The following is a 57671-nucleotide window of genomic DNA, read 5'->3' on the forward strand; positions in this document are numbered from 1 at the left end:
GCGCGGGACCGCCGGCCACCAGCGCGAGGTCGAATGCGTGGCCGGCGCGCTCGAAAGTGACGTCAGCAAGCAACGCCATTCCATTGGATGCGCGCACTGCGCCGCTTTCGGCGCTTAGTAAGGTCACCTGGTAGCGCTCGTCAGGTGGCAGAAACTGATTGGCTTCCGCGAAAACATCAACCGGCCCGGCGACGTCGAGCGCTTGCACGCCAGGAAAGATCGCTATCGCGACGGTACGCATTGGATAACCTCTTGAACGAAGATCTGGTTCGGGTGACAGCTGGCTGGTTCGGCGGCTACGGTAGAAGACGCAACGCGTTCGGTTCGCGTCGGGGCTTCATCTTCACCCCGCGAGTGTTGCACACGTTGTAGCAATAAAGGTGAGGATTTCCAGGTACCCACGTTTCACTCGAAGAAACGAGCGCGCTGGCCGGCCATTCAACCATCGTGCTCCCGAATATTCTCACCTATGTCCGCATGCAGGCTAACAGCTACTTCGTGGAGACACGTGTTTGCTTCGCGGAATTGCTACTAACGGTGAGGCTCGCTGATGGCGGAGACGCACCTCGCAATCACGCACAATACGAAAGGTGAGGTTTTTCGGGAGCTGAATTTTCGCCTGATGCGATGTGCCGCGCCGCATACGGATCGCCGGCGCAACAACCGTAAAAATCGCAATGCGCGCACCGCACCCAGTATCGACAGCGCGATCCCTCTCCAGTGAAACTCAACCACGCCCGTGTTGTGCGGCGATCTCCTGCAAATCGAGATCGTGTTCGAGGATCGTCAGCATCTCATCGCCGATCAGTCGATCGATGCATCTGCAATAGCTCAATGCGCCCCGCAGCAATGGCAGCGAGGACGACATCGTAGTGGGCCGCGCGATCATCGGCGGGGAACGCAGCGTCGTTTTGGAGGGCGGCGGTGATACGGGCGCGGTAACTGTACTGTTCGAGCAGACGCGGATGGATCACACTGCCATCGGCACCATGTACGAGCGGCTGAATCGCGGCCAGTTGTGCGGCCTCCAGACGCGCCCACGCTTGCGGCTCGGTCAGATGGTGCGAGGCGTGGTCGGCTGCGTGAGCTGGGTTCACCCAGCGGATCAGCGGGCCGATCGTCGTACCCTGGCCGAGTACCGTTACCAGAATCACTGCGAACGCGGCGACCAGAATCAGGTCGCGGCCGGGCATGGCCTCAGGTAAAGCCAGCGCAATCGCAAGCGTGACGACGCCACGCATGCCAGCCCAACTGACGCTTTCTGAGGGAGAACGGAACCAGCAGGGCAGGCGATGAGTAACCGCCATCCATGGCGTCGTGCCGTACACCGGCACGGTCGCAGCAGGGACAGCAATCTGATGAAGGAGAATGCCATGTACAGGCTGACGTTACTCGAGCAGGCGGACGTGCTCGCACGCATTGCGGTCACTGCGCCGCATGATTCGGTGCGCAGTGCGGCTATTGAGGCCGCACGGGTGGACCGCGCGACGGCGCTGCAGGTGATGGAGATACATCGCTGCCTGCAGCGCTGGGCTGAACTTGGCAAGGGGATTGCGCGTGATGAGGCGCGGCGTGCGCTTGCCCAGGTGAATGACGACGGGCAGGGCGTACGGTGGTACGAGACGGGTGGGAAATCATAGGGTGTGACTTTCTGACGCCCTATCATCAGCGTGCCAGCAGTGTTCTGTGTTCGAGGCGACTTCGGTCGCCCTTTTCCGTTTGCAGACGGCGAGCAGTTTCTCGGGGTCCTCCTATGTCAACCCGGAGTCCGTCGCCTGTAAAGTGCTGTGGCGTATTTGCATGCCGTCTATCCTCGGCCTGGGTTGACATTCCCCCGTTGAACCGGCCGTTTCGCCCGCCTCGTGCGGGCTTTTTTTGCCCGCTCAGGCTACGTTATATCCTGGCGTTGCTCTATAGGTAAAGTATGATTTTGCTCAATCCGTTGTGCCCTCGTAAATCTTGACGATTGTTCACAGATTTTGTTTGCGGCGTTCTGTAGGTTACGAAATCTTAGACCTGCTCCGGGCTGTCGGTTGAATAGTCAAAATGGCTTGTTCTCGGGTGAATGGATGTGCGCGCAACTTTATGCACAGTGAATAGGACTACAAAATAATGAGACACATATGGCGGAATCTGATCGTGTTGCGAGGCATGTAACGGGCCGGCAGTCGGCACACATGAAGTTGAACCGGCGTTACCGGAACAACACGGCGCCGGCAGGCGAAGAGAAGGGGCCGATGCCCGAGGTGTCGGTGGTCGAGTGGGAGGTACGGGAAGAGGTCTGCCAGCCGTACAGGATTACGGCGCTGGTCTCGACATCGGCGCCGGTATCGCGCAGGGACATTCTCGGTCAGTGGGCGAAGTTTTCGTTCCTGACCGAGGAAGGGGCACCGGTTCGCGAGTTCCGGGGGTTCATTTCGGGCGTCGAATCGGTATCGCGTTCGCGCGACGACTGCACCTATCGTGTCGTGATCCGCCAGTGCCTGGGCATGCTTGACGGACCCAGCAACTGTGCGACGTACCAGAGCAGGACATCCGCCGACATCGTCCAGGAGGTCATCGAACGTAACAACATGCGCCCGTGGATACGGGTCGAGCAGCGCCTGCGGCGGCAGCATCCAAAGCATCCGTTCCGCTTTCAGTACAACATGGGGGACCTGGCCTATTGCAGGCTTGAAATGGAACAGGCAGGCCTGTTCTGGTTCACCGAGGATGACAGGCACGGCGAGGTGGTGGTGATTGCCGATGACATCGACGGCTATACGCGCCCCGCCATCGAACTGCCGAATCGCCCTCCCTCGGGACTACTGCACACTTTCAGTGAGTCGATCTTCTCGCTGAAGGTAAAAACGCGCACCGTGCCCGAGTCGTTCGTCGTGGCGGACTACAACCCGGAGAGTGCTGCGACGGTTTATCGCGAACAGGGGCAGGTACGCGACGAGTTCAGCGCCGAGCAGGAAACCGGGACGATGATGGGAACGCCCATGGTATGGGGCACCCATCATGAGGATGCCGCAGGCGCGAAGCGTGAGGCGGTGCTGCGGCACGAGGCGGCGCGGGCGCAGCAGGTCACCTGCAAGGTGAAGTCCACGATGCCGTCGATCCGGCCGGGGTGCATCGTGAAGCCGGATACAGTGGACGGAACGGACGACAGTACCGCACTTGACACCACGGAAGGGCTGTTCGTCTCGAAGGTGGTGCATCGTGGCGCGCGCAACCAGAACTACAGCAACAGCTTCCGCGCGATCCCCGCCAGTCGTCCCTACCGGTTGCCGATAGACGGGTCGAAGTGGCCGCGCATTCACACGCTGGGATTCACGGTCACGTCGCCGGACAGATATACGTACCCGTATCTGGATGCAGAGGGGCGGATTATCGTGCGCTTCCACTGCGACTTCGGCAACTGGCCGAAGGGTGGGGAGAGCATCCCGTTACGCATGGCCAAACCCTTCGCCAGCAAGGATCGTTCTGGCCTGAACATGCCGCCCGTGGATGGAGATCATGGTGTGGCGGGCTTCTATGAAGGTAATCCTAACAAGCCATTCGCGCTGGCGTTCCTGCCAAATAGCGTGAACCCGGACCTCATCAACAGTTCGCGCAGGCGCATGTCGCGCAGCGAGATCCGCACGCGCTCGGGTAACAAGCTCTGGTTTGATGACTGGCACCCTCAGGAGGGTATCGAACTGAGCACCGAGCACTCGGGCCGCTCCCAGCTCAACCTGGGCTTCATCCCGGATGGTGATTTAAAGGAAAGAGGTTCGGGCGCGGAGCTGCGCACGTCGGGCCATCTGGTTGATCGAGGCGGCGCGGGCGTGATGGTGACGGCGTATAACCAGGCGGGCGGCGGCAAGGTGCTCGCCATGGACGAGACGGACGCGCAGTTGACGGATCACCAGGCGTTCGTCAAGTCACTTGCCGATTCTGCCGGAGCGTCGAAGGCATCGCCCGCCGATCTGGACGCGCAGCAGGCGATCCATGACGGCCTGAAGGAACTGAAGAAACCCGGTGTGCTGGTGACTGGTCCCGGCCCTGTCGGTATCGCGTCGGGCGATGGCGTACATGTTGCCGCCGATGGCCCTATCATCGGCACCGCGAAAAAAGGCGTGCATTTCAGTACGCTCAGGCGTTTCACCGCCGCAGCAGGCGACGTGCTGTCGATGTTCTCGCAGAAGGGCATGAGCCTCATCACGGCGGCGGGTGACTTCGTTGCCCAGGCCCAGCGTGGCCGGATGCAACTAGCTTCGCAGGGCGACATGACGATGGAGACGGTAGACGGCGTGCTGCATGTGAAGTCGTCCAGGGAGATCGTGCTGAATGTCGGCGGCTCGTACCTGCGCATGACGCCAGGTGGTATCGAATTCGGCTCGCGGGGCGGTGCCGTGTTCAAGACAAGTGGCTTGAAGAAGACTGGCCCCGCACAGATGGACCTGGGAGGTGCGGCATTTGCACCGACGTTCGTACCGTACACGACAGGATGCGAGGTCTGGCGGACCAATCCGGGCTTCGTACCACCGCCAGCGCCCGCACCGGACGCGTTGCAGTGGGAGTCGTTGGGTAACACCGGTGCTGTGCCGGCCACCCCTGCTGCGGATGCTGGCGCAGCAGTACCGCCATCATTCCTCGGGGACATGTCCAGTGGGAAATCGGGTGCGAAAGCAGATGCGCCAAGCAATGGCGGTCTGACGATTAACGACCCGGACAATGAGCAACAGAAGTGCATCGGGCCTGATCCGATTCAGTTATTAAGTCCTGCTCCGTGTAACTGGCAACTGGCTGATTTTAGTGAGTCTGCCACCATGAAGCGGGAGACACCGACATATCAGAAATATGGTTGGACGAGAACTGAGCGGCTCAAAAATGGTGACGATCCGGTGATGTGTGCCGGAACGGCGCCAACCACGTGCAAGTTCACCTACGATTCGAGCAGTAAAACGCTGACGGCGAAGGTTGTTACCGCCTTGGTGCCGCAATTGCTGGTGAAGATGAATCCTGCGACCGGACAACCGTTGCGCGACGAAAGCAATAACTATGTTGTTGTGCAATATGAAACGTTCGACAACGGAGCTAACTCACATAAATCCTTTGCTGAGCAAGGACTGATGCTGGTAGAGCGTGATCCGAAGGAAGTTGATGCCTCAGACTATAAAAATCAGATTGAAAAGACGCTGAATCAGCGGAGCTACAAACTGATTCTTGATGCGTGTCAGAAGGGAGGTGCCTGTGGTTGCCGGATTTCCGTGAAGTTCTGTGCAGACGTGCACGTGGTACGGGCATCCGAGGCTCCAGCGCTCAACCCTAACATCACGATCAATCTATATCCGACTACCGATCGGGCGGACGCCAATAACTGGCCGGAGCATGACTATAAACTTGATAACAGTGGAGCTGGAAAAATAGAGATCGTGACTCAGACCAAGGCGCACGAAACCGGGCATCTGTTCAATTTCCCGGATGAATATTGGGAGCAAGGTGGTTTTGTGCATTCGATCTACGTTCGGGATGGTCGGAACATTGACTTTAAGCTTGCCGATGCAAACAAGAACAAGAATACGTTCTGGGTCATCGAGACGGAAAACAATCTCATGGGAGGGGGATGCCTCAAGCCGACAGCTACCACTTCGCCATATTATCTTGAATACATTCGCAGGTGGTTTTCTGATCACACCAACAAGTCGTGGAGAGTTGGCTATGAAGCGCCTGCTGTGTCTACCTTGAATGCCGGCAATGGCGCAGGGCAATCGGCCCAAAAGACGGGGAGCGTTGATGCCAAAAAATAATCTTCAACACATAGCGAAGGCGTTATTTTTATTTCTGATTTTTATGTTGATGGGGGATGGCTGCATAATGGCAAATGATTTGAGCAATAGTGCGATGAAACCCGGTGCATTCTCGCTTTCATGGGCTGGCGGACTTGAATATGGTTCGCGAGAGATGAGTTTTGATGGTGAGGGCAAGTTTTATTTTGCCAAAGGGGACACCATCAATGACGAAACCCAAACTGGTGTTGGGGTTTTTGCTCTCAGCTTGCAAAGAAATGATGTGCAGGCATTGAAAGATGTAGCGCAAACGTTGTGTGACAAGGATATTCAGACCGGTGGTCCGGAAACTCATGATCCCGCCGCAACGTTCAACGTTGTCTGTCTGGATGAGGGCAAAGCCGTGAGCAGATCGGGTTCCCTGCGCTTAATCCCGGAGCGCTTTAGGCATCAGGTTTTCGATGCTCCCTTTAGACTGTCGGAGCAGGCGCGGACGGATGGCGGGAAGCTCATCAAATTGGATTTCACCACAGTGGGTGTCGAACATAAGCAGGACCATTATATTGTCTCGGTGCAATTCACAAATTCGGGGAAACGATGGATTAAATTCAAGACGCCGGACCAATGGGCAGGCACGAGTGTTGGGGGGCGGTTGGGAGTGGGGGCAGTTAGCAAGAATGGTGTGGGTGGAAGAAGTGAAAAACTTAGCGGGTCGTGGGCGTTTGGGTTGGATGGGGAAAAATTAGTTAATCGAAGTGAATTTCCAGGCGGCATCGTTACTTTGAATCCTGGAGATAGTAAAGTTCTAAAGTTTGAATCTAGTCCTGACTACAATGCTGCAAAGGGTGACTACGAATTCTCAGGAATTGCATTTATGAGAATTGAGTACGAGGGCTACGGATGGGGCCTTTCATCACAGGTCGATTTCAAACCGATCAAAAATCGCGTGATAATTGACCGCGACTACCCCTCGACACCGCAGGAGCGCGAGCAGTGGGAAGCAACACACCGCGCCAGCATGTCGTCCCAGCCGGTGAAGCCTGGCGAGGCGTTCGCGGAGGACGGCCTGTACCGTGCAGTGCGCACGAACTCCAGCACCCACCGTAGCCTGCAACTTGTCCCGTTCAAGGCCGGGGCCGTTGCGACTACCGACAGCGTGAAGATGCTGATGGAGAGGGGCAATGGTATCAGTCTTGACGGCCCGGTGCGGTGGCTGTGGGAAGGCAGTGCGCCCATACCTGTGAAGCAGTATTCGTTCGACACCATCGAAGCGACGCGGCAGTTCTGCGAGCCGGGATCAGCGTGCCCGCGCAGCGGTCGCTGGCTGCCCCGGATTCGGGAGGGATGGGACAAGGGCCATCGTTACGATCTGGCGGGCATCGTGACGGTGCGGCACGGACAGAAGATGCCGACCGCGAAGGATGCAGGCGACAAGGCCGATTGGGAATGGGTGGGAGTCTGACATGGGAGAACGTGCCTGCATATTCCAGCATGACCGGACCACGGCGAACGGCATCGTGCTCGACGGGATCGACGGTACAGGCCTGGACGAGCGCGGCCTGAGCTATCTCGGGGCGCGCGTGCAATGCCCCGCCTGCGGCACCATGGGGCGTATCGAAGCGGAAGGGCCGCGCGACGAGGCGGACGCCATCGATGACAAACTGCCCGCACTGGAGAACGATCTGTGCCGTTGCGGATGTACGCCGCCGCCCCGGTTGATCGCCTCGCAGCGTGACTGGACAGTTGAAGCGTGACAGGAGGTTGAATGGGTTTTCGCTGGAGTCCGCGTTTTTTTTCCGAATGGGAGGTACAGGAACCGCCGTCCATCTGGTTTTTTCTCGTGCTGTACCTGATTGTCCAGGGCTTCGCGCTTGCCATGGTTGTGCCTGGCCTGCTGAAGGTTGGCTCGATACCCTGGGACAGGTTCATCCATGATGCGGTAGCGGTGCCGTTCTTCTGCTGGATCGCACTCAGTTGTCTGGTGTGGCTGTTGGGCTATGACATTTCTGCGAGGCAGGCAGCAGCCCATAACACGGCGCGCTGGAATGAGATTACCGGCTGGCAACGGCAAAGCCGTGCGGGCATAGCGGTGCTCGACAGCGTGATTCTCACGCCCGAACCCGATCTTGCGGAGCGCATGCTGAAGCTGGAGGGCAGCGCGCCTGAGAATCCCGGAAAGGTCATGCGTCTGGCCAGCGTTGAGGGAGCCGATGCCACTTTGCGTGAACACGCGATGTTCGAAAAGCTGTTGACACCGCTGGCCGCACGGCTTGTCCCGGCGGCGAAAAGTGATTCATTCGAGATCGTGATCCAGTGCGGGCGGGCTGAATCGTCTCTTGACCTTCAGGCGGTTTGGGAACAGATCGGATTGCCAGGCAAGCCGCGCGTCAGATGGATCGGCAACGACCGGGACCCCGGATTTGCGGCGGACTGGTTTAACGACAACGAGCGTAGGCCCTACTATGCGTATGTCAACGAGAGGATGCCGAAGTATCGTCTCGTGCTGGCGTGGCATCTGAATGACGAGAACGCGGACGTTAAGCCGGACGTTTCGGAAGCAGCCGTGGCGCTGCTGCTTGGCTCGCCAGCGCTCATGCAGGCAAAGCCGGAGCAGAAATGTCAGGGTTGGCTGTTGCGTGAGATCGTTGCCGATGCCGACGAAGCAGACAAGGCACTTGCGTTGCTGCTGGGTTCAGAACAGGTGCCGCGTACACGTATCCGCCACTTCTGGTACAGCCGCCTGAAGGGTCTCGCACAGCACGCAACCCTGGGAGCTGTGAAGGAATCCGACCTGAAAGTGGATGAACATGCGCTTGATCCGGCCATCGGTCCGCAGGCTCCGGTGGCACGCTGGGTGCTCCAGGCGCTGGCGGCGAAGATGGCGCATTTCGGCCAGGGCGCACAGCTCATCGCGTTACCACATGAGCAGGGTATCGCGCTGAATGTGGTGGCGAAAGAACCGGATCGCGTGGCGGTGCCGTGGAAGAAGGAATACGAGTACGACCCAATCCTGGGTCCTGAACTCGGCGTGTGCGCATCAGTATGGGTGGTTGTCATGCTGCTTTCGCCCAAGGGCTGGAGCACGGCGGACACCGTTATCACATGGGTCATTGCGATTGTGATGGTAGTGCTTTTCCTCCTGCGCCACTCCCGGCTGGTTGCGCCAACCGCGGAATCGATAGTGGATTATGTGATGAGCTATATCGGCTGAGAAATGAGACATATGCCGAAATACACAGGCCATTCCGCCCCGTTTGAATCACGCGAGCAGTCGCGGGAAAGATGGCGCAAGGTCTACATGAAAACCTATGTCACGAAGTGGCTGCTGCTGGGTATTGCGTGTGTGATCCTGCTCACGGTCATCGCCTTGTGGGGCTGGTGGGAGCGGGCGCCGGCCTGGGGCTATCCCGTGGCCGTAGCGGTGTCTGCCTGGCTCTATCTTGCAGGGGCGACAGTGTTGTCAAGAATCCGCGGCTGGCGGTCCTATGTCTCGACCATCACGTACATGGAGGCGATCGAGGACGGCCTGTGCAGGGACAGACCCATTCACCTGGGAGGGACGCGACCGGTGGTACAGGGAACACGGTTCCCCCTGGCGACTACGAGCCGTACCGGAATCCATGCGGGTGCATCAGCGTGCAGAAGACTGGCCGATGCTGTGAAGCTGGAGCAGGGCGTGAAAATCACAGGGTATGATGCTTGACTGACAGGGTTGATCGCCATGAAAGAACATGGAAGCGGGAATATTAGTAGTCCTTCTTATGTCAAAGAAACACCGGTTTTTGTACTGGTCCGTCCGCGTACAGATGGTTTGCTGGACATAGCGGCAAGCATGACCGCTGGCGGGCGGGCAGTAGTGTGTCATCTCTCGTTTTTGCACGCCCTGATTGACGTGGCATACAGGAGCCGTCAGGGAATGCAGTACTTCGTCCATGAAGCCAACTCGGTCGATCCCGAGGTATTCGCTAATGCGGAGGGGTCGGGATTGATTGCGCAGTTGCGGCTGGCATGGCCCGCGAGGAACCGGAAAGTCGCGCTGGCGCAGGACGGTAATACGGCAACCTGTGCACACCTTCTTCGGCATAGCGCGTCTGCCGGATTGCCGGCGCGCTTTGAGGTGGATGACGAGGCAATGGGGCAGATCGACCGGCTGCGTGAGCGTGCGGGCCTTTTCGCCTGGCAGGACACCTATCGCGAAGTTCCCCAATGGAGTTTCGAGCGCCAGAAGCGGACGCTTGAGTGCGCGCTGAGGTCGATGGAAACGGTAGAGGCGAGCCTGGCGGAATGTCAGGAAGGTGCCCTGTTTGATCCCGAGTTCGGGCAGTGGCACTTTGTGTCGCTCGAAGGATCGTAAGGGGTGCCCTATCATCGCGCGCCGGGGGGAATATCAGCGCCGTTCCCCAAGCTGCGTGCAACGCAGCATCGACAAACCGCCTGTCTGGACTTTAGACAAGTCACTTGTCTTGTGAGTAGCCGTTAAGGGGTGCCGTTAGCTTGAATCTCAAAAGAGACACATGTCTAATATGTAGGACAGTCCTGCTGCAGGGGGACGAAGGTTCCCCCGCACTGCAGCGTGTCGGGAAACGTGGGGGAATGGATGTTTGAGGGGGCGGGGGAACGGATTTTCCCCACACGCCACCCGGAAAGCCTTGTGCAGCGGGGCGTTTTATCACAGGGTGTGATTTGCGCACAGAAAAGCCAACAATTTCTGTGGGTAACTCACGGGCGGTACTGTGTGTCTTTCTCTCGTTCTTTGAGGCAGCACCAGTGTGATGGGGTCTACATTGACCCTCCGTTATTTGGGGCGACGACGCCAGCCGCCCTCTGTTTTGCAAGTCACCTGTCCGGCAGGTTGCGGAGCGATTCTGACAAGCGTGTGAGAATCTCCTGATTGCTCATACAAATACCGCGCTTTAAAATCGCGTGCGGTTGGTTACGAAAACATTGCGCGACCTATGTCGGTGCCTGGATGCAGGCGGCGGTTGTGTAAACGTCTGCTGGCCTCGATCGCCACAACAGAGAATAACGAGGCGAGATGTAGAAGCAGGGGCAATTATTAATTCGGACTACAGATAAGAAGATGAGCAGAGGTAAATCCAGAGGCAGGCGGCCCACATTGCAGAGTTCGATTGTTCGGCTTGGGACTGCAACTACGGGCGGAAACGGGTGCGCGCCGCTGGTTCGCGGTGCATGCATAGCATTATCGCTGGCGCTCCCAGCTTGCGGCGGGAGTGGCGACGGCAACAGCATCGCGACTCCGGTTAGCAAAGCTGACGCGCAATTGGTGGCATCGGCTGCAAGTGCCGCAGGTTCCAGCACCGTCGAACTGAAATCGGCGCTGAAGATGAACGCGAGCAGCATTGCACCTGATTCGCAGACTAGCGGTTTCATCATCAAGTACAAAAATGGAACTCCAGAACGTGGTTCGACGACCACAGTGCAGACAAAGCTCGACGCGCTAGCGAGCGCTTTCCCTGCAAAGGCGCACCACGCGCGACGGCTGGCGCTCGGCGCCGATGTCATCACGACTGCCCGTGCCCTCAACGCGAAAGAGGCGAAAGCATTTATGCGTGCGATTGCGTCGGACCCGAGCGTGGAGTACGTGGAACCTGACACGCTTGTATATGCTAGTTCAGTACCGACCGATCCTGACTACAGTTATCAATGGGGTCTCTTTTCAAATCTGGACCCACGGCCGTCATATGCGGGAATTCGTGCCGCGAATGCATGGGACATGACGACCGGAGCAGGCGCAACAATCGCTCTCGTGGATAGCGGTGTGACAAGCCATAGCGACCTGAACGCGAACATTCTGCCGGGCGGATATGACTTTACATTTCTTCCTGGACCAGGTGACGGCACCGACCCAGGGATTACCGTGGAAAGAAATTGTAGTCCGGTTTGGCATGGCACTCACGTTGCAGGCATCCTGGCTGCTGTAGCAAACAACGGTATCGGGGTTTCTGGCGTCGCGCCGTCTGCCAAAGTGCTTTCGGTTCGCACACTGAACGGCTGCGGCATTGGCTCAGTTTCAACAGTTACGGAAGGCTTGATATGGGCCGCTGGCGTACCGGTTTCAGGCATTAAGACCAATCTTCACCCGGCAAAAATCATAAACCTTAGCCTTGGTACTCCAGGGCAGTGCTCTAAGACATTTCAGGACGCGATAGACTCTGCAAACGCCTTGGGCGCAACAATTGTTGTAGCTGCAATGAACGACGGCAGTGACGCATCAAATACTCAGCCAGCCAACTGCCACGGCGTTATTAATGTGGCCAATACCCAGCGCGACGGTTCGCGAAGTCCTTCGTCTGATTTTGGGTCCACGATTGACATTGCTGCGCCAGGTACCGACATCTTTTCAACCTACAACAGCGGAACGTACGATGCGGGGGCCGAGAGTTATGCGTACATGACCGGCACTTCAATGGCTACGCCTATGGTTGCCGGCGTAATAGCGCTCGCCCAGTCAGTCGCGCCTATACCGCTAACTTCGGCGGAAATGCGGGCTTTGATTCAGCAGAACTCACAGCCGTTTCCAAACGCGCCTGACCAGCCTTTGGGTGCAGGTATTCTCGACGCGACTGCGACCGTCAAGGCTGCGAAGGCGGGAAAGATTCCCGTGGCTGCTGATTTTTCGTGTACCGAAATGGCCAACTACATGCAGGTTATCTGCACGGACCGGTCCACGGCACGGGGCGGCGTGCCTATCAAGACATGGCTGTGGGACCTAGATACTGGATATGATCCTATCGCTCTTAGTAGTGGTACGGTCAATCCGTATGCTAACTATGAATATCCGGGTACCCGCCAGATCAGTCTCACCGTTATTGATGCCAACGGTGCGACGAGTACGCTTTCGCGTCCGTTCAATGTCCCGCCACCCTCCGTTATAACTATTTCGAACAACTATGCCGCGGTGGTGTCAGTAAAGAAGGATGTTTTTCAATACTACGAATTGGACGTCCCTGCTGGAGCAACTAACCTGAGTGCAACGCTTACACCATCGAACGGAAAGGAAAGCGCATGGCTGTATATCAAGGCGGGCTCACCGTCTGAAGTTCACGCAGATTGTCAGCAGGGCATGGCAAACGGCGGTGCGGCGACCTGTGCGATCGATAACCCGGCGCTAGGACCCTACTACGTCTTTGTCTACGGTATATCGGCACTGAACGGCAACACCATTATGGTCTCCTATAAGTAATTCAAAGCCCGCACAACGCTCAAGCGTCACCCCTTTGTCGCCTTTGCGCGATGCAGGGGCTAACTCCTCGCGCAGCCAGGCAAACAGAAAATATTTGAAATGTTGTCCTCCTCAAATGACAGTGCCGCCGTGAGCATAAGCCCTCTGGTTACTCGTGCTGACGCTGATTTTGCCGCGCTGCGCCATAGGGAGGCGGCAGACGGTTACCGGGGCATTCTTGCCGTGTATCCGCGCGATACGCATGCGCTGCATCGTATGGCGCTGAATTGCGTACATGTAAAGGAATTCGCACAGGCACGTAAATACCTGGAGCTTGCTCTTGAGTCCGCGCCTACACGGGCGGATCTGTGGGAGCATGCGGGCCTCGTTGCGGCCGCGAGCGGCGAGCTTGTCCGGGCCGAAGCGTTCTATCATCGCGCTCTCACTCTCTCTGGAAGCACCGCGACGCTGCACCGTAACCTCGCTGATTGTCTACAGCTATGGGGACGCCTCGCTGACGCAAAGACGGAGTACAAACGAGCCGCTGCGATAGAGGTAGACCTGCATCATGCAATTCGCGAGGTCGCGCGTATAAGCACCAAACTAGGAGAATGGGATGCTGCTGCTGACTATTGGCGACGCGCCTGGGCGCTCAACCCTTATGCAGTGCAAGACGGGCTCGACCTGGTTGCTGCACTTGCAAGAGTTCAGCGCACCGTCGAGCTTGATGAAGCGGTTACGCAGATAAGAATCCGGCACGCGGCCGATATTGACGCGTTAGAGGCACTGTGCCTTGCGCTGTATCAGATCGATCGTTTCGCCGATATGCTGACCGTTGCCCGGCAGGGACTCAACATCGATCCGCAGCGTGGCATGCTGCAACTCTATGCCGCACACGCCCTAAGTGTATGCGGCAGCGTTGAGGAAGCTGGGGTTCACATGAGGGACGCAGCGCGGCTTATGCCGGATGACCTGGCTATCCGGTCCCAACTTGGATGTCTCGAACTCGCGCTTGGTGACTTTAAGGTCGGCTGGGCGCTGCACAATGCGATATACGCATCGCCTTTCGGGCGTGCTACGCGATTTTTTCCGGACTTTCCCGTATGGGACGGCGAACCGGTTGCCGGGTGCCGGTTCCTGCTCGTTGGCGAGCAAGGGTGCGGGGACGAAATCCAGTTGATCAGATTTGCGGAATGGCTGCATAAGGAGGGCGCAATTGTTGATGTGCTGGTTTGCCCTTCTGTCGGCAGAATTGCGGCCAGCTTGACCGGTGTGCGTTCAGTGTTCACGGCCCTGCCGCAAGGACCCTATGAATATTGCAGTCACATGATGAGGATGCCGGAACATATGCAGCTTGATCTCCCAATGCTGCCCATCGTCATGCCCTACGTGGCAGCAGAGCCCGACATGCTCGACGTCTGGCGGATCCGTATTAAAACCATTTCCCCCGAATCCAACCACAAAGAGCGCAAACGTATCGGTGTTGTGTGGGCGGGGGGGGCTTATAGTGCGCTTGACCGGTTCCGGTCTGTGACGCTGGATGCCTTCAGGCCGCTTTTTGCGTTACCGGACATAACCTGGTTCTCGGTGCAAAAAGGAGATCATGAGCGTGAAAGCGAGGCGCTGGCGAACGAATTTGACATACATACACTCGGGCCCGCGATCGATGACTTCGCCGATACGCTTGCGATACTTGAGACACTCGACCTCGTAGTCACAGTAGACACGTCTGTTGCCCATCTTGCAGGGGCTGCTGGCCGACCGGTATGGGTCCTTGTGCCCGCGTATTTTGAGTGGCGGTGGCTGGTTGGCCGGACAGACAGTCCCTGGTATCCGTCCATGCGTCTGTTCCGGCAGAGGGAATTGGGCAAATGGGAGCCCGTGATCGAAGAAGTGCGGGCTGCGCTGCAAGCCCTGCACGGTGCGGACGCCGGGTCGCACGACGGACGATTAAGTAGCCCGACTCCGCCAGCCACTTAGAAGCGTTCAGCGCCCCCGCAGCTACGCGGCCCGACTCTAGGGATCGCAGGGGCATACCTGCTGGCGCATAGTCAAACAGAAACCCGTCAATGAAAACGCTCCGAATGTCCACACCGCTCCTTGCGAATCAAGACTCACCGAACGTGACCGATTGGCTTGCGCGCGCTGATGCCGACTTCGCCGGACGTCGTATCGCAGAGGCGATTGACGGCTACCGAAAGGTGCTTTCTGCACACCCTCGTGATGTGCGCGCATTGCGTCGCTTATCGCTTGCGTACGTGCATATAAATGATTTTGATCAGGCGTATGCCCATATCCAGCTTGCGCTCACGGCCGCTCCCAAAAATGCAGAACTATGGGAACACGCGGGGCTAATTGCCGCATCCAGACATGAGTACGTCTGTGCCGAAGCATTCTATTGCAGAGCCATCGATATCGCGGGGAGTACGGCAACGCTACACCGGAATCTGGCAGACTGCCTGCGATTATCGGGTCGCCTCGTTGAAGCCATGGTCCAGTACAAAAGGGCTGTCGAGATAGAGCCAGAATTGCACCATGCAGTGCGCGCTTTGGCCGCTATCAGTTCCGAACTTGGGAGGGGTGAAGATGCCGCCCGCTATTGGATACGGGCCTGGAAGCTCGATTCAACGCTCTTGTCCGATGGGCTTGACTTGATCAGGGTGCTGGCAAAGCTGGAGCGTCGAGATGAGGTGAACGTGGTCGTCGCAAACATACGATCCTCGTTTGCATCGCACGCAGTGGCACTCAAGGAACTGGCGTACACCTTGAACTGCATCGACTATTTTCACGAAGCTATCGGTGTCGCCAAGCAGGGAATCGCAATTGATCCGGAAAATGCTCTTCTGCATCACAACGCGACCTACGCATACGCCGTCCTCGGTCAATTTACAGAAATGCGGACGCATAGTATCGAGGCGGCAGCGCTTTGGGCGCATTACCCAAGCATACAGTTCAACCTGGCAACAACCCAGCTTCTCTTCGGCGAATTTAAAGATGGCTGGAAACAATACAGATGGCACGAACAGTTGCCGGGGAATGAGGATTTGATTAACCCGGTCATCGCCGAATGGACGGGCGAACCCCTCGCTGGACGTCAGTTTCTTCTTATTGGCGAACAAGGCCTGGGCGATGAGATACAGTTTCTACGAATGGCAGATTGGCTGCATCGACAGGGAGCCACGGTCGATGTATGGGTGCATCCTCCGCTTGCGGAACTCGCCGCCAACGCGACGGGCGTTCGCGCTGCATTTGACGCACAGCCAAGTGGCCACTACGACTACTGGTCCCGCATGTTCAAGATGCCGGAATATATGAATCTTGATGTGCCGATGCTGCCGATCACCATGCCGTACCTAGCAGCGAAATCCGAGAAAATCTGTCAGTGGCGGACCTACCTTAATCGCTGTTCGCCGCCTGACATACCCAGGAAACAGCGCATTGGGTTAGTGTGGGCAGGCAACCCAGAGTACGTATTCGACCGCTACCGGTCAATGAACCTCGACACGCTGCGCTCTTTGTTTACGCATCCTGGCGTCACTTGGTTTTCGCTACAAAAGGGTCATCGTGAGCTTCAGGGCGAGGACTTGGCCAATGAAGTCGAACTGCATCTGCTGGGTCCCGCGATCAAGAACTTCACCGATACGCTGGCGATACTTCAACAACTCGACCTGCTTATCACTGTCGACACGTCGTGTGCACACCTTGCCGGAGCCGCTGGATGCCCTGTATGGGTGCTAGTTCCGACTTGCACCGACTGGCGCTGGATGCTTGATAGAACTGATAGCCCCTGGTACCCGTCCATGCGACTCTTCCGGCAGCGGAAGCTAGGTGACTGGGGATCTGTGATTGACGATGTGAAGAAGGCGCTGCAGGAATGGTGCGAAGGTGAGGAGGTGAAAGAAAACCCGCGTGAAACGGGCTAAAGCCCCGGGAGGGACGGTGATGGATCGAGAGATGAAGGTTCCTCCGGGAGTCAGGAACGAAGAGCTTTGGGTTAAGCATTGTCGAAAGATTCGCGCCAGAGCGCTGGACTTCCTTGAAGGTCGCCTTGGTGTCATTGAAACAACTCGGGCAATGCTTCCGTTGGCGCACTGGACCAAGGTTCAAAGCGAGCCGGAGTTCCTGCTGTTTCGTGCAATCGCATCTGAAACAGACGATCTTCCCGTCGGCGACGTCCGAGCGTACTGGGCGGCAGATGCGTTAGAACGGGAGGACGTTCGCATTGATGCTGCCGAGAAATTATGGCGTGAACAAGTTCTCTGCGTTGCCGCAAGACTGGTCGAACGGTATCAATGGGCGGTTCGCCGCAAGCACATTTCCAGCCGCGCAGATTGAAACAAACGGGCGCTTCACTTCAAGTCGATTGACCGTTTAGGGGGCGACTGCGATCGTAGACAGGCGACTACGTCCTCCGATTTTTCTCCACTCGTCGCCAGCAAAGCCCTGTGCAGCAGGGCAACCTGTCACGAGAGATGATTTGTCCAGAGACTAGCCGACAAAATATGCGGATAACTCGCCGCGAGTTCGCCTGCCGTATGCACCTCAAGTATCAGCAAGCTACGCCTCCAACGTCCCCCCCGCCACCTCCTCCCGCGACTGCACCTGCAGCACCGCATCCCGCTTATCCAGCAAATGCTGCCTCAAGATCGCACTAAGCCGCTTACCATCGCGCGCTTCAAGCGCCTCCAGCATCTCACCATGATCGTGAACCGCGCGGTCCCACTTCGGAATCTGGAAGTTGGACCGGAAACGCAGCGCCTGCAATCGTCGGTTCACCGAAATATAAGTCTGTCGCAACGCCGAGTTACGAGCCGCTTCATTGATCTTGTCGTGGATCGCCTGGTTGCGGCTGTAGTAGCCGGCCAGGTCATTCTGCGCGCGGCACGCGAGCATCGCGTAATGCAGCGCCTTGATCTCCGCCAGTTCAACCGCAGTGATCCGCTCGGCCGCGAGCTCACCCGAAAACGCTTCGAGGCCGCTCATCAGTTCGAACGTCTCACGCAACTCCGCCTCGGACATCTTCGAAACCGACGCGCCGCGATTCGGCCAGATTTCGATCAGCCCTTCCGCCGCCAGCACCTTCAGCGCTTCCCGCAGCGGCGTGCGAGAAATCCCGAGCGTTTCGCACAGCTCGCGCTCGTTCAGTTTCTTGCCAGGCTCCAGCACGCCCTCGACGATGAAGCGGCGGATATGTTCCACCACGGTGTCGTGCAGCCGCTGCCGCTCGACTTTCGGCATCAGGGCGGGGGCGGCAAGCCCCGCATCAAAATCCGAATTTTGCATACAAAAATCCTCGACATCGCATTGGAGCCGATTTTATCGGAACCTGACCAATAGGTAATGTGCGGGTAAACACCCGCGCCAGCAAGCAATTTTTGTCTTGGGAGCGTCACCGATCGTCTGCTATAGTTTTTTGCATGCAAAATTCAATTGGAGAACATCGATGCTCAAGTTAGATTTTCATCCCGCTGGCCGCCACTTCCTGCAGATCCCTGGGCCGAGTCCTGTGCCCGATCGCATTCTGCGCGCGATGAGCTATCCGACCATCGACCATCGCGGCCCGGAGTTCGGTGCGCTTGGGCTGAAGGTACTCGAGGGCATCAAGAAGATCTTCAAGACGCAACAACCGGTGGTGATCTATCCGGCATCTGGCACCGGCGCATGGGAAGCGGCGTTGTCGAACACGCTGAGCCCGGGCGATCACGTGTTGATGTTCGAAACGGGTCACTTCGCCACGCTGTGGAAAAAGATGGCCGAGAGCCTGGGTCTGAAGCCGGAGTTTCTCGGTCTGCCGGGCATCGAGGGCTGGCGGCGTGGCGTGCAGCCGCAAATGATCGAAGCGCGTTTGCGCGAGGATACACAGCACACGATCAAGGCGGTGTGCGTGGTTCACAACGAAACCTCGACGGGTGTCACGTCCGATATCGCGGCAGTACGCCGTGCCATCGATGCAACCGGTCATCCGGCGCTGCTATTGGTCGATACGATCTCAGGCCTCGCCTGCGCTGACTATCGTCATGACGAATGGGGCGTCGACGTCACTGTGTCGGGCTCGCAAAAAGGTTTGATGCTGCCGCCGGGCATCAGCTTCAACGCGGTATCGCCCAAGGCCGTTGCCGCCAGCAAGCAGGCGAAACTTCCGCGCAGCTTCTGGGACTGGACCGAGATCATCGAGATGAACAAGTCCGGTTACTGGCCGTACACGCCGAACACGAACCTGCTGTACGGGCTCTCGGAAGCGCTCGACATGATTCTCGGCGAAGGGCTCGAGAACGTTTTTGCGCGCCATGAGCGCCTTGCCGAAGCGAGCCGCCGCGCAGTGCGCGCCTGGGGGCTCGAGATCCAGTGTGCCGATCCGGCGGTGTATAGCCCTGTCCTGACGGGCGTGATGATGCCCGAGGGGATCGACGCGGACGCGGTGCGCAAAACCATCTACGAACGTTTCGACATGTCGCTCGGCACGGGTCTTGGCAAGATGAAAGGCCGCATGTTCCGCATTGGCCATCTGGGCGACTGCAACGATCTGACGCTACTCGCGACGCTGGCCGGCTGTGAGATGGGTTTGAACCTGGCAGGCGTGCCGGTTGCTGCGAGCGGCATGCCGGCGGCGATGGAATGGCTGAGCTCGCAGCCGCAGGCGACCAGCCTGAAGGCAGCGGCCTGAATCACGTCACAAGCGGCAGAAGCGGCACAAGCGTCAAAAGCGTCAAAGGATTTCAAAAGGAACGACACGCAACTCAAGGAAACTGGGGCGAAGACGTAAAGCAAGCAACGGCAGCCCCTTCCCTCAGCAGCGATGGCAGGGTATAGGCGCGACTCAATACCTCCTGCCCATGCGATGCCCGCGTGGGGAACCTTGAAGCTGCGTGTCCTTCCAGACGCGCGGCCGACACCAGCAACGGAGACAGACGATGAAGCGGTTTCGTGTGACCAGTGCGACCAGTCTTGTTCTATTGATGCTATGCATCATGTATTTCATCACCTACCTTGACCGCGTAAATGTCAGTACCGCGGCGGCTGGGTTCGGCAAGGAGTTTCATCTCTCACATACACAGATTGGATTGGTCTTCTCCGCGTTCGCCTATCCGTATCTGGTGTTTCAGGTGATCGGCGGCTGGGTCAGCGACCGCTTCGGCGCAAAACGCACGCTGATTTTTTGCGGCGCGCTGTGGGCCGTGGCGACCATCCTTACGGGTCTTTCAGGCGGTCTGATTTCGCTGCTCGCCGCGCGTCTGCTGCTCGGTTTCGGCGAGGGTGCAACCTTTCCGGCTTCCACAGCGGCGATGGCGCGTTGGGTCGCGAAGGAGAAACGCGGCTTCGCGCAGGGCATCACGCATGCTGCATCGCGGATCGGCAACGCGGTCGCGCCCGGTGTGATCGTGCTCGTGATGGCCACCTGGGGCTGGCGTGAATCGTTCTACATCTGCGGCGTGTTCAGTCTGTTATGGGTGATCGTGTGGTCGGTGACCTTCACGGAGCATCCGAAAGATCATCCGCGCATCACGAGCGAAGAACTGGCCATGCTGCCGCAGCCCAAGCCGAAAGCCGCAAACGTGCCGTGGAAAGCGTTGTTTCGCCGCATGGCGCCGGTCACCATCGTCTACTTCTGCTACGGCTGGACGTTGTGGCTCTTCCTCAGCTGGATTCCGCAATACTTCCTGCATAGTTACCACCTCGATCTGAAAAAGTCGGCCATCTTCGCGTCCACGGTGTTTTTTGCGGGCGTCCTGGGCGACACCTTCGGTGGCATCGTCACGGACCGGATTTTCACGCGCACCGGCAGCCTGAAGCGTGCTCGCAGCTGGATGGTGTCCATCTGTATGTTGTTCACCTTGGCCGCGCTGGTGCCGTTGATGTTTGCGCACAATCTGTATGTGTCGATGGCCTGTCTGTCCGCTGGTTTCTTTTTTGCGGAGATGACCATTGGTCCGATGTGGGCCATTCCAATGGACATCGCGCCGGAATACTCCGGCACCGCGAGCGGCATGATGAACACGGGCTCGGCGCTCGCCGCGATCATCTCGCCGGTGGTCGGCGGTTTTCTGATCGATCGCTTCGGCAACTGGGAACTGCCGTTTGTGGGCAGCATGGTGTTGATGGCGATTGGCGTGGTGCTCGCGTTTCGCATGCAGCCCGAAAGCCGCTTCGAAGCGACGGCTGCTCACACGCCGCAACCCGCTTCGACTCTCAAGGCCTGATAGCAGAGTCCGCTTCTTTCGCAACCTTCTACGTTAGACGATGAACACGACCGATACCTCAACCTTGAGCCAACGACTTGCCGACGCGCGCAGAGACCACCTGACGCTCGACAGCCTGCCAGCGGAACTGATACCCGCCGACGCCAACGCCGCCTACGCCATCCAGCACGAGATCCTGCGACTGTCGGGCGCGCGCATCGGTGGCTGGAAGATCGGCGCGAAGTCGCTCACCGGACCGATCCAGGGCGCGCCATTGCCGGACGTCGACGTGTACCGCGACGGCGTGAAGCTGCGACGCGGCGCGTTTGCGCCACTCGGACTCGAACTGGAGATTGCATTTCGCTTCGGCCGCCGTTTCGAGCCGGCTAGCGAGCCCTACAGCGAAGCCGAGGTGCACGCTGGCATCGAATCATTCGGCACGACCATCGAAATCGTCGCAAGCCGCTTTGCGGAGTGGCCGAATGTCGACAAGCTCGCACAACTGGCCGATCTGCAGAACAACGGCGCACTTATCGTGGGCCAATTTACGCCGTATAGCGAAGACTTTCCGTTTGTTGCGCCATCGCTGAGCTTCAGTTTCGAAGGGCAGGGTGTGGTGCGCGCAGTGCCGGCCAATCCGTGCGGCGATCCCCGCCGTTTGCTGGCGTGGCTCGTGAATCACTGCGCGGTGGACCGTGGTCTTGCAGTTACTCCCGAGATGGTGATCACGGCAGGTTCCTATACCGGCATGTTCTTCCCACAGAGCGCGGGCACCGCGCACGGACGCATTGAAGGGCTCGCACCCGTCAGCGTCACGCTTTACTAGGGATTTTTTCGGGTCGACGCTATGACGAATGCCGCTTCCCCCTTGCTCGTCAAACCGATTCATCTGGTGCCGTCCACCGCGCGCCTGATGACGCCGCTTGCCAACCGGTTGCGCGAGGCTATTCGCGGTGATGTGCTGTTTGATGCGGCAAGCCGCGGCCGCTATTCAACGGACGCGTCGATCTACCAGATCACGCCGATCGGCGTCGTGGTGCCGCGCGATCAGGATGACTTGCGCATCGCGCTCGAAGTGGCGCGTAGCGAGAAGGTCCCGCTGCTAGCACGCGGCGCTGGCACGAGCCAGTGCGGGCAAACGGTGGGCGAGGCGCTGGTGGTCGATACCAGCAAGTGGTTGAACAATATCGTCGCCTTCGATGTCGACGCGCGCACCGTGACGGTCGAACCGGGCGTCGTGCTCGATCATCTGAATGCGTGGTTAAAGCCACACGGCTTGTGGTTTCCGGTTGATGTATCGACGGCGGCGCAATGCACGATTGGCGGCATGGCGGGCAATAATTCATGCGGCTCGCGCTCGATCGAATACGGCAACATGGTGCACAACGTCGCTGCCATCGACGCCATCCTCGCCGATGGCAGCGAGGCGCGTTTTGCATCACTGCGCGAGCCGTTGCAAGGCGAGCGTTTGCAGGCGATCGTCGAGGGCGTGAAGCGCATCGCACTGCGTGAGCGTGATGAGATCGTGGCGCGCGTGCCCAAGGTGTTGCGGCGAGTCGCCGGCTACAACATCGACGTGTTCGATTGCCAGAATCCGCGTGCTTATACCGATGACGGCGTCGCTAATCTCGCGCATCTGCTGGTGGGTTCGGAAGGCACGCTGGCATTCAGCCGGCATTTGACGTTGAAGCTCGCGCCTTTGCCTGCGCATAAGGCGCTGGGTGTGGTCAATTTCCCGACGTTCTGGCAGGCAATGGACCTGACCCAGCACATCGTCAAGCTCAAACCAGTGGCGGTCGAACTGGTGGACCGCACGATGATCGATCTGGCCATCAGCAATCCGGCGTTTCGTCCGGTCATAGAGAAGGCGCTGGTGGGCCGTCCCGAGGCGATCCTGCTGGTGGAGTTCGCAGGCGAAAGCCGCGACGCACAACTGGCTGGAGTAAAGCAGTTGACCGAACTGATGGCCGATCTGGGACTGCCCGACTCGGTTGTGCCGATGCCCGATGCGAATGAGCAGAAGGCTTTGTGGGAAGTCCGCAAGGCAGGGCTGAACATCATGATGAGCATGAAGGGCGACGGCAAGCCCGTGTCCTTCATCGAAGACTGCGCGGTGCCGCTCGAACACCTGGCTGAGTACACCAGCAAGCTCACCGAGGTGTTCCATCGTCACCACACCGAAGGCACCTGGTATGCGCACGCGAGCGTCGGCACGCTGCATGTGCGACCGATCCTCGATATGCGGCGCGACGGCGCGCTCAAGATGCGCGCGATCGCCGAGGAAGCGGCGGCTCTGGTTCAGGAATACAAGGGCGCGTACTCGGGTGAACATGGCGATGGTCTGTGTCGTGGCGAGTGGGTGGCGTGGCAGTACGGCCCGCGCATCAACCAGGCATTCAGCGAGATCAAGGCGCTCTTCGATCCGGAGAATCGCTTCAATCCGGACAAGATCGTGCGTCCGCCGAAGATGGATGACGCAAGCAATTTTCGCTTTGCACCGGGCTACAAGGCACGCGCACTCGCGACAGCGCTCGACTGGTCCGCATGGAATGTGGAGCGCGATCCGCTCACGGGCCGCGAGACGTTGCCAGGCACGGGCGACGATCTCACTGGCGGCCTCGCGAAAGCGGTAGAGATGTGCAACAACAATGGCCACTGCCGCAAGTTTGATGCAGGCACGATGTGTCCAAGTTATCGTGTGACCAAGGACGAACAACACGTCACGCGTGGACGCGCCAATACCTTGCGACTGGCTATCTCGGGCCAACTCGGAGAGGAAGGGCTCGCCAGCGACGACGTCAAGGAAACGCTTGACCTGTGCGTTTCGTGCAAGGGCTGCAAGCGCGATTGTCCGACCGGCGTCGATATGGCGAAGTTCAAGATCGAGGCGCGCGCAGCGCGCGCCAAACGACACGGCATCCGCATGCGCGACAAACTGGTGGCCTTCATGCCACGCTATGCGCCGTTCGCGGGCAAGATTCCGGCGGTGATGGCGCTTGCCGATAGCGTGCCGTTGCTGTCCACATGGTTTAAGCGTGCGGTGGGTTTCGCGCCGCAGCGGTCGCTTCCGCGTTTTCGCACACCGTTTTTGTCTGGTGCATCGGGGACGGTGACGCCGCGCGCCGCAGCGGACGGAACCGTCAAGGAAGTGCTGCTGTTCGTTGATACGTTCAACAACAACATGGAGCCGGAGAACGCGCGCGCCGCACAGCAGGTGCTCGAAGCCGCCGGTTATACCGTGCATTTCAACACGCGCGCGGGCGAGCGGCCGGTGTGCTGCGGCCGTACTTTCCTTGCGGCGGGTCTGGTCGATCAGGCGAAGGAAGAAGCACGGCGCATGCTGGACACGTTCCGGCCATTCGTCGAGCGCGGTGTGCCGATTGTGGGGCTTGAACCGTCATGTCTTCTCTCGTTGCGGGACGAGTTCCTGCACTACGGTTTCGGTGATGAAGCACAGCAACTGGCGAAATCCGCGTTCCTGTTCGAAGAATTTCTGGTGCGTGAACAGAAGGCGAATCGTCTGACGCTCGAACTCAAACCGTTGCCTGCGCAAAAAGCGCTGGTGCACGGACACTGTCATCAGAAGGCGTTCGACGCATTCACGCCGGTGCAAACCGTGCTGAAGTGGATTCCGCAACTTGAGGTCTCGACTGTCGAATCTTCGTGTTGTGGAATGGCGGGCAGCTTTGGCTACGAGGCCGAACACTATGCGACGTCACAGGCGATGGCGGAGTTGTCGCTGTTGCCTGCGGTGCGCAAGCTGGATAGCAACACAGTGATGGTGGCCGACGGCACGAGTTGCCGGCATCAGATTCACGATGGCGCCGGGGTTGACGCCGTTCACGTGGCGCGTGTGCTGGCCTTAGCGTTGAAATAGTCTTGCCCAGGCACTGAAGGGGGTGCCGAACGCTGCGTAGTGGCGTCTAGGCCACCTTCACCGCTTGCCGGTACATGACCGGTGCCACGCCGAGCACCTCGCGAAACCGATGACTAAAGTGGCTGGCGTTGGCGTAACCGCACTGAGCCGCCACCTGCGTGAGCGGCAGCGCTGTGGTGCGCAACAGCAGCCGAGCCCGTTCGATGCGCTGCTGGGCGATCCACGCGTGCGGTGGCAGGCCGAACGAAGTGCGGAACATGCGTGCCAGGTGGAATTCGGACAGGCACGCGACATCAGCGAGAACGCCTAGCGTCAGCGAATCGGTTAAGTGAGCGTCGATGTAGTCACGCAGGCGACGGCGCGTGGCCACTGATAATCCACCTTTGAGCCCGTTTCCCGCCCGGCTCACGCCTTGCGATTGCAGCAGCAGACTCAATACCTCGTGCGCGGTTTCGTTGGTGCGCAGCAGGCCATCCGGGTCGTCCCAGCTTTCATCCGTGAGCGATTGGCACAGGCTCGCCATGCGGGCGTCTTCGAAGTAGGTGCGATCCGCCAGCGTGATCTCACGCGGCTCACGGTCCAACTCCCGGACGGCGCGCTGCGTGAAGTGGTCAGGCAAGAAATACAGGTGCATGAAATGCATCTGGCCGCGCACCCACCAGCGCGATTCGTGATCACCTGGCAGCGCGCAAAGCCGCGTTGGTGCGCCATACCGGCCGGGCAATTTCTGACGCTCGGTCCGATAGCCGCCATCCAGGTAGCACGACAGCGTGTGATGGCCGGGCTGTTCGTAGACGGTTTCCGCTTCCTTCGTCTCGCGGGTCCATTCCGCCACGGCAAGCTGGTCGCCAAGCCATGCGAAGCGTTCCAGCTTCGCATTGGCGTCGCGCAGCGTGTGACACACCGAGTGCAGGCCAAATGGCGTCTCGGCAGGGTCGGTCACGGCGGCGGGCAGACTGGAGTTCACGGCTTGCGGAAGTGAAAGGTTCATTAGTCGACAGTATAGAGCGGGCGCCACCTGGCTCGCTTGGCGGCGCTGAAAAGTGCGCAATCCTGGACAAGTGCGGCGGCCATCGCAGAGGCACAGTGAGGTCGTGGAATGTTCCGACTCTCACTTTGGCTCGCTCTGTCATGAATCTGTTTCTCTATGCCATCACCGTCCTGATCTGGGGCACCACCTGGATCGCTATCAAATGGCAGCTCGGTGTGGTGCCGCCGCCCGTATCAATTGCCTGGCGCTTTGGCCTCGCCGCGCTGCTGCTGTTCGCGTTGCTGCGCCTGATGCGACGCCCGATCTGGCCGCCGCGCGCTGCCTGGCGCTTTCTGTTCGCGCAGGGGCTGGCGCTGTTCTGCCTGAATTTTCTGTGCTTCTACTACGCCGAACAGGTCGTACCGAGTGGTTTGGTGGCCGTGGTGTTTTCGATTGCGCCGCTGATGAACTCCATCAACGGCCGGCTGTTCATGGGCCGTCCGTTGCAGCCGTCGGTGATCGCCGGGGCGCTGCTTGGCCTCGTCGGCATCGTGTGCCTGTTCGTCCAGCAAATGGCGGGGCATCTCAGCGATCCGGCGGAGTTGCTGGGTCTGGCGGTCGCGTTCCTCGGAACCTTGTGCTTCTCCACGGGCAATCTGTTGTCGAGCCGGATGCAATCGATGGGGTTGCATCCGCTCGTCACGAATAGCTGGGCGATGCTGATCGGCGCGACCATTCTGATGGTGGGGAGTGCGCTGGCGGGCTACTCGTTCGCCGTCGAACCGGACATCCGTTATCTCGGCGCGCTTGGTTATCTGGCCGTCTTCGGCTCGGTGATCGGCTTCACCGCGTATCTAATGCTGGTGGGGCGCATCGGGCCGGAACGGGCTGCATATTGCACCGTGCTGTTTCCGATAGTCGCGCTGGCGGCGTCGACGGTTTTCGAAGGCTATCGATGGTCGGCGTTGGCTGTGGTCGGCCTCGTGCTAGTGGTGGCCGGCAACCTGGTCGCGTTCGATCTGACGCGGCGCATTTTCGTGCGGCGCGTGCGGACTTCTTGATACGCATGGCACGTATTTGGACTTGACGCTGGGCGCAAGGGTGAAGCGTAGCGCCGTTGCTGCCCGCACCACTCAGCGTGGAAGGTGAGAAGGTTCGGGAGCGCAGTGAACGAAGATTCGCGGCTTGCAGGCCAAAAGGTGAGCGTTTTCGGGAGCGACCCAGCTGATCTTTGCGCGCTTGCAATCTCGCCTGTCCCAGGACGCCTAACCACCGCTCGTCTCTCGGGAGGCGAGGCCGAGAAATTAATGCGCTTTGGGTTATTGGTTCTTTTTGCGCGATTTTTTATCGATTAATTTCGTTCGGAACCATGCGAGGATAAAAACGCCATACGTCGCCATGTTTGCGTGACGCGTGGCGTTCGCATGAGGGGCGTGACGGTGACAGCGTGTGAAGGCTGACGCGCACCCTCGCAAGGAGCCGATCGTGAAACTGTTGTCCCGCTTTGGCGCAGCCTTGCTGATTGTGCCGATCGTCTGGCCCTGTGCGGTGTTTGCACAGTCGCAATTGAATTACACCACGTCGTGGATTGGCAACACGTTCGGATTCGGCAACGGCACGTGGGTGCAACAGGACATCCAGTCCATTAGCGTCGCACCCAACGGCACGGTGTATACGAATTCGCCGTGGGACGAGAGCGGTAGCGAAATCGCGGCCTATCAAAACGGCAACAAGCTCGCGGTGGCGGGAAACACGCACGGATGGGGCGCGGCCGGTGGCGACGCAGTCGCCGTGAACGGCACGTATCTATACGCGGCGATGTCGATCGGCAATGAGAGCAATGCGCTGGTCGGTGCGGATTACCCGCCTGCCAATCAGACATGGTTCGGCATCACACGACGATTGCTGTCCAACATCGCAACCGGCGCGCCGTTCGCCTACGGCATCGGCAATAGCGCCAACATTACGAAGGACAGTTTCCTGCGTGTCGAGGATGTGACGACAGGCGTGGATGCGGGCATCCGCGGACTCGCCGCGACTGACACTGAGGTCTTTGTCGCCGATACCCACGGCAACCGCATCGTCGTACTCGATGCACAAACCATGCGGCAGACCCGCTCGTGGAGCGTGACGTCGCCGGGGCGCATCGTGATTGATACGGACGGCACGCTATGGGTGATCTGCGGTGTGGGCTCGGCGACTGGCATGAGCGTCGCACATTATTCCGAGGACGGCGCGTTACTCCCGGGAACACTTCCGTTACCCGCAGGCACCGTTCCCACGGCGCTCGCCATTGCGCCCTCCGGCCAGCTTCTCGTGGCCGATAACGGCCCTTCGCAGCAGATCCTGGTCTTCATTAAAAGCGCCTCTGGCGTGACGCAACTCGCAACTGCACTCGGCACGCGCGAGGGCATCTTCCACACGGTCAGCGGTGCGCCTGGCGACTGGCGTTTCAACGGCATCACCGGCCTCGGCTTCGATCAGAATGGCAACCTCGTTGTGTCGCAGAACGGCGAGGGGCCGCGTCCGTTGGGCTCCGCGTCGGTCGGCGAAGGGGCAGTGCTCGAAAGCTACGGATTCAGCTCGCAAGAACTCAACTGGCGGCTCTACGGGCTCACGTTCGTGGATAGCGGTGCATTCGATCCGGCGTCGCCCAATAACGTGTATAGCGGCTCGAAGCGCTTCGCGCTCAACTACACCCAGCCCGCCGGACACGAATGGTCGTATGCGGCGTTCACACTCGACCGCTTTGCCTATCCGGACGATCCATCGTTTCATCTGACGCGCGGTGTGCGTGGCGAGCCGATGATGCGGCGTATCAACGGCAATCTGTTCCTGTATGCACTCGATCCGTACGCTCACTACCTGAGCGTGTACCGCTTCGACGCGGCGCATGGCGATATTGCGATTCCGTCGGGCTTGCTGGCGCAAAATCCCATCCCCGGTGACTGGCCGGTCGGGCAGCCCTCTTACGGCGAGTGGATGTGGCGCGACAGCAATGGCGACGGCGTGGTCGATGCGAACGAGATCACCAGCAACCCGTCCACCGGCAGCACGGTGGGTGACGGCTTCTGGTGGGTCGATACGCCTGGCAATGTGTGGCTTGCGACACCCACGAGCGGCATTCGGGAGATGCCACTGGTAAGTCTGGATTCGTTTGGCAATCCGATCTATCAATACGCAAACGCAAAAATGTTTCCGATGCCGGCGCCGTTCACGCGGCTCGGTCGCATCGTGTATGACGCGGCAAGCGACACCATGTACATCACCGGATTCACGAGCGCAATTCCGTGGAACGCGACGCTCTGGAAGGCGGCCGGTCCGGTCCTGGCCCGCTACGACAACTGGAGCAGCGCCAATCCCAAGCTGCAATATACGATCGCGCTGCCGTGGAATACGGCGAGCGATCCTCAGGTGACGACGGTGGGTCTCGCCGTGGCGGGCAACTACATTTTCGTGGCCGAGTTGTACACGCAAAAGATCGATGTCTACGACGTTCGCAACGGTCAGATGGTTGGTTATATGACGCCAGGTGCTAGCGTAGGCAGCACGAGCGGATGGGTGGACATATATCTCGGCATTAGCGCCGTGGAGCGAGCCAACGGCGAATATGTGGTGCTGGTGGAGGACGATGCGCGCGCCAAGATCTTGATGTACCGGTGGACGCCTTAGCCGCGGCGCAGGGCAATTCGCGACGCGAAGGACGGTGAGGCCTCCGCCGTTTGACGCGAGCGGTGGCAAGCTGTGCGGGGATGTCGACCTGTGGCGAATGGACGAATGGACGAATAGACGACCGATCGCGATCGGTATATAACAACGTCAGGTATTCGTTCACCTCAGCGCTAGCCTCAGTCGCTGCAGCCACCACAGGAGAGATCGTCCATCATGACGCGTGATGTTTCGCAAAAGCAGGAAGCGGGCGAACGGCCCGAGCTCGAACACCTCGACGCCGCCATCAACCACGTCGACGATCTGGTGAAGTCGGGCGGTATTGCATCGGGTGCGGCGAAAGGGCTCCTGTATAGCCTGATCGAGACGCTCGGCACGCTGGTCGGTGATCCGGATTTGCCGGAGCACGCCCGTTCCGGGTACGAAGGTTTGCTGGAAACGGCCCGTGAATTGCGGACCAGGCTCGACCATTAAAGCGCTGGGCTGGCCAAGGCGGCTGGCCCTTTTCTGCGCGGATCTCGTTACGCGCAGATGGCGGGTATTTGCGGCCACCTGGCTTTGCCCCTGCGCCCCTGCCGCACTGCACCCGCCGCGTGATGCACGCCTCATCCCCGCTGATTCGTAGGGAGATTCACGCTTCCACACCTTCTTGCGCCGCTAGCGCGTCAATCAACTCCGGTGGTCCCGACGTGATCTGCCATTGCGGCGTGCCATGCCAGTCCGCGCAGCGCTGAAACGCACGGCGCAGGTCGGTGGCGAGACGCGCACTGACGCGCACACCAGGCTCCAGATGAACTGCTTTCAGCTCAAAGATGCCGCTCGCCCGGTGCGCCTTCGCATCAGCACGGCCGATCAGTTTCCCACGGTTCAGGATGGGCAGAACGAAATAGCCGTACTTGCGTTTAGCCGCGGGCGTATAGCACTCGATCACATAGTCGAAGTCGAACAGTGCGGCCGCACGCTTGCGATCCCACACGACTGGATCGAACGGCGAGAGTAAGGTCGTCACTGTGGAGGCGAGCTTGCCGCTGACAGCGTCGTCGATCAGCGGAGCGAGTTCGCGATGCACGAATGTGTCCTGTTTCCAGCCGTCCACTTTCACCTGGATCAGTTCGCCCGCCTCTGCAAGCGCATGTAGTTCGGCCACATACGGTCGGCGGGGCAGCCGGTAGTAATCGGCCACCCAATCCGCGCGTGCTACGCCTAGCGCGAGGCACGTGCGCCGCAGCAGTTCCTGCGCGACCGCTTGCGCCGGTTGAAGATCGCGCGCGTCGTTCCAGCCAGGCAGCACCCGTTCGCTCACATCGTAGACACGATGAAAATTGCGCCGCTCCGCCACCATCAATTGACCGATTGCGAACAACACCTCGAGGTGACGCTTCTCCGGTTTCCAGTCCCACCAGCCATTGCTCTTGCCGGCCTCGCGAGCAAAATCCGCCGAGCGAACCGGCCCGTTCGCGCGTACATGTTCGAGCAGGCTGTCGATCTCCGTGCGGTATTTCTCATGCCATTCCGCCGCGTATTTCCCGCCCATTCCGCTCGGGTCGAGCATGCGATGGCGCAGCAGCCCGTAATCCTCGATCGGCAAGAAACACGCTTCGTGGGACCAGTATTCGAATAGCGCGCCGTCCGCCAGAAGCTCGTCGAGCCACTGCGGCGCATACGGCCCGAGGCGGCTGAAGAGGACGAGATAGGGGCTGCGCGCGACGACGTGAATCGTGTCGATCTGCAATTGCGCCATGCGGCGAATCGCGTCGAGCACATCGGCTTTGGTGGCCTTGCGGCGCGGCGGCAGCAACAAACCCTGCGCGGCCAGATGAAGGGTGCGCGCAGCGGATAGGGTAAGTGTCTTCACGCGGTCAATCGGTCGTTGGATGGGCCGACTAGTCTACGCCCCCAACGCCACAGCTTCTCCGGAACTCACCGCCAGCATTTGATGGATCTGCGCCACGACCGCCGCTCCTTCACCGACAGCAGCTGCTACGCGCTTGGTCGAACCGGCGCGCGCGTCGCCGATGGCGTACACGCCTTCAACGCTGGTGCCGAGGTCGCAAGTGGAGTTCTGGCCCCTCTCGCCCGTCAGCACGAAGCCCTTCGGGTCAAGTTGTACGCCACAAGTCTGCAGCCATTCGGTGTTCGGATCGGCGCCGGTGAAGAGGAACAGATGCCGCGTGTCGAACCGCTCGGTGCCGTCGGGAAGCGGCTCCTTCAAGACGACCGAGGAGAGGCCGCGTTCGTCCGCCTCGAGCTTTCCGATCTCCGAGTGCGGATGGATGAACACATTGGGCAGCGTGCGGATACGGTCAATCAGATAGCGCGACATGGTTGCTTCAAAACCGCTTCGGCGAATCAGCACATGGACTTTGGCCGCGTGCGTAGCCAGATAGACGATGGCCTGGCCCGCCGAGTTGCCGCCGCCGACCAGTACGATCTGCTCGCGCTTGCAGAGCTTCGCTTCGACCGGTGAGGCCCAGTAATAGACCCCGCGTCCATCGAAGTGCTCAAGACCCTCAAGCGCCGGTCGCCGATAGACGGCACCGCTGGCTATCACGATGCTGCGCGCCTTCACGCTGCCACCGCATTTCAGTTCGAGCCGGTGCGGGGATTCTTCGCAATGCAGCGCTTTGACCTTGACCGGAATGGCGACGTGCGCGCCGAACTTCTGCGCCTGCACGAACGCGCGGCCCGCTAGCGCCTGGCCGCTGATGCCGGTTGGGAAGCCGAGATAGTTCTCGATGCGTGAACTCGCACCCGCCTGGCCGCCAGGCGCGCGGCTGTCGAGCACGATCACGGATAGCCCTTCCGAGGCCGCATACACGGCAGTGGCCAGCCCCGCCGGGCCGGCGCCGACTATCGCGACGTCGTAGATGTGTGACGCGTCGAGCTCCGGCAGCATGCCGAGGCAGGTCGCCAGTTCAGGATCGCTCGGATGACGTAGCACCGAACCGTCCGGACAGATCACGAGCGGCAGGTCTTCGGCTTGTGCACCGAACTGTTCGATCAGGCTCCGCGCTTCTTCATCGAGCTCATTGATCACCGTGTGCGGGTGGCCGTTGCGCGAGAGAAAACCTTGCAGCGAGACCAATCGCGAGTCGTAGCTCTTGCCTACCAGGATGGGGCCGCCCGCGCCCTTTTCGATCAGGGACACGCGCCGCAGGATCAGCGCACGCATGATGCGCTCGCCGAGTTCAGCCTCGGAGACGATCAGCGCGCGCACGCCTGCTGGCGGAATCAGCACCGCTTCAACCGGCTCCAGGGCTACGCCGCTTACGAGGCACACCCGGGACGACAACTGGCCCACTTCGGCAAGAAATTTTCTAACGCCCTGTTCCGAAACCACACGCTCGCGCCCGAGTCCGTCGCGCTGATAGATCCTGACGCGTCCGGCCAGCATCACGTACATACCGGGCCCGATCTCGCCGGTTTCAAACAGCAATTCACCCGGCTGAAAGTGCCGTACTTCGCCGAACTTGCGCAGGCGATCGACCTCCTCCCAGCTCAGATCCGGAAACATCTGATGCATTCGCGTGGCGAGCGAAGAAAAAGGCGCATCGGCAACAACGGGCGGCGCGGGCTGCACACATTGTTGCGATTCGGCTTCTTGAATCTCGATCATTAAACCGCTCCTTCTGTCGTTTGGTACAGCAGGCGAAGCGACCGGACCGGCTATACCGCCGGTGCGACACCCGCATGGACTTCAGGCGCCGGCTCCTCGTCAAGCGATTCGAGTTGCCGTCCCGAGTCACGCCAGGCGTCGAGGCCGCCGCGCAGCGGCAGCACGTCGCTAAAGCCGGCTTCGTTCAGTTGCTTGGCCATCCAGGCTGCCGAAATCTCGTTCGGACAGGAACAATAGATGACGAGCTTTTGATCGGGTGGGTACTTCGCGATGATTTCGTTGAGCTGGCGTTCATCGGCAAACAGGCTACCGGGAATCACGAACGGGTCGAGCATGCGCTTTTCGCGCGAACGGATGTCGAACAGAACCGGCGAACGTCCTGCCGCCATCAGCGCATCGAGTTCGTCCACATCCAGGCGCGCCGTGGCCAGTTTCTTGATGAGCTGGCGCCGGCGGATCCAGCGATAGACCGCGTAGAGCAGCAGCAGCGCAGCCAGCACCACCAGCACCATGCGCCCGAGCCGGCTGGCACTTGCCATCAGCATGTCGATCTGCGCCGCGAAGATGGCGCCGATGATCAGGCCCGTGCCGGACCAAAGCGCGGCCCCGATGCCGTCATAAGTGAGGAAAGTGCGATACGCGGTGCCCATGGCGCCCGCCATCGGGATGGACACGATCGCCAACCCCGGGACGAACTTGGCCACTGCGAGCACGCGTACGCCCCATCGTCCGAAGAAACGCTCGGTCTTCTTGACGCAAGTGTCACGCGACAGCGAGAGCTTGCACAACGTCTTGAGCGTATTGCCACCGTAGATGCGGCCGGCGAGATACCACACACTGTCGCCAATCAACGTGGCAAAGATCGCGAGGATCAGCACCGACGCCAGTTGCGTGCCGACCGTGGCGGGATGTGTGGCCGCCATCGCGCCGAACAGGACGAGCGCGGGCATCGCGGGCACGGGTAGGCCTAGCGACGCGGCTAATACATTGGCAAAGACGAGAGCAGGCCCGTACTGCTCCACGAGATCATGTAGCATCGGCTTACATCCACAGCCGTTTCCGGTGGGAAGCTAAGAAGTAACTTACCGATTATGGACGCATTTTTCAGACGTGCAAGCGTCTGGAAAGGCGGCGCGTGATTGAAGCGGGAGAAACCTTGCTGGGTCAGGCAACGCTGGAGAATGCGGCACGCTCGTTGCAACGCCGCCCGCCGGCGAAAAGATGTTGCAACATCAGCGGCGGCTGGTGTGCGGCATGCGCTTGCGCGCATGCCGCGGGGGACTCAGGTACGGTGATTGTGCTGTTCGCCCGGCAATTCGGCACCGTGCGCGCGAATGGCCGCAATCAGTTCCGCGGGCGTGATTTCATAACGCACTTCGCGATGGATGCCCGGCTTGCGCTCGTCGACTTCGACCAGAAGAATACCCTTGCCGTCTTCTGTCGATTCGAGGCGCAGCGAGCGAAGTTCGCGCGCCGTTGCGTCGTCGTATTCGGTGAGCAGGGCCATTGACCCGGAAGACCCGGTAGTGCGCATCGAAGTTGTCCTCGTTCCGTTGTTTGTCGAACCATTGTACGGGCGGTTGACGCGCTGTGTGTCGCGTCCCGTTGGTAGCGTGGAAACCCCACGTGCCGCTGACAGCCGCGCCACGCGGTCATATGCGCGGTGCAGCCCGATCATCCCAGTCAGTTTAACGCGACTCCCCGCGTGCACGAATGCATTTTTCATGCCCCGGTGCGGTGCAGTCGTTCGGCGCGTTTGTCATGCCCATGACGCGGAACCGGGTTAGGGCGCCGCAGCGCTGTAACTGTGCGGGGCGCTGCGATCTTGCACGCGGCTGGGGCGGCGTCTGTCGCGCAGTTGTCCCGTGGTAAACGGAGCGCCTCTCGCGTCCGTTGACCGGCTTCGTTCGACGTGCCTCATTGAATGTTTTCATCGTCGTCTTAGCCAATTTGCATCCTGTCACGCTTACGTCCGAATCTGGCCAGTTTCGCAGCGGCCAATGCGCTACATTGATGCCATGAATCTCGATCGTGAAACCTGCTATCAAGTGGTGCTCTCGCGGGACAGGCGCTTTGACGGCTGGTTCTTCGTTGCGGTCACGTCAACGGGTATTTATTGCCGACCGGTGTGTCCCGTGCGTACACCCAAGTTCGAAAATTGCCGGTTCTACGCCAACGCAGCGATGGCCGAGCACGCCGGATTCCGTCCGACCGCTCACCGCACTCGAGGAAACGCTCGCCTATCTGCGCGCGGTGGCCGGCTTCGACGAGTGGCAGACTCAATACATTGCGATGCGCGCACTCGGCTGGCCGAATGCGTTTCCCGTGGGGGATCCTCTGAGCGCGCCAGGCATTGGCAGCACGGCGTCAAGCATGCTCAAAGATATCGCGCCGCAATGGGCGCCGTGGCGTGCCTACGCCGCTCAACATCTCGCACTTGTCCGCGAAGAAAAGGCGAACGCAGCATGAAACACTATCTTTCGATTCCGAGCCCGCTTGGCGCGATCTTGCTGCGCGCCGAAGACGATGCGTTGACCGGCCTGTACTTTGATGGTCAAAAGTATTTTCCTGCGGGTGCTGCCGGTGCCGCGTCTGACAAGCCGCCGCGCGTGCTCGCGGAAACGGCGCAGCAGATCGCCGAATACTTCGCCGGCGAGCGGCAGCGCTTCACGGTCCGTCTACACATGATGGGTTCGCCGTTTCAGCAGCAAGTGTGGAATGCGCTGGTACAGATTCCGTTTGGCGAGATCGAGAGTTATGGACGGCTCGCGCAACGGCTCGGTCTGCCGCTTGGCACTGCGCGCGCCGTGGGTGCTGCGAACGGGCGCAACCCGGTGGCGATCATCGTGCCGTGTCACCGGGTGATCGGTAGCACAGGTCAACTGACGGGCTATGCGGGCGGCATCCATCGCAAGGCAGCGCTGCTGGCGCTCGAGCGACCCGCGCAGTCGTTGCCCCAACAACTGGAATTGCTCGACGCTGCGCAATAGCGGCTGCGCCAGCCTCTCTTGCGCGGCCACCAGTGGCCAAAAAAAGCCCGTCCGGAATGGGACGGGCCTTTAAAACGCCGTTTTTACTCGGGTCAGCCGGCCTCACACAAACCAGGCGCTGACGGAATCATCGTGAGGCTCCGCGCGTCCTTTGTCGAGGTGGGAGTAACGCCGATCCATCAGACCAAAGCAGCGTGACGGGGTAAAGGCGTTACACTGGGCCTGAAGTCGCTGCGCGGGCCGCAGACGGTGCCGCTTGCAGGCGAATCAAGCCGTCGCAGAGGTCTGCCTGTGCAAACGACGTGAATGACGTGACCCGATGCAGAAGATCCTCGACCGTACCCAGACGTCGCTCAATCAGGCCTTTGCCTCGCTGGCGAAGAACGCCAGGCGCCAACGCACGCTTTATCTAAGTGCCATAGCCGCCCTCATGGCGATCGTGATCGTCTCCGCGCTGCTGCTTGCGGCGCTGGCCCTCGACAAGCAACTCGAATATCGGCGCAGCCTCGCCATGCGATATACAGGTGACATCTCGCTCCTTCTGCATGGCGAGGTCTCGTTCCTGCGGCGCACTGAACTGACCGTCCAGTACTACGAACAGACCAACACGCCGCAAGGTCTGCCTGCGGGCGTCGAGGCTTCGATTCGGGAGACCGGTGTGGCGGTCGGCAATGGCGATATTGCTGGATCGCACTTCGCCGTGCTGGTACCCAAAAGCACCCGCGACGCTTGGGGGGCCGAGTTCAGCCAGAAATTATCGAAGCTGTACGAGGCGGGCCAGTCCACCATCGCGACGCAGCAAGCATTCGACCTCAATTACCGGGCTTTGCTGATCGGGTTGAGGAACGACTACGCATTGATCATGCCGTCTGTTACAGCTCAGGCAGACGGCAGTGTGCCGCCGCTTCATCCAGGCGACGCCGTCACGTTGCGCAGCGTTTTACTGCATGAACTCGAGGTGGAGACTGGCCAGCGCGCGCTGGCTAAAAACCAGCGCGTGTGGGTGGGGCCGTATATCGATCCGCTGCTGCGTGTGCCTGTGATGACGGCGCTCAGCACTTACTACGACGGCGATACACCGGCCACGCTAGTGGCGATGAGCCTACCCGTTGACACGCTTATTGCGTATCTGGGCGGACACGCCAACGCTGATGTGCTGCTGTTGCTGGCGGACGATCAGCGAGTGGTTGCCTCGTCACCACCCGTCGACACCGCCACGGCCAGCATGCTGAGAACGACTGCGGCCCGGATGCCGGATGGCGTCTACAGATACACCCGTGATGGCGTGCTGATGCGCAAGACGATCATGCCGGGGTTCGGTTCGATGGTCGGTTATCTGTCGTGGGGTGGGCTGGTGGTTGCGCTGGGCTGGCAACTCGCCTCCATTGCGGGCGCCGCGTTGTTACTGCTCGTGGGCATCGCTTTGATCGCGCGTTTCTGGGGACTGCGATTACTGAGTAACGCCCATGAGGAAACAACGCGCGCGCTTGAGAACGAGGCGATCAACCATGTGCTCGTCAGCGCAACGCCGATTGGGCTGTGCATCGTCCGCCGCAGCGACTTTGCGATCCTGACCGCCAATACGTTGGCGGGCGAACTGCTGCATATCGAACCGCCCGCCAATTTATTGCCGACTCACATCGCTCAGGCGTTCCGGACGGAGAATGTTGCGGGGACTGCATCCGCCCAGGACGCGCGAATCGTCGTATTCAGAGTGCCCGCGCTGCCCGATCAAGACGGCGTGGCGGGCGCACAGATCCTGCAATTGACCTGCGCCCCGGCGCGCTATGCAGGCGAGGCGGTGCTGTTCTGCGCGGTGCTCGACGTCACCATGCAGCACACGCTCGAACAGCAACTGCGTTCCGCCCAGCAGGCAACCGAATCGACACTGCGGGCGCGCTCAACCTTCTTTGCTTCGATGAGCCACGAGATTCGCACGCCGCTTAATGTGTTGCTCGGCAACCTGGAGTTGCTGGCGCGCGCGCCGGGTCTGGAATCGCACGAACAGCGCTTGCTGTCGCTGAACACCGCTGCCGAAGGGCTGCGCGGTATCGTCAACGACATCCTCGATTTCTCGAAGATCGATGCGGGCGAATTGAAGCTCGTGATTGAATCGTTCAGGCCCATCACCGCCCTCGAAAATCTCGCACTGTCTTACGCGCCGATGATCGCGGGCCGTCCTATCCGGTTCTACTTGCACCTGTCGCCCACGCTCGATCAGGTTTTGTGCGGGGACCGGGCCCGTATCGCGCAGATCGTCAACAACCTGCTTAGTAACGCGCAGAAGTTCACGTCGCGCGGCAAGATCGTGCTTAACGCCGAGGTGCGCGAGGACCCGCAGGGCCGCAGCGCTTTGTTCTGCCGGGTCTCTGACTCGGGGATTGGCATGGATCCGGCGCAAGTGGAAAGAATCTTTCACCCGTTTGTTCAAGGCGAAAGCACGACATCGAGCCGCTATGGCGGGACGGGTCTAGGGCTGTCGATTTGCGCGAGTCTGTGCGAAATGATGGGCGGCCAGATTTCCGTTGAGAGCGTGCAGGGAGTGGGCAGTGCGTTTAGCGTCTCGCTTCCCCTGACACGCCCGCCCGATGCCGAGCGGGCACCGGACGCCCCGCCGACGCGGCGCGGTAAGGTGATGGTGCTTTGCCAGGAAGCAGAGTCAGGTGGGATTGTCGGTGCGTGGCTTGGCAGCATGGGATGGTTTGGCCATAGCGTCAGTTCGGTGCACGCTGCCCACGAGTGGTTGCAGGCGAACCGGCCGGATGCGCTGGTCGTCTCGGGCGAGCATGATCTCGATTTGATTGCCGCCTTGCGGGCGGTGCGGCCAGTGGGTGTGGTGTGGGTGACACGAACCGGTCCGCATCGTCCGACGCAGTGCGCGGACGGCGTCTTCGAAGTCAGCGAGTTCAGCCACCAGGCGTTCCTCGCGGCGGTGGAGATGGCGGCCAACCTGGCAATGGAGCGCGTCACCGACGGTCTTGTTTCTGAAGACGTTTCGTCAACGCGGTCGGTCGCAGCGAACCATTCGCTGGCAGGTACGCCGAACACCGCTGTGCAGGACGCGCTGCCCACTGCGAAGCCGCTATTGGGTCTGGCGATTCTCGTTGCTGAGGATAATCCACTGAATCAGTCCTTGATCCTTGAGCAACTGACGGCGCTTGGATGCGAACCGATTCTTGCGGGCGATGGCCGCCAGGCGCTGGCGGTACTGGAGAATACGGAAGTCGATGTTGTCATGACCGACATTCACATGCCGGTCATGGATGGCTACGAGTTGCTCGCCGCGTTGAACCGGCAATACCCCGGCTTACCGGTGATGGCGTTCAGCGCGGTCAGCGACATGCAGCAGATGGACGAGTGGCGGGAGCGCGGTTTTACCGGGCATATTCCTAAACCCACTTCTCTGAGGGAACTCGAGGCGGCACTTGATGCGTTGTGCGCGAACGACTCAACGTCCGTGCCCGTCGAACCGAGCGAGGCGCCTGATCGCGCTGCGGATGCCGGACCCGAACTGGATGAGGCAACCAGAAACCGTTACATCGCGATGCTAAAGGATCATCTTGGCACCGATCTGCCGAAGTTATCCGCGATCGTGGAGCGCTGCGACCGGCAAGCGTTGCGCGATTGGGCGCACAGTGCGGGTGGGGCGTTTCTGATTATCGGCGAGCCGCAGTTTGCGGCGCAATGTCGTGAGCTTCAGAACCTGTGTCATAAGCATGAACACTGGAATGCGGAAATGGCCACACTTGCCATGACACTGCATGAAGGCTTGCGGAGCCACTTCGGGCTCGATGAGGCTTCGATGCATTGATGAATTGATGAATTGATGAACTGGCGTGCGATTTCAGACAGCGCCGGCATCGTGCCAGGCCTTAACGCCCGGAGCTTGCGCGCTGCGCAGGTGCAACCTCGAAATGATCGATGGACTGACCTGCGCTGATTGCGCGCCGCAGCCACTCCGGCATTTCGCCTTCGCCATCCCAACGGTCACCGTTCGCACTGCGATAGCGGTCCGCACCCTGCACTTTAAGGGGCGCGGCGACCTCGGGTTCGGGTGCGAGGTCTTCGAGCCTGATGCCAAACTCTTCTATTCGATGCCGCAAATACGCCACGATGCGATCGCGTTTCATTTCGTCCATTGATTATCTCCAAGAAATGGTTTGCCCGGAGAGAGAGTCCCGATGCAAAGCGGGTATTCTGTAAAAGCCGATTTCGGGTTGATTAACCCGGCGTATCGAGCCGAAAGCTGCAGAGCAATTGATCCAAACGACAACACGCCGGAGGCTGGGAGCCTTCGGGGATTTGTTGCCAATAGTACGGACGTGGAAGAGCACATAAGTCTAAGCAAAACGAACTGAATCGCGCCGCGCATGAAACGGACTTGCGTTTGCGTATAGCGTCGATTCTCCCCGCCGTTCGTTGCTTGATGAATGGATTGGCGAGGCGACTATTTCAATGACGATTGTTGGAACGTGCGATGAGGCCGTGCGTTACCAGGGCGCCGGGCAGGGCCGCAATCAGTAACCGGAAGGACTCATCTGAATCGGTCAGCCGCGTACGGTTGACCTCGACATGCGAATGGGTGCTGCAAGATTCGCGGAACGCGGCCGCGTTTCCTCAAGCCATCCGTGCAGATTAACACGTGCTGCACGAGGTGGCGCAACTAGTCGAAGAAAAGCCCTTACACATTGCGCTGCGAAGGTGGGGCGTGCCGCATTCGGCAAAAAGAGCGTCACCGACGCGCCACCATTTGCTTATAGTAGAAGCGTGTTGATTCAAGGAACGGACGGGTCTGCCGTCTTTCGACGCGTCAATCTGACGGGGGAACGGTGCGATGACAACACCAGCCGGTTCAGCCTACGCGGTGCGAACAAGCACGCCTGCATCGTTACGCGAGCTTGCCAACTATCTCGAGCTGGCGCTGGATGCAGGTCAAGCCGTGGTCGTTATGCGCTATGGGACAGGCGAACGCCTCGTGTATATCGGCAACCCCGGCAGCTCGCTCGACGAATTGTCGAGCAGCAACGCGGTCGACGCCCACCTTGCCGACGAGATGCTGGCCCTTACCGAGCCGGGCCTGAACCGGATCACCGCCGACGGCCAGGTCTATCGTTTCACGCGCACCCACCGTTATATCGCCGACCGGCAGGCGGTCATTTTCGCGCCGGCCTGAGCACACCCCCGGCGTGTGGTCGGCGCTTGTCGCGCGCAAAAAACAAAAAGCGAACCGGAGTTCGCTTTTTGCAATGGCGGCGTGCTCGCGTCAGGCGAGCGAAATATTACGCGCCGGCCGATACCGTTGCCACGAATTGCTTGGCAGCCTTGGTGGCGGACTCGTACGTTGCGTTGGCTGCCGAGAAGGCCGAGTTCCAAGCAGCAACCGCGCCTTCGCTACCTGCGGGGGCATTCTTTGCCAGGCTTTCGATGAAGCCTTGCGCATCCTTCTGAACCTGCTGGAATTGCGCCGTAGCAGCGCTCGAGAATTCGGCTTGCGCGCCCGAGACGATCTCGTGGACGTGACGGCCATAGGCTGCGAGCTTTTCCGAAGCGGGTTGTTGCAGGCTGCTAACCAGTGCGAACAGTTCGCTCGGGTCTTTCGCGGTGGCTGCCTTCGTCATGATGGCTTGCGTTTCGGCCAGGTTGACTTTGCCAGCTTGCACATTCAACGCGACCAGCTGTTCGAAACCCGCATAAGCCTGGTTCGCGAAACCGAAAAACGTGGACAGACTGGCTTGTTGCGCGGCGATCAATTGTTGGGGGGTAAGCGTGCTCATCACTGCTCCAAAGGGTAAGGCGGCGAGTGCGAGAGGCTCTATATGAAACAAGATCCGCGCGCCGCTAGGGCTAGAAGGTTTATTGTTGCACTGCAACAAAACCAATTGTACGGGGTAATTCTGAGATGTCAACGGAATTCGTTGCTTGCTTTTTTGGCACCTGACATGTACTCGTCATAGTCATTTCTTTCAACTTTCGGTCGGCGGCTCGGGTTGTCGCCGGGGGGAGAATCTGCGGGGAATTGCGAGGGAATGTGCGCCGTCACCGTGTCACCCGTGGCATAGTGCGAGCCATTCACGAGCGACTGCGAAGGAGACAGGCAAAGCAGATGAACAGCCCCCTCGAATCTTATGAGCAGGATCGGGTGATCCTGCTCGACGGCGTGCCCAGGCCGGCCGCCGAGGCCCCCGAGCCTTTTGTCGTCGCCAATGAACGGCGTGTGGTGATTGCCTATCGGATCGCCGAGGCGGATTTCGACCGCTTCGGCCCGTTTGACGATGACGACGACCCGTTCTGCGTGGTCGAGTTTTCCGCCGCCGCGTTTCATCAGTTCGGACCGCCCAACGCTGAGGGGCTTCATGCGCATCCGTTAGCCGGGCAAGGCTTGCGGGTTGATTCAGCGCATGAAATCGTGAACTCGTCACTGGTCGCGGATGCCTGGGGCCCGGACGCCGCCGAGGATGGACACCGCCACTACGTGCTGACGTTTCAGGACAGCACGTATGAGTGTGTCGCGTCGGACTGCACGGTGGTCGGTATCTACGGGAATGGCGATATTGCCAGCCGTGAGGCGTTTTCGTTGTGCAAGTGAGTAAGAAAAGCCCCTACGCCTCCCGCCTCCCGGCCTGCTCACGAAGCGCGGCGATGAATCTTTCCGCGCTCCACCGCTCTGTTAGCGCCCGGCTGAACAAGCCCTGCTGACTCTCAGGCGCAAGTCCGCCCAGCGGCGGGTCGCGGTCCAGGTTCGTCGGAAATGGATAGCCCTCGGCACACGACGCGATCACCGCATCCACTTCTTCCCGCGTCATGCTCTCCGTGCGCATGTGGTCCAGCAGGGCCGGATAGAGCACCTCGCACATCTTCGTGCGATTCAGCGACTCCATTGCACGGCCGTAGGCCGAGGAAACCTGCAGAAGGTTGGCCATGCGTTGAACTGACGTCGTCCGGTTCGAGCCGGCTGCGTGGAAAAGCGCCGGATTGAAGAACAGCGCATCGCCTTTTTCGAGCGGCAGTTGTACGTAGTGCGTCTCAAAGTAGTCACGAAAGTCCTGGCGACGCCATGCGAGGTAGCCCTCGGCATATCGCTGCGAGAAAGGGAGCAGTTTGGTCGGCCCGCTTTCCACAGGCATGTCGCTGTGAGCCACGGCCCCTTGCAGCGTGAGAAATGGGGACATCGTGTGCACATGCGCCGGATAACGCTCGGCTTGCGCGACGGTTTGAAATCCGAGGTGGTAATCGCGATGCGCCTGTTGCGCCTGTCCGCCGGGACGTACGACGTTGACCTGCGACGTCATCTGAAAGTGTGGACCCAGCCACGCCTCGGCGATCGCGCAGAGGGCCGAATTCGCGTAGTAGCGGGCGAACACCGCCGGGGCGCGCAGACAAAGCTTTTCTTGCGCATTCCAGATCCGGTCATTCGCGCCCGCTTTGGCGAAGTGGTCCGCAGCGGCGCCGCCCGCTTCGCGCTCCTCGCGGATAACCGACTCAAAAACCTCGGTCGCCTCATCAACCGGGACGGTGTCCATGTATGCCCGCTTCAGCACCAGCACACCCACGCCCTTGTCTAGTACGTCGGCCCACTCGGCCTGCAGATCCGCGCGCTGCAATGCGTCTTCTAGCACAGCGCCAAGTTCGCGACAGTCGTACAGCGGGATGTGGTCGCGCGTTTCAGTGGCAAACCGCAGCCTGCTGTCATTGGGACGGGGTTGGAGTGCCGCGACAAACTCCGGGAGCGAACAATTCTGTTCGCGGTACCAAGGGCGTACGTGGGCGTCGGGATGCGGTTCGATGGCGTTCATGGCGTCTCCTTCTGTTCTACCCCCCACAATAGCCCTATGGCGGGTGCTTGCGTGACCGTAAAAACCTCAAAAACACCTCAAGACGGAGAGATGGTCATCGTGGCTCTTACGGGCCGCCGGACTAGAGCGTGCAGTGTTGAACCTAGTTGTGTGTTGACCGGTTTGCCCATAATCTGGTCTTTCATTTAGCCCACTTGGAGTTCCGTATGCGCAGTCTCGCAACAACTATGGCCGCTCTGCTGGCCGCTGGTTTTACGCTGTCCGCAAGCGCCCAGGTTGTCGTCACCATTGGTCACTCGGCTCCGCTCACCGGGCCGCAGGCGCCCAATGGCAAGGACAATGAGAACGGTGCACGTCTCGCCATCGACGAGTTGAACAAGACGGGCGTCACCGTTGCGGGGCAAAAGGTTACCTTTAAGCTGGACTCGGAAGACGACCAGGCAGACCCGAAAGTCGGCGTGCAGGTCGCCCAGAAGCTGGTCGACAGCGGAGTCGTCGCGGTCGTTGGACCATACAACTCGGGCGTCGCCATTCCGGCATCGCGCGTCTACAACACCGGCGGCGTGCCGATGTTGCCGGTCGCATCCAATCCCGCTTTGACCAAACAGGGTTTCAAGAACATCTTCCGTATCGGCGCGAGCGACGAGCAGCTCGGCGGCACGATGGGACAGTTCGCAGCGAAGACATTAAAAGCCAAGACTGCAGCAGTCATTGACGACCGCACGGCATATGGTCAAGGCGTCGCCGAACAGTTCATCAAGGTTGCGAAGGCAAATGGCATCCAGATTGTCGATCAGGAGTTCACCAATTCGACGGCAACCGACTTTCTCGGGATTCTCACCACTATCAAGGCCAAGAATCCGGACGTGATTTTCTTTGGCGGTTATGCGGCGCAGGGCGCTCCTATGGCAAAGCAGATGCGCCAACGTGGTCTGCGTGCGAAGCTGCTGGGCGGCGACGGTATCTGCTCGGCGGACATGGGCAAGGTCGCTGGTGACGCCGCGTCGATCGTCTACTGTGCTCAAGGTGGTATCGGACTCGACAAGACCCCAGCCGGTCGTGAGTTCCTGCAGAAGTACAAAGCTGCCTACAACACGGATACGCAGGTCTACGCTGTCAGTTATTACGACGGCGTGAAGTTGCTGGCGGACGCGATGGTGAAGGCCGGAACCACGACCGACAAGGCGAAGCTGATCGCTCAACTCGCCAAGGAAAACTATAAGGGCGTTGCTGGCACGTATTCGTTCGACGAGTACGGCGATCTCAAGGGTGCACCGACCACTGTGTACATCATCAAGGATGGGCTGCCGGTTCCGTACGGGCAGTAAAGCATTTGGAACCCGCTGACGTCCGGGTTCCTTGTTCGATAGACCGATTGCATTAGAGGCACCAGGTTGGCGGCATCTTTGGCTTGCCACCTGGTTCGGTCAGGGTCACGGGTCCAGCGTGCCGAAGCGCTGTTCGACATACGGTGGAATGTTGGCCGGTGTAACGACGACCACAGACGAAGAAGCGCCTACGGCTGAAGCAGGCAGCATCTTATGGAAATGCATAATATGGTGACATGCAGTCCGCATGTCCTGCCGCAGGTCATGGTGCAGCACTGCACTGAGCTTCCCATCGCGGAGCAGATGAACATTGTCCCTGTCCAGGTCATGTCCAATGAAACACGCCGGGACTTGGCCTATGGATTGCAGCGCGCGAAAAATCGCAACGTTGCCGCCTCCCATCGAATAGACCGCAACGATTTTTTTCCTCCGACCCACGGCTTCTCTTACGCGCTCCTCAGTTTGAGTGTCGAGACCGTGACCACCGCTAGCGTCGACGAGTTTCAGCTTCGGATAGCGTCGATGTAGTTCCGCACGAAAGCTCATTTCGCGCTCTTCCTCGCCCCTGAAGCGCTCGTCGCTCATCGTGACCAGAACGTCGCCCTCCGGTCGCACAAGCCATTGGCCAATCAGGTACGCGGCCGTGGCCCCGGCCATTCGGTTATCAAGCCCCGCATAGGCTATTCGCCTAGACAACGGAATGTCAGTGAAAGTCGTAATAACGGGAATGCCTCGCTGTTGCAGTTCGGCAATGGCTTGCGAAATCTCCGGGACATCTCGTGCTTTCAGGAACACGCCGTGGCTGCCTCTGCGACCAATTGCGCTCAACGCATCGAGGACCTCAGAGGTCGTCATGGTGTCCCGCATCAGAAAGCGAGGCCTGAACACGGCTGGATGCAGGCCCGGTAGCTCCGACTCTACCGCTTCACGTATCTCGTCGGAAAACCTGGGAGGCGCCTCGACCACCACATCGATAACAAGCTTGCGCCCGCTGGTCGCCAACTGGAACTGCTGCTTCTCGAGTTCTTTTATTGCGTGCTGGACACGCTGACGCGTGTGCTCGCGCACATGTTCCCTTCCGTTCAGCACGCGGTCGACCGTGGCTAACCCAAGGCCCGCCTGAAGGGCGATTTCTTTCATGAGAAATCGATGACCCATGGTTGGCGGTTCCCAAATTGATGGGTTTTTGAGGTGTTTATGGTACCTCAAGCGTCCGTCTGAGGGCCTCCCCTGACTAACGCGCGTCGTGAGAAGACGCCTCCTCGGGACTCTCGTAGATGTATGTAGCGACGCTGCGACGCTGCAGCGCGTCCCCCAGTTTCATTCGAAGGAAACTGCTTGTCGTGTATCGGGTCACGTCTGCGTAGTAGCGGGTGACAAGACCGTTAACCGTCTCGGAGTAGGCGTCGATCACCTCGGGCGCGATGGCGAAGTTGTCGTAGTTGACAATAGCGTGAGGCCTGACCTTGACGTCGGAGAGCACCCGCTCAACTTCAGCACGGATCGCTTCCACGTCCTCAATGGTCGACACCTTGTGCCCTTCGAAGTTGATGAAGAGCATGTTCTTCTCGGCGTCGTAGCTGAACCGCTCGCTGAGCTTTAGCCTCAACAGCATCGCTCGCAAACCCATCGGTTTATTTTCAAAAACGCGGGCATCCATCAGACGCGGTGGCGACTTGATGATGGGAGTGAAACCCATCTGAGAGACGATGTCTCGCTGCAGGTCGACCCCCGGCGCTATTTCGACAAGTTCTAATCCATCGGGCGTCAGCGTAAAGACACATCGCTCAGTGATGTACAGCACGGGCTGCTTGCGCTCGCTCGCATAGCGGCCACCGAAGGTTCGATGTTCGACTGCATCCACAAACTTTTGACAGACCCCGTCTTGAAGAATCTGCAGACGACCGTCTTTGATACTCACGTTCAACTTGCCGGCGTTAAAAGTCCCGACAAACACCACCTTCTTCGCTGCCTGGGAGATGTTGATGAAACCACCCGCTCCTGCGAGCTTCGGTCCAAACTTGCTGACATTGAGATTGCCTTCGCGGTCGACTTGTGCGAGCCCGAGAAACGCGATGTCTAAACCACCACCGTCATAGAAGTCGAACTGGTAGGGCTGGTCAATGATGGCGTCGGTATTCGTCGCTGCGCCGAAGTTCAGGCCGCCAGCGGGTATGCCACCAATGACGCCCGGCTCTGTCGTCATCGTGAAGAGGTCGCAAACCTGTTCCTCGTTGGCGACGTTCGCTATCCCCTCGGGCATGCCAATTCCGAGGTTCACCACGCTGTTGGCCATCAGCTCGAACGAAGCACGCCGGGCAATAACTTTTCGCTCCGTCAATGCCATGGCCGGAATCGAACTTGCAGCGATGCGAAGCTCGCTCGCAAAGCCTGGGCTGTACGATTCCGCGAAGGTTTGCCAGTGGTTTTCCGGCTTCGCGACCACGACGCAATCGACCAGAATCCCAGGTATTTTGACCTGCCTGGGATTTAGCGTGCCGGACTCGGCAATGCGTTCAACCTGAACTATCACGATGCCGCCGGAGTTACGCGCGGCCATCGCGATGGCAAGCGACTCGAGGGTTAGCGCTTCCTTCTCCATCGTCACATTCCCGTTCGCGTCAGCAGTGGTGCCGCGCACAATGGCGACGTCGACGGGAAAGGTCTTGTATAGAAGGCAGTCGGAACCGTTGACCGATATCAGGCTTACCAGCTCCTCGGTCGTTCGGGCGTTGAGTTTGCCGCCGCCATTGCGAGGGTCGACGAAGGTACCGAGTCCGACTGTGGACAAGTGGCCTGGGCGATGAGCTGCGATGTCGCGGAACAGCTGGGAGATAACGCCTTGAGGGAGGTTATACGCCTCAATTTTGCCTTCTACGGCCAGGCGTTGAAGCCCAGGGACAAGTCCCCAGTGACCACCTATGACCCGCTGGACGAGGCCTTCGTGAGCAAAGTGATTCAAGCCTTTTCGAGCGCCGTCTCCCTGACCGCCTGCGTAGACGAGCGTCAGATTTCGCGGTGCGTCGTGCTCGCTCTCGCCTGAGTCAAGGAACAGCTGCTCCAGTGCGACCGCGATTTCCTCCGCGAAGCCGATGCCGACAAAACCGCCCGTCGCTACCGTGTTGCCTGGGCGAATCAGCCTGACGGCCTGTTGGGCGCTGACGACTTTGCCCCTTTCGACGCTACCGAATGCGGCCGGAAACGGATGTTGAAACCCTGCACTCATGATGTCTCCAAACCGCACCATGGAGCCGTGCTCCGGCGCTGTGTATTTGTTCGGATGTGCTACAAGTCGCTTACTGTGGTCGGCGGCTTGCTGATGGTTGACCATCCGTGGCTGATGGATGGTCGGGTTCAGCTGAAATCATATGGTTCACTGGTAAGAATACACGCCTCGCCGCGGCCCTGTTTCAAGGGACATTTAGTAAAAAGTGAACCGACGCACAATGGTGTAGCACCCTGCTGGACCGTGATATGGACGCGATGGATTGCATACACAGATAAGGGCGAGTCGCTCGCAAAGAACACATGGCAAACCTTCAAGTCAGCATGTTCTAGCACCTGATGGTTCGGGTCGCTATCAGGGTTCGCCGAACGCACGCATTTTGAAACTGCCTTTGCGAGACAGGACGCGGTCGTTACGTTATTTCGCCGCGTTGTAATTGTCGATGTGTGACGTTGTCCGCTAGCAGCCGTCGCATTGTAGCCAGTAACACGCTTCCATCCACGGGCTTACGAAGAAATCCGTCATAGCTGACAAAGGCGGGCGGGCTGGGCTCTCCGGAAACCAGAATGAAGGCGACGTCGGATATCCCGGGGAGCGTGCGCAGGCGATGACAGAGTTCGCTTCCCGAAATGACTGGCATGCGCCAGTCAGCGACCACGATGTCGGCGGGGGACTCGAGGAACATTACGAGCGCCAACTGGCCGTTGCTTGCGGTCTTTACTTCGAATCCGTCAGCAGCGCAGATTGCTGCCCAAGCCGCCAACGCCTCCGAATCATCGTCTACCAGCAGCACGCTTGTCATGCTCGGTCACCTCGGTCTCCAATAATGGTTTGGCAGCGTGATGTTTTCCAAAGTTCAACCAGACACTCGTTGAATCGCCCGCGCCCGCGCCCTGCAAGCTGTAGGGCGTACGAGCGACATTCCGAAATCACGGACGCGCATAGGATGCAACAAATTTGACTCGCATGCATAGACGCTGCCTGGCACATCTCCTGCGTGAGCACAGGCAATGGTCTCACGCTGCTCTGTCCGGGCAGCAGTTCCCGGTGACTGCCGCGGTGCAAAAAAGAGGGAGAATCGCCATGCATCTTCACGAAGGGTCCTTACGCTCGCTCATCGCAAAGTGGCTATTCCCCCATCCGGCCGCGTCCGTAATGATTAAACGTGCGCGTATGCCGGGAACGCATGCCCGTTACATCAGGTTCGGGGCGCAGTGCGGCGGGGAGCGTGTGGTCATGTACTTCTTCCAACATGGCGACGGCGAATGGTACGTTTTTCCTGAAACGGAGCGCGCCGCGATGGACGCATACCACTTAGCCGCGTAGGCCGCCTGACATTCTCCGTCTACGGGAGCGCGACACGCACTACTGCTCCCAGTGATTCGCTTTTTTGCGACGGTGCGCCCGGCACTGGACGTTCCGAGGTAACCTGGCGGTTGCGGAACAAGCCTTGCTGGATATTGTCGTTCGCTAACCGATGGAGACGACAATGACAGCAAGCCATCAGGAACAGAATTCCAATGCAGGAAAGCAGGAGCAAGAGGTTGATAAAGCACTTGAAGACACTTTTCCTGCCAGCGACCCAGTTACCGGTGGCGGTACAACCCGAATTGAGTCTGAGGATGGCGAAAAGGACGAGGATTTAGAAGAAGGCTCGCCAGAGTAGAAGCCCGAGAGAACGGGGATATTTGATTAGCCTCACGACCGCGGCCGCCCGCGAACTAGAGTGCCTGGAGATTGCTGCCTGTCGTCGTTCGCGAAATCAATTTGGCCCAGAGCAATAAAGGCTCAGTTAACCGTGGCTGTCGACCCAGGCGCGAGCCCACGCTAGGCCAACCATTTCCGCTGCGCGCTGTGTGTCGAACGAGCCGAGGATGCCTGACGCCTCAACAAACTTTGTGTCCTTCGTAACGGTGCCGCTTGCTACATTTACTTCCTTCGCTGGTAGTACAGGAGGACCGCCGTTCTTTCGAGCATCGTCACGCCGTCGGCGTTAGTGTCGACGTGACCTAGCTTTCCATCTTCCGAAAGCGCTTTCACATGTGCGGGCGACAAGTTCAGAAGCTGGGCGGCCGCGTCGGTCGACATCCAACCATTGCCTTCATCTTCCTCGAGCCTGTTTCTTTTCTCGGTGGCAAACGCTTGTGGAGAATTCGCAGTTGTTTCACGTCCCCGCAGTACTGTCGCAAACCGGGTCCGACGTTCACGGGCGATTTCGCCGCTCGCCAGTAACTCGTCCTCGATTGCGCGCTGTAGCAACGTGGGAACTGCCTCGCTTAGCGCTTGAGATAGCCGGTCAAGAGTCTTCTTTTTACGGCCATCCAGAACGGCCGCAAGAAGGGCCGCAAGCTCTTCCGTTAGTGCAGTGGCAACCGGCTCGATAGCCGCCTTCAACTCGTTGCTCGCACGCGAGGTTTCCCCTGACGCGGCGTTTCTCTCTTTTGATTTGCGCTTTGCGGCCATATGAGTCCCCGAAATCTTGTAGAAGTGACATATCGACCATGTACGGGATGCCAAAAGCCTCCCGGTGCATGAATATCGTGTTGCGTGCGTCGGGTCGTGGTCGTTTGCCAGAATGTTAGCCGAAGCATGCACGCATGCGCGGTTTGACCGCAATCAGTATTAGCCTGCGCGCAAACGTACCGGACCTGTCGCAGCGGACGAACTGGGCCGTCGCTGGCTGCGTGACCGGGGCGAGTGGTCATGTGTGGTGAATCGAATTCTTTCACTTGAATAATACGGTATATACTGTTTTTATCAACCATCGAAACGGTTGAGGTTTTCAGTCGTGGTGGTCCGGGCACGGTCAGGCGGGGGCACGAGCCAGTGCTCGGTGCGGAACTTGAAAATTCGCCGGCCAGCTCGGCGGTTGACGCCATCCGGTGGATGAAAGACCCCCACGTCGTTGGCGTAGCCAAGTTATCGGGGCCTCGATTGAGGAGAAAATAATGCCGGACAAACATCTCTCACGTCAGTTTGATGCTGACCTCACCCTGCTTTCAACCCGACTGCTCGAAATGGGCGGGCTGGTGGAGTCACAGATTGTCCACGCAATCGAGGCGCTGAACACATTCGACCCGCACCTTATCGAGCGCGTGCTTGAAGCCGAACGCCGCCTCAACGTGATGGAAATGGAACTCGACGAAGAGATTACCAATGTCATCGCTCGTCGCCAGCCGGCCGCTCGGGACCTTCGCTTGTTGATGGCCGCTTCAAAATGCGTAACCAACCTGGAACGCGCAGGGGACGAAGCTCGCAAGATAGTGAAGCGAACCGGACGCATCGCGACGGCCAGCAGCGCGCCAAACATCAATATCACTGAAATCAAGGTTTCGGGAGAAATGGCGCTGAATGTGCTGCGCCGTGCATTGGACGCGTTCGCGCGTATGGACACTGCTGCAGCAGACCAGATTATCAGGGACGACGAGGCCATCGATAACGAGTTTCGGGCGTTCGTGCGCAAGCTGGTGACATACATGATGGAGAACCCACGAGGGATTTCGACGGGGCTCGATTACCTGTTCATCGCGAAGGCCATCGAACGTATCGGCGACCATGCGACCAACATAGCTGAAGCCGTCGTGTACGTTGTTCGGGGTACCGATATTCGCCATGAGCATCGAAAGCAGCGCGAGCGCGAGGCGCTACACAGCTAGGGGCAAAGCGGGGCATGACGGTCCGTTTGGTGGGAGCCCGGATACGAAGTCCCGCGTACTAGTGCGACTCAACGGAATCGGCATGCGCCTGCGCAATTTCGCTTGGGTGTTGCTCGTGGTACGTGTCGAAAAGCTCTGAGCAAAGCTGGGCCAATGATGCCAGGTCGATGGCCTGGTCTGCGAACTCGACCTCTCCTGCGTTAAGCACATCATCCAGAACCGGCGCGAGACGGCGTAATCGCCTGAAAGTGGCGTCCTCAAGTTTCATGTTCGACCTCCTGTCGTCAGCCGGTAATGCCCCTGCTGCGGGGACTTGGCACTAAGGCTTTTGATACATCCCGCTTGCCGGTCCTGCGGTGCCAGCGTTTTTATTCCAATTTTGCGGCGCGCCCGCCACAAAGCGGGTTACGGATTGCCCTGACCTGCGTTGCCAGGTTTTATATGTATCGAGCCATCTCATCCTTTGGCGCGTATTCGTAGTGGACCAAGTTCGCATCATGCTGCCTGACATCGTAAATCATCAAATTGTCGGGTGCTCATTGCATGCTCACGCTCGGTCCGCTGCTGCGATGCACAATAAAATTAAGAAATCAGATGAACATCAGGCTGTTACGAGTCACAGGATGGGAGGCCGAAACGTTGTAGCGGGTCCCGGCAAGACGATTAACTCGGCGGCTGCATCGTGACCAGCATGTCCCTGATTGTGCGTCGCACCAATATATAACGATTGTCAAGGCTTGATCAGGGGGTTTACGCTTACGCGACTTCCCTGCGAGATGACTATGGGCACACCTGCACTTCTGGACCGCCACGAACTTCTCGCAGCGTGGCATCGCCTTGTCCCCGAAGCAGAACCTGCTGGGCACTACAGATACGAGCTAGACGAACTCGGCGACCCAATGCCGAATCTCTCCCCATCCGCCAGGCGTCAGATAGTGCTTACGGACGTCTATTGCCATCTGACTGAGCAGATTGGTCACCTTGCCGCTATGTCGGTGGCAGTTACAACCTCGTCATTCGGCATCAGGGTCCCGGACGTCGTATGGATGCCCTGTGACAAGTGGGAGAGTTTCGACCGGGACGACCCGGCGCCGTTTGTTCCCGACCTTTGCGTTGAGGTGCTGCTTGATAGCGACCGGATGCACGACATCGACCGGCGGGTAGCGGCCTATCTGGAAGGTGGTGCCCGCGAGGTCATCGTCGTTGGCCAGCAAGGGCAGGTTGAATATTGGGGGCCCACAGGCCAGCGGAAAGCCTCGATGTTCGACGTAACGATACCTCTCGACCGCGCATATTTCGAAGAACGTGCCGCAGCATCCAAAGCTGCCGGAGTGGGTCGTCGATACACGACAACCTGAAGAACCTCAGTTCCTCGCACGCTTCACGCTGCGGCGACTTTCATGACCCCGGTCTGTATGCGGTCCGACTTCGGTGCGACCTCGAGCATCTCTAAATGCTGAGTCTACCGAGTTCCGCTGCATTGCTATTCGTGGAATGCAAAGCCCTCCAATATTCATCGTCAAACGAACCGCCACTTGGGTCCTCCGATGTCTACGAGGGATTGTCCCAGGAGGCCACAAACCGACAGGCAATCCCTTCTGCTGGTGGTCGCGCCCGGCTTCCTGGACTCGCATCCGGCTTGCCGCAACCGATTGTTCTGATTTCGCAAATAGCGCGTTCGCCCGTTCTCCGATACTCGATTGGTGAGCCTTGCCCCTATCTTTATGGCGTCAGCCCGGTGAGTTCAAATCGCAGCGCACCAGAAAAACGGCTGGCCATTCTTCGCGACTGAGGTCGCACTCAAAGACATTGGGGTTGAGCCGTGCAGAGACGCTGCCGTCTGCGCACTTGAATCAACCCTCACGGAGACGGAAATGAAGGCAAACGAACGGGATACTTCCTACGAATGGAAGGCGGTGACGCTGCTAGCGCTCGGGTTCGGGTTAGTCGGGCTAGACCGCTGGCTCATCGCGCCGCTCTTCCCGTCAATCATGAAGGACCTTAACCTGACTGCACAGGACGTTGGCAACTGCATTGGCATGCTCGGCCTTTCGTGGGGCGTCTTCGCAGCATTGACGGGTGGCATCTCGGACAAGGTGGGCCGCCGCAAAGTGCTCATCCCTGCCATCATTGCATTCTCGCTGCTCTCGGGTGTGTCGGGTCTCGCGGGCGGCCTCTTCAGCCTGATAGCCATTCGAGGTTTAATGGGTGTCGCGGAAGGGTCCTTCTGTCCCACGAGCTTCGCGGCGACCGACGACGCGTCCCATCCTCGGCGACGCGGTTTGAATCTCGGCCTTCAGCAAAGCGGATTCGCGCTTTTTGGGTTGGCGCTGGCCCCTATCATTGCTACACAATTGCTCAACTATGTTACGTGGCGTTGGGTGTTTGCGCTGGTGGCAGTTCCGGGCCTGATACTCGGCTTGATGATGTTTTATGTCATACGCGAACCCAAGGTGACGCACCGGGTTGCTTCAGGACATACCCCCGCTTCACTCGGTCACGTCCTGAAGAGCAGGAACATTGTCGTAGCGATGGGCGCCCTCTGCTGCGCGATGACCGGGGTGTTCGTTCTGGGCGCGCTGCTGCCGCTTTATCTCACGCAGTATCTGTCGCTGGATACGCAGCGAATGGGGCTCGTTGTCTCGGCGATTGGCTTTGGTGGGTTCCTCGGTCAATTCGGCTTGCCAGGACTGTCTGACATCGTCGGGCGGCGGACGGCGAGCATCGTCGGCTTTGCAGGGACCGCAGTGATGCTCTACATTTTCCGAGGCCTTGGACCGCAGGCGGTTCCATTGTTTGCTGTCCTGTTCGTCGCATCGTTCTTCACGCTCGGCCTCGTCTCGCTGCTATCCGGACCCGTCGCTACAGAAGCTGCGCCAGTCGGTCTTGTCTCGACATCCATTGGCGTCGTCGTTGGCGTAGGCGAAATCTTCGGCGGCGGAATTGCGCCCGCGTTGGGCGGATACGTCGCCACGCACTTCGGCATTCAGAACATTCTTTGGCTGCCGATGGTCGCGGTGGTGTTGGGTATCGCCGTCAGCATGCTACTGAAGGAGACCGCGCCGGCAATCCTGGCGCGTCGTGCGCCCTTGAGTCCGGAACTGGCAGCGGGAGAGCAGCCGAGATAAGGTGACCCGGGACCGTGACTGGTACTGCGGACTCTACGGCGCATAAGCAGTGAAGCGGCCGTCGGTGCGTGATGCACGGCGGCTCCTCCGGTCCATATACACTGAGGGCGTTGAATCCAATAAAAGGATGCGGCATGGACCGGTTTTTAAGCATCGAGGCTTTCGTGAGGGTCGCGGAAGCGAGCAGCTTCACCGAAGCCGCGAGGCAGCTTGGTGTAACCAGTTCAGTGGTGACGAACCGGATTCAACAACTGGAAAAATTCGTCAGCGCGCCACTGTTTCACCGCAGTACGCGCCACGTGCGTTTGTCGGACGTTGGAGAGGCGTTCTACCGCGAGTGCGCGGAGGTTGTCGGTCGCGTCAATGAACTGACGGACCAGATGCGCGAGCTTCGAGCAACCCCTACGGGGCGGCTGCGCATCCAGATGCTGCCGGGCTATGCTCTGGGCCATTTCGGCGCTCCGCTGGCCGAGTTCAATCGGCGCTACCCGGGCATCCAGCTTGACGTGATTGTCAACGACCGTGTCGTCGACCCGGTTGAGGAAGGCTTCGACATCGCGTTCCAGATATTCCCACCTATTTCCGAATCGCTTATCGAACGACGGCTCTTCACCGTTCGCCGCCTGTTCTGCGCAGCGCCTCATTACGTGGAACAACATGGTGCGCCGCAACACCCCCGTGACTTGCTCCAGCACACCACCGCGCTCTACTCCGGATATCCTTCGCGAAACCGGTGGACCATGAAGCGCGGCGACGATGTTGTCGAGATGGAACTGCCGGGGATGATTCGCTCGAATTCGGTTCATTTGCTTCGCGATTACGCGCTCACCGGGGGCGGCGTAGTGTGCTTGCCAACGCTGGTTGCGAGCGCTGCGCTGCTTGATGGCTCGCTGGTTCCGATTTTGACGGACTACGATTTAACTTCACTTCAATTCGCCGCCGTCTATCCGGCAACACAGCGTCAGGCTTTAAAGGTCAAAGCGCTGGTCGAGTTCCTCGTGGGATACCTCGGGCCCGAACCTGCATGGGACGTGCCTTTGATCGAGCGCGGCTGGGTTCGCTAGAGCCGTCATTATTTGCAAAACGCAAATGCCGTAGTCGCCATCCCACGGGTTGTTGCTGTCGCTCCTTGCACCTAGAGTTGAAGCTAACGAAAGCTTCCAACAACCGGAGACAGCAAATGACCGAAACGGCATATCACACTACTTTTGGCTCGCTCGACAGCTATCACAAGGGCGAGATTGAAATCACCAGCGGCAGCGCTCGCCACTATGCGTTCTCGAACATTTTCGAGGTGGCGTCAAAGTCGGCATGCTACGAGAAGGTCGTAGTCGGCAAGAATCTCGAATACGTCATCGAAGTACTCCGAACCGAAGGTGAGTCGCCCTGGTTCGCGTGTGCACACGATGAATTCGTCATCCTGATGGATGGCGAAATCCAGATCGATTTCATAAAGCTCGATACGCCGCCGACGTCAGGGCGCGGGACCATTCATGCTGGCGACAATCCTGCAGGCCGTTCGATGGGGCACGCCGTGCTGCGCAAGGGGCATCAAGCTCTGTTGCCGGCGGGCTGTGCGTATCGCTTTACCGCACGCAAGCCTGGCGTTGCGCTCGTGCAGACCGTTCTCGGCGAGCTGTCCGTGGAGAAGTGGGCGGACATCTGCCTGCACTGATGCATCGTCCAACGACCATTCGAATACCCAGGAGACAAGTTATGGCTACCCTCGAAACCTTCGACCACTCAGCAGGCTTCGCCGCTGATACGGTACGCGCAACGGAACCCGATGCAGTCACCGGATACCGTCGTTTCCAGCTCGGTGAATTCGAGTTTCACCGCGACGAATATTTTGTGAAAATCAGCTGGCCTGCGAAAGGCCAGGCGCGCACTCACGCAGTTCCAGCAGACGCATTCCTGCGCGCGATGATGCGCGATGTTGCGTGGGGCTTCTTCTACGGCTGGGTGAATTTTGACCATGTGTTCGGCACGCGCAATCACTACGGCAAGGTCGATGTTTACGCAGGCTCTTTCAATGGAGTCCTGAAAGACGCTGGCGTCGACTACACCGAAACGTTCGAGACGCCAACCATCATGGCGACCTTCAAGGCCATGCTGCACGACTGGACGAACGAGGGCTTCGACCCGTTCGCGGCCCCGGAGGAAACCGGTAGTGCATTCGGACGCAAACACGGCGACAACAGCGCAGCAATCGAACGTACCCGTATTGCGACGCGAAGGATGCCGGGCCTCGAAGGAGATTCACCGCTGCGCGACGACCTTCCAGTCAACCGGGCGTTTCTCG

45 protein-coding genes and 2 pseudogenes (1 of these 47 running past the window's edge) are annotated in these 57671 nt (G+C 59.3%); 31 read left to right on the forward strand and 16 right to left on the reverse strand.

Going from position 1 to position 57671, the window contains the following annotated elements:
- Both WCA85_RS02470 and WCA85_RS02475 read right to left on the reverse strand, forming a co-directional pair.
- A partial coding sequence (locus tag WCA85_RS02470; protein WP_424061550.1) for a DJ-1/PfpI family protein occupies positions 1-241 on the reverse strand: 241 nt, incomplete at its 3' end.
- Between the two features lie 486 nt (positions 242-727).
- Positions 728-1256: pseudogene (locus WCA85_RS02475) on the reverse strand (cation:proton antiporter); the annotation flags it as partial.
- Between the two features lie 117 nt (positions 1257-1373).
- On the opposite strand from WCA85_RS02475, the gene WCA85_RS02480 reads away from it, so the two are divergent.
- The 11 genes from WCA85_RS02480 (at position 1374) to WCA85_RS02530 (ending at position 17274) form a co-directional block, all read left to right on the forward strand.
- Positions 1374-1640, forward strand: a complete 267-nt coding sequence (locus tag WCA85_RS02480; RefSeq protein ID WP_424061552.1) for a hypothetical protein — start codon at positions 1374-1376, stop codon at positions 1638-1640.
- A 483-nt stretch (positions 1641-2123) separates the two neighbouring features.
- Positions 2124-5777 (forward strand): type VI secretion system Vgr family protein, encoded by a 3654-nt coding sequence (locus WCA85_RS02485; RefSeq protein ID WP_424061553.1) that lies wholly within the window; start codon positions 2124-2126, stop codon positions 5775-5777.
- On the forward strand, positions 5764-7218 hold the full coding sequence (locus tag WCA85_RS02490) for a hypothetical protein (protein ID WP_424061554.1): 1455 nt from the start codon (positions 5764-5766) through the stop codon (positions 7216-7218). The genes WCA85_RS02485 and WCA85_RS02490 overlap by 14 nt, the downstream gene beginning before the upstream one ends.
- Before the next feature lies 1 nt (position 7219).
- Complete coding sequence (locus WCA85_RS02495; RefSeq protein WP_424061556.1) at positions 7220-7510, forward strand: PAAR domain-containing protein; 291 nt, start codon at positions 7220-7222, stop codon at positions 7508-7510.
- A gap of 11 nt (positions 7511-7521) precedes the next feature.
- Positions 7522-8967: a hypothetical protein gene (locus WCA85_RS02500; protein ID WP_424061557.1), complete on the forward strand. Its 1446-nt coding sequence runs from the start codon at positions 7522-7524 to the stop codon at positions 8965-8967.
- A gap of 87 nt (positions 8968-9054) precedes the next feature.
- A complete protein-coding gene (locus WCA85_RS02505; protein WP_424061558.1) occupies positions 9055-9459 on the forward strand; it encodes a hypothetical protein in 405 nt (134 codons plus the stop codon).
- 213 nt (positions 9460-9672) lie between these two features.
- Positions 9673-10110: a hypothetical protein gene (locus tag WCA85_RS02510; protein ID WP_424061559.1), complete on the forward strand. Its 438-nt coding sequence runs from the start codon at positions 9673-9675 to the stop codon at positions 10108-10110.
- 762 nt (positions 10111-10872) lie between these two features.
- On the forward strand, positions 10873-12960 hold the full coding sequence (locus WCA85_RS02515) for a S8 family serine peptidase (RefSeq protein WP_424061561.1): 2088 nt from the start codon (positions 10873-10875) through the stop codon (positions 12958-12960).
- Between the two features lie 99 nt (positions 12961-13059).
- Positions 13060-14919 carry a hypothetical protein gene (locus WCA85_RS02520; protein WP_424061562.1) on the forward strand — a complete coding sequence of 620 codons (1860 nt, stop codon included), beginning with the start codon at positions 13060-13062 and terminating at the stop codon, positions 14917-14919.
- A gap of 104 nt (positions 14920-15023) precedes the next feature.
- Positions 15024-16862, forward strand: a complete 1839-nt coding sequence (locus WCA85_RS02525; protein ID WP_424061563.1) for a hypothetical protein — start codon at positions 15024-15026, stop codon at positions 16860-16862.
- Between the two features lie 31 nt (positions 16863-16893).
- Positions 16894-17274, forward strand: a complete 381-nt coding sequence (locus WCA85_RS02530) for a hypothetical protein (RefSeq protein ID WP_424061564.1) — start codon at positions 16894-16896, stop codon at positions 17272-17274.
- Positions 17275-17496: 222 nt separating this feature from the next.
- Here WCA85_RS02530 and WCA85_RS02535 read toward each other — a convergent pair whose 3' ends face one another.
- Positions 17497-18222, reverse strand: coding sequence for a GntR family transcriptional regulator (locus WCA85_RS02535; protein ID WP_424061565.1), 726 nt, complete (start codon positions 18220-18222; stop codon positions 17497-17499).
- 160 nt (positions 18223-18382) lie between these two features.
- On the opposite strand from WCA85_RS02535, the gene WCA85_RS02540 reads away from it, so the two are divergent.
- The 4 genes from WCA85_RS02540 (at position 18383) to WCA85_RS02555 (ending at position 24993) form a co-directional block, all read left to right on the forward strand.
- The gene (locus tag WCA85_RS02540; RefSeq protein WP_424061566.1) at positions 18383-19603 is read left to right on the forward strand and encodes a pyridoxal-phosphate-dependent aminotransferase family protein; all 1221 of its coding nucleotides are present in this window, start codon (positions 18383-18385) and stop codon (positions 19601-19603) included.
- A 247-nt stretch (positions 19604-19850) separates the two neighbouring features.
- On the forward strand, positions 19851-21137 hold the full coding sequence (locus WCA85_RS02545) for an MFS transporter (RefSeq protein WP_424061568.1): 1287 nt from the start codon (positions 19851-19853) through the stop codon (positions 21135-21137).
- Between the two features lie 40 nt (positions 21138-21177).
- Positions 21178-21942 carry a 2-keto-4-pentenoate hydratase gene (locus WCA85_RS02550; RefSeq protein ID WP_424061569.1) on the forward strand — a complete coding sequence of 255 codons (765 nt, stop codon included), beginning with the start codon at positions 21178-21180 and terminating at the stop codon, positions 21940-21942.
- Between the two features lie 21 nt (positions 21943-21963).
- Positions 21964-24993, forward strand: a complete 3030-nt coding sequence (locus WCA85_RS02555) for an FAD-binding and (Fe-S)-binding domain-containing protein (protein ID WP_424061570.1) — start codon at positions 21964-21966, stop codon at positions 24991-24993.
- Between the two features lie 46 nt (positions 24994-25039).
- On the opposite strand, the gene WCA85_RS02560 is transcribed toward WCA85_RS02555, so the two are convergent.
- Positions 25040-25984 carry a helix-turn-helix domain-containing protein gene (locus WCA85_RS02560; protein WP_424061571.1) on the reverse strand — a complete coding sequence of 315 codons (945 nt, stop codon included), beginning with the start codon at positions 25982-25984 and terminating at the stop codon, positions 25040-25042.
- 140 nt (positions 25985-26124) lie between these two features.
- On the opposite strand from WCA85_RS02560, the gene WCA85_RS02565 reads away from it, so the two are divergent.
- The 3 genes from WCA85_RS02565 to WCA85_RS02575 all read left to right on the forward strand — a co-directional run bounded on the left by WCA85_RS02565 (position 26125) and on the right by WCA85_RS02575 (position 30106).
- Complete coding sequence (locus WCA85_RS02565) at positions 26125-27024, forward strand: DMT family transporter (RefSeq protein ID WP_424061573.1); 900 nt, start codon at positions 26125-26127, stop codon at positions 27022-27024.
- Between the two features lie 430 nt (positions 27025-27454).
- Positions 27455-29635, forward strand: a complete 2181-nt coding sequence (locus tag WCA85_RS02570) for a hypothetical protein (RefSeq protein WP_424061651.1) — start codon at positions 27455-27457, stop codon at positions 29633-29635.
- Between the two features lie 213 nt (positions 29636-29848).
- Positions 29849-30106, forward strand: a complete 258-nt coding sequence (locus WCA85_RS02575) for a hypothetical protein (protein ID WP_424061574.1) — start codon at positions 29849-29851, stop codon at positions 30104-30106.
- A gap of 157 nt (positions 30107-30263) precedes the next feature.
- On the opposite strand, the gene WCA85_RS02580 is transcribed toward WCA85_RS02575, so the two are convergent.
- The 4 genes from WCA85_RS02580 to WCA85_RS02595 form a co-directional block, all read right to left on the reverse strand.
- The gene (locus WCA85_RS02580; protein WP_424061575.1) at positions 30264-31487 is read right to left on the reverse strand and encodes a winged helix-turn-helix domain-containing protein; all 1224 of its coding nucleotides are present in this window, start codon (positions 31485-31487) and stop codon (positions 30264-30266) included.
- A gap of 33 nt (positions 31488-31520) precedes the next feature.
- The gene (locus WCA85_RS02585; protein ID WP_424061576.1) at positions 31521-33248 is read right to left on the reverse strand and encodes an FAD-dependent oxidoreductase; all 1728 of its coding nucleotides are present in this window, start codon (positions 33246-33248) and stop codon (positions 31521-31523) included.
- A 50-nt stretch (positions 33249-33298) separates the two neighbouring features.
- Complete coding sequence (locus WCA85_RS02590) at positions 33299-34285, reverse strand: DedA family protein/thiosulfate sulfurtransferase GlpE (RefSeq protein WP_424061578.1); 987 nt, start codon at positions 34283-34285, stop codon at positions 33299-33301.
- A 245-nt stretch (positions 34286-34530) separates the two neighbouring features.
- Positions 34531-34782, reverse strand: a complete 252-nt coding sequence (locus WCA85_RS02595) for a hypothetical protein (RefSeq protein WP_424061579.1) — start codon at positions 34780-34782, stop codon at positions 34531-34533.
- Between the two features lie 484 nt (positions 34783-35266).
- Here WCA85_RS02595 and WCA85_RS02600 point away from each other — a divergent pair.
- The 3 genes and pseudogenes from WCA85_RS02600 to WCA85_RS02610 all read left to right on the forward strand — a co-directional run.
- Positions 35267-35458 (forward strand): annotated as a pseudogene (locus WCA85_RS02600) (Ada metal-binding domain-containing protein); the annotation flags it as partial.
- A 255-nt stretch (positions 35459-35713) separates the two neighbouring features.
- Positions 35714-36238, forward strand: a complete 525-nt coding sequence (locus WCA85_RS02605; RefSeq protein WP_424061652.1) for a methylated-DNA--[protein]-cysteine S-methyltransferase — start codon at positions 35714-35716, stop codon at positions 36236-36238.
- 319 nt (positions 36239-36557) lie between these two features.
- Positions 36558-40049, forward strand: a complete 3492-nt coding sequence (locus WCA85_RS02610; RefSeq protein WP_424061580.1) for an ATP-binding protein — start codon at positions 36558-36560, stop codon at positions 40047-40049.
- A gap of 61 nt (positions 40050-40110) precedes the next feature.
- Here WCA85_RS02610 and WCA85_RS02615 read toward each other — a convergent pair whose 3' ends face one another.
- Positions 40111-40377: an H-NS family nucleoid-associated regulatory protein gene (locus tag WCA85_RS02615; protein ID WP_424061582.1), complete on the reverse strand. Its 267-nt coding sequence runs from the start codon at positions 40375-40377 to the stop codon at positions 40111-40113.
- A gap of 695 nt (positions 40378-41072) precedes the next feature.
- Here WCA85_RS02615 and WCA85_RS02620 point away from each other — a divergent pair.
- Entirely contained in the window at positions 41073-41411 is a 339-nt protein-coding gene (locus WCA85_RS02620; protein WP_424061583.1) for a hypothetical protein, read from the forward strand.
- Between the two features lie 106 nt (positions 41412-41517).
- Here the strand turns inward: WCA85_RS02620 and phaP are convergent, their stop codons facing one another.
- The gene (phaP, locus tag WCA85_RS02625) at positions 41518-42012 is read right to left on the reverse strand and encodes a TIGR01841 family phasin (protein WP_424061585.1); all 495 of its coding nucleotides are present in this window, start codon (positions 42010-42012) and stop codon (positions 41518-41520) included.
- 329 nt (positions 42013-42341) lie between these two features.
- On the opposite strand from phaP, the gene WCA85_RS02630 reads away from it, so the two are divergent.
- Positions 42342-42824, forward strand: a complete 483-nt coding sequence (locus WCA85_RS02630; protein ID WP_424061586.1) for a hypothetical protein — start codon at positions 42342-42344, stop codon at positions 42822-42824.
- Between the two features lie 13 nt (positions 42825-42837).
- Here the strand turns inward: WCA85_RS02630 and WCA85_RS02635 are convergent, their stop codons facing one another.
- On the reverse strand, positions 42838-44031 hold the full coding sequence (locus WCA85_RS02635) for a phytanoyl-CoA dioxygenase family protein (RefSeq protein ID WP_424061587.1): 1194 nt from the start codon (positions 44029-44031) through the stop codon (positions 42838-42840).
- Positions 44032-44237: 206 nt separating this feature from the next.
- Between WCA85_RS02635 and WCA85_RS02640 the strand changes: the two genes are divergently transcribed.
- The gene (locus WCA85_RS02640) at positions 44238-45359 is read left to right on the forward strand and encodes a branched-chain amino acid ABC transporter substrate-binding protein (protein ID WP_424061588.1); all 1122 of its coding nucleotides are present in this window, start codon (positions 44238-44240) and stop codon (positions 45357-45359) included.
- Between the two features lie 105 nt (positions 45360-45464).
- On the opposite strand, the gene WCA85_RS02645 is transcribed toward WCA85_RS02640, so the two are convergent.
- The 3 genes from WCA85_RS02645 to WCA85_RS02655 form a co-directional block, all read right to left on the reverse strand.
- Positions 45465-46517, reverse strand: a complete 1053-nt coding sequence (locus tag WCA85_RS02645; RefSeq protein ID WP_424061590.1) for a LacI family DNA-binding transcriptional regulator — start codon at positions 46515-46517, stop codon at positions 45465-45467.
- Between the two features lie 76 nt (positions 46518-46593).
- Complete coding sequence (locus WCA85_RS02650) at positions 46594-48585, reverse strand: acyl CoA:acetate/3-ketoacid CoA transferase (RefSeq protein WP_424061592.1); 1992 nt, start codon at positions 48583-48585, stop codon at positions 46594-46596.
- A 412-nt stretch (positions 48586-48997) separates the two neighbouring features.
- Positions 48998-49387 carry a response regulator gene (locus tag WCA85_RS02655; protein ID WP_424061594.1) on the reverse strand — a complete coding sequence of 130 codons (390 nt, stop codon included), beginning with the start codon at positions 49385-49387 and terminating at the stop codon, positions 48998-49000.
- A gap of 687 nt (positions 49388-50074) precedes the next feature.
- On the opposite strand from WCA85_RS02655, the gene WCA85_RS02660 reads away from it, so the two are divergent.
- Positions 50075-50251, forward strand: coding sequence for a hypothetical protein (locus WCA85_RS02660; protein ID WP_424061596.1), 177 nt, complete (start codon positions 50075-50077; stop codon positions 50249-50251).
- Between the two features lie 263 nt (positions 50252-50514).
- Here WCA85_RS02660 and WCA85_RS02665 read toward each other — a convergent pair whose 3' ends face one another.
- The gene (locus tag WCA85_RS02665; RefSeq protein ID WP_424061597.1) at positions 50515-51048 is read right to left on the reverse strand and encodes a hypothetical protein; all 534 of its coding nucleotides are present in this window, start codon (positions 51046-51048) and stop codon (positions 50515-50517) included.
- A gap of 485 nt (positions 51049-51533) precedes the next feature.
- Here WCA85_RS02665 and phoU point away from each other — a divergent pair, with 485 nt between their 5' ends.
- Complete coding sequence (gene phoU / locus WCA85_RS02670) at positions 51534-52241, forward strand: phosphate signaling complex protein PhoU (protein WP_424061599.1); 708 nt, start codon at positions 51534-51536, stop codon at positions 52239-52241.
- 58 nt (positions 52242-52299) lie between these two features.
- Here phoU and WCA85_RS02675 read toward each other — a convergent pair whose 3' ends face one another.
- Entirely contained in the window at positions 52300-52509 is a 210-nt protein-coding gene (locus WCA85_RS02675; RefSeq protein WP_424061600.1) for a hypothetical protein, read from the reverse strand.
- Between the two features lie 631 nt (positions 52510-53140).
- On the opposite strand from WCA85_RS02675, the gene WCA85_RS02680 reads away from it, so the two are divergent.
- From WCA85_RS02680 to WCA85_RS02700, 5 genes are all read left to right on the forward strand, one after another.
- The gene (locus WCA85_RS02680; protein ID WP_424061601.1) at positions 53141-53599 is read left to right on the forward strand and encodes a Uma2 family endonuclease; all 459 of its coding nucleotides are present in this window, start codon (positions 53141-53143) and stop codon (positions 53597-53599) included.
- A 516-nt stretch (positions 53600-54115) separates the two neighbouring features.
- On the forward strand, positions 54116-55369 hold the full coding sequence (locus WCA85_RS02685) for an MFS transporter (protein ID WP_424061603.1): 1254 nt from the start codon (positions 54116-54118) through the stop codon (positions 55367-55369).
- A 134-nt stretch (positions 55370-55503) separates the two neighbouring features.
- Positions 55504-56433 carry a LysR substrate-binding domain-containing protein gene (locus WCA85_RS02690; RefSeq protein WP_424061654.1) on the forward strand — a complete coding sequence of 310 codons (930 nt, stop codon included), beginning with the start codon at positions 55504-55506 and terminating at the stop codon, positions 56431-56433.
- Positions 56434-56549: 116 nt separating this feature from the next.
- Positions 56550-57044, forward strand: a complete 495-nt coding sequence (locus WCA85_RS02695; RefSeq protein ID WP_424061604.1) for a hydroxyquinol 1,2-dioxygenase — start codon at positions 56550-56552, stop codon at positions 57042-57044.
- Positions 57045-57085: 41 nt separating this feature from the next.
- Positions 57086-57671 carry the 5' portion of a hydroxyquinol 1,2-dioxygenase gene (locus WCA85_RS02700; RefSeq protein ID WP_424061605.1) on the forward strand. It continues 434 nt past the right edge of the window, so 586 of the gene's 1020 nt are visible here — the first part of the coding sequence; the start codon lies at positions 57086-57088; its stop codon lies beyond the right edge, outside the window.

The organism is Paraburkholderia sp. (genome assembly GCF_049581445.1).
Lineage (GTDB): Bacteria > Pseudomonadota > Gammaproteobacteria > Burkholderiales > Burkholderiaceae > Paraburkholderia.

Excerpts from the sequence above, each read along its gene's own strand:
- WCA85_RS02480 (WP_424061552.1), top strand. The coding sequence starts at position 1,374 with ATGTACAGGCTGACGTTACTCGAGCAGGCGGACGTGCTCGCACGCATT.
- WCA85_RS02485 (WP_424061553.1), top strand. The coding sequence starts at position 2,124 with ATGGCGGAATCTGATCGTGTTGCGAGGCATGTAACGGGCCGGCAGTCG.
- WCA85_RS02490 (WP_424061554.1), top strand. The coding sequence starts at position 5,764 with ATGCCAAAAAATAATCTTCAACACATAGCGAAGGCGTTATTTTTATTT.
- WCA85_RS02495 (WP_424061556.1), top strand. The coding sequence starts at position 7,220 with ATGGGAGAACGTGCCTGCATATTCCAGCATGACCGGACCACGGCGAAC.
- WCA85_RS02500 (WP_424061557.1), top strand. The coding sequence starts at position 7,522 with ATGGGTTTTCGCTGGAGTCCGCGTTTTTTTTCCGAATGGGAGGTACAG.
- WCA85_RS02505 (WP_424061558.1), top strand. The coding sequence starts at position 9,055 with ATGAAAACCTATGTCACGAAGTGGCTGCTGCTGGGTATTGCGTGTGTG.
- WCA85_RS02510 (WP_424061559.1), top strand. The coding sequence starts at position 9,673 with ATGCAGTACTTCGTCCATGAAGCCAACTCGGTCGATCCCGAGGTATTC.
- WCA85_RS02520 (WP_424061562.1), top strand. The coding sequence starts at position 13,060 with ATGTTGTCCTCCTCAAATGACAGTGCCGCCGTGAGCATAAGCCCTCTG.
- WCA85_RS02525 (WP_424061563.1), top strand. The coding sequence starts at position 15,024 with ATGTCCACACCGCTCCTTGCGAATCAAGACTCACCGAACGTGACCGAT.
- WCA85_RS02530 (WP_424061564.1), top strand. The coding sequence starts at position 16,894 with ATGAAGGTTCCTCCGGGAGTCAGGAACGAAGAGCTTTGGGTTAAGCAT.
- WCA85_RS02535 (WP_424061565.1), bottom strand. The coding sequence starts at position 18,222 with ATGCAAAATTCGGATTTTGATGCGGGGCTTGCCGCCCCCGCCCTGATG.
- WCA85_RS02540 (WP_424061566.1), top strand. The coding sequence starts at position 18,383 with ATGCTCAAGTTAGATTTTCATCCCGCTGGCCGCCACTTCCTGCAGATC.
- WCA85_RS02545 (WP_424061568.1), top strand. The coding sequence starts at position 19,851 with ATGAAGCGGTTTCGTGTGACCAGTGCGACCAGTCTTGTTCTATTGATG.
- WCA85_RS02550 (WP_424061569.1), top strand. The coding sequence starts at position 21,178 with ATGAACACGACCGATACCTCAACCTTGAGCCAACGACTTGCCGACGCG.
- WCA85_RS02555 (WP_424061570.1), top strand. The coding sequence starts at position 21,964 with ATGACGAATGCCGCTTCCCCCTTGCTCGTCAAACCGATTCATCTGGTG.
- WCA85_RS02560 (WP_424061571.1), bottom strand. The coding sequence starts at position 25,984 with ATGAACCTTTCACTTCCGCAAGCCGTGAACTCCAGTCTGCCCGCCGCC.
- WCA85_RS02565 (WP_424061573.1), top strand. The coding sequence starts at position 26,125 with ATGAATCTGTTTCTCTATGCCATCACCGTCCTGATCTGGGGCACCACC.
- WCA85_RS02575 (WP_424061574.1), top strand. The coding sequence starts at position 29,849 with ATGACGCGTGATGTTTCGCAAAAGCAGGAAGCGGGCGAACGGCCCGAG.
- WCA85_RS02585 (WP_424061576.1), bottom strand. The coding sequence starts at position 33,248 with ATGATCGAGATTCAAGAAGCCGAATCGCAACAATGTGTGCAGCCCGCG.
- WCA85_RS02590 (WP_424061578.1), bottom strand. The coding sequence starts at position 34,285 with ATGCTACATGATCTCGTGGAGCAGTACGGGCCTGCTCTCGTCTTTGCC.
- WCA85_RS02595 (WP_424061579.1), bottom strand. The coding sequence starts at position 34,782 with ATGCGCACTACCGGGTCTTCCGGGTCAATGGCCCTGCTCACCGAATAC.
- WCA85_RS02605 (WP_424061652.1), top strand. The coding sequence starts at position 35,714 with ATGAAACACTATCTTTCGATTCCGAGCCCGCTTGGCGCGATCTTGCTG.
- WCA85_RS02610 (WP_424061580.1), top strand. The coding sequence starts at position 36,558 with ATGCAGAAGATCCTCGACCGTACCCAGACGTCGCTCAATCAGGCCTTT.
- WCA85_RS02615 (WP_424061582.1), bottom strand. The coding sequence starts at position 40,377 with ATGGACGAAATGAAACGCGATCGCATCGTGGCGTATTTGCGGCATCGA.
- WCA85_RS02620 (WP_424061583.1), top strand. The coding sequence starts at position 41,073 with ATGACAACACCAGCCGGTTCAGCCTACGCGGTGCGAACAAGCACGCCT.
- phaP (WP_424061585.1), bottom strand. The coding sequence starts at position 42,012 with ATGAGCACGCTTACCCCCCAACAATTGATCGCCGCGCAACAAGCCAGT.
- WCA85_RS02630 (WP_424061586.1), top strand. The coding sequence starts at position 42,342 with ATGAACAGCCCCCTCGAATCTTATGAGCAGGATCGGGTGATCCTGCTC.
- WCA85_RS02635 (WP_424061587.1), bottom strand. The coding sequence starts at position 44,031 with ATGAACGCCATCGAACCGCATCCCGACGCCCACGTACGCCCTTGGTAC.
- WCA85_RS02640 (WP_424061588.1), top strand. The coding sequence starts at position 44,238 with ATGCGCAGTCTCGCAACAACTATGGCCGCTCTGCTGGCCGCTGGTTTT.
- WCA85_RS02645 (WP_424061590.1), bottom strand. The coding sequence starts at position 46,517 with ATGGGTCATCGATTTCTCATGAAAGAAATCGCCCTTCAGGCGGGCCTT.
- WCA85_RS02650 (WP_424061592.1), bottom strand. The coding sequence starts at position 48,585 with ATGAGTGCAGGGTTTCAACATCCGTTTCCGGCCGCATTCGGTAGCGTC.
- WCA85_RS02655 (WP_424061594.1), bottom strand. The coding sequence starts at position 49,387 with ATGACAAGCGTGCTGCTGGTAGACGATGATTCGGAGGCGTTGGCGGCT.
- WCA85_RS02660 (WP_424061596.1), top strand. The coding sequence starts at position 50,075 with ATGACAGCAAGCCATCAGGAACAGAATTCCAATGCAGGAAAGCAGGAG.
- WCA85_RS02665 (WP_424061597.1), bottom strand. The coding sequence starts at position 51,048 with ATGGCCGCAAAGCGCAAATCAAAAGAGAGAAACGCCGCGTCAGGGGAA.
- phoU (WP_424061599.1), top strand. The coding sequence starts at position 51,534 with ATGCCGGACAAACATCTCTCACGTCAGTTTGATGCTGACCTCACCCTG.
- WCA85_RS02675 (WP_424061600.1), bottom strand. The coding sequence starts at position 52,509 with ATGAAACTTGAGGACGCCACTTTCAGGCGATTACGCCGTCTCGCGCCG.
- WCA85_RS02680 (WP_424061601.1), top strand. The coding sequence starts at position 53,141 with ATGCCGAATCTCTCCCCATCCGCCAGGCGTCAGATAGTGCTTACGGAC.
- WCA85_RS02685 (WP_424061603.1), top strand. The coding sequence starts at position 54,116 with ATGAAGGCAAACGAACGGGATACTTCCTACGAATGGAAGGCGGTGACG.
- WCA85_RS02690 (WP_424061654.1), top strand. The coding sequence starts at position 55,504 with ATGGACCGGTTTTTAAGCATCGAGGCTTTCGTGAGGGTCGCGGAAGCG.
- WCA85_RS02695 (WP_424061604.1), top strand. The coding sequence starts at position 56,550 with ATGACCGAAACGGCATATCACACTACTTTTGGCTCGCTCGACAGCTAT.